Source organism: Bacillus sp. AF62 (assembly GCF_050312695.1).
In the GTDB taxonomy this organism is placed as follows: domain Bacteria; phylum Bacillota; class Bacilli; order Bacillales; family Bacillaceae_G; genus Bacillus_A; species Bacillus_A cereus.
On sequence record NZ_JBNPJZ010000093.1, the window covers coordinates 57,672 to 114,610 of the forward strand.

The following is a 56,939-nucleotide window of genomic DNA, read 5'->3' on the forward strand; positions in this document are numbered from 1 at the left end:
TCCTATTAAGTAAAGTTAGCGGTTTAGGAAAACTAGAATCATATAATGCGGTAGCAGCTGCAATCGTTGGTCAAGGGGAAGTATTCATTACAGTAAAAGATCAACTAAGCAAATTACCGAAAAATCGTTTATACACACTTTGTGCATCTTCAATGTCTACAGTATCGATGTCAATTGTCGGTTCTTATATGAAAATGATTGATCCAAAATATGTAGTAACAGCACTTTTATTAAACTTATTCAGTGGATTCATTATCGTTCATATCATTAATCCATATGAAGTAAAAGAAGAAGACGATATTTTAGAATTACAAGAAGACAAGAAACAAACATTCTTTGAAATGTTAGGCGAATATATTATGCTTGGTTTCTCAATCGCTGTAACAGTAGCGGCGATGTTAATCGGTTTCGTGGCATTAATTACAGCAATTAATGGTGTATTCGATTCAATTTTCGGAATCACATTCCAAAGCATTTTAGGATATATCTTCTCACCATTAGCATTCGTAATGGGTATTCCAACATCAGAGATGTTACAAGCAGGACAAATTATGGCAACAAAATTAGTAACGAACGAATTCGTTGCAATGCTTGACCTTGGAAAAGTAGCTGGCGATTTATCAGCTCGTACAGTAGGTATTTTATCTATCTTCCTTGTATCATTTGCGAACTTCTCATCTATCGGAATTATCGCAGGTGCAACGAAGAGTATCGATGGCAAACAAGCAAACGTTGTATCATCATTCGGTTTAAAACTTGTATACGGTGCAACGTTAGTAAGTATATTATCAGCGATTATCGTTGGGGTTATGCTTTAATAAATTAAGAAAAGCAATGAGCGTAGGCTCATTGCTTTTTTTGTTTAACTTGCTTTATCCAAGTCTCTTTTAAAACGTGGTTTCTCTAAATAAGTTCCCAGTCTCCAGACATATTCCACTGGCCCCATTCGGTATTTCTGGAGCCAATAGGTGCTAACGAATAATTGAATCGTATAAATTCCGATGGTTAAAAGAATACCGAAGAAATAGCCGATTTTCCCGTATAAGCAAAATCCATATGCGTAAAAAATGGTTGTTGCGATAATAGATTGCGCTAAGTAATTACTAACGGACATTTTCCCCATGTTCGCCATGTATGTTAGTAGACGGGTTGCTTTTTTGTAATGGAATAATAAAATGATTGTGCTTCCGTAAAAGAAGGTCATAGTTACTGGTGTAAGGCCATCTTGTAACATAAATAAAAGCGGGTGCTTTACGAACATAGCTAAGATTTTAATTGTAAAAGAGAAGAGACCGGTGGCAAACCATATTTTTTTGACAGCAGGTATATGTTTACTGACCTCAAATAGCCAGCCTTTTTTCCCTACATACATTCCGAGTAGGAACAGTGGAGACATAAAAATTATTGTGAAAACTGATATGAAAAATAATCCGAATGCACCGTCAATTCCCATGTAATCAAAAGGATTTTCAGTCAATCTAAAGTTGACGTGATCCATATAGCTTCCAGTTTGATGGACTTTATGTTCTTTTTCAGTATAAGGTGCGAAATCATTTATATTTGTAGATGGATCAGTTTGATAAGACATAAGTGTAGTAAGTGCGAGTAGAATAATCGCCCAAATAAGCAAAGTTTTCGGTTTTCGATTGATGAATATCATTAAAAAAATCCCGATTATTCCGTATGCAAATAAAATATCTCCCTCCCAAACAAAAGTGCCATGAATGTAGCCGAGTAGTAAAAGAATGATAATACGTCTGATGTATGTGGGGAAGAATTTTTTTCCTTTTGCGATAATACTTTTTTGTAACAAAATAATGCTAAGCCCAAATAGAAAAGAAAATAGGGATATAAAGTTATGTGTGCCGAAAAATTGAATAAACCAATTAGCACCTTTATCAAGATCGCCAAATAGATAAGTTGGTTTTTCACTGGTGAAGAACCCAAATTGAATTAATGTCATATTGACTAGTAAAATGCCAAACAAAGCGAAACCACGAATTGCATCAACAGCTTCTACACGTTGATTCATTTTTCCTCTCCTCGTATATTCGTTTTTATATTGAAAATAATACCATTTTATATCTGGCACTATGTCAAATATGAGGAAATTTAAGGTGATTTTAAGATAGAGAGCAAACAAAAAAATCACCTTAATACATGTATTAAGGTGATTGAAATATTACTCAGCTGGAGGCGTAAATGTACGTTTCTCTAATTCAGCATCTAGCATAAACAGTGCGTTTGAATCGCTTGTAATACGTTTTAGTTTTTGGATGATGCTATCGAATGAAGCTTCTTCTTCAACTTGTTCGTCAACGAACCATTTTAAGAATGTAATTGTTGCATGTTCACGCTCATCCCAAGCGATATCAGATAAGTTGTAAATACGTTTCGTTACTTCACGCTCGTGCTCAAGTGCGACTTCAAAAGCGTTTAATACAGATTCGTATTCGTTATTCGGATTATCAAATCCAGTAATAATAGCGCGCTCTCCGCGGTCATTAATATAGTTGTAAAGCTTCATTGCGTGGAAACGTTCTTCTTCAGCTTGTACAAGGAAAAAGTTAGCGAATCCATCATAGCTCTCAGCTGTACAGTAAGCAGCCATTGCCATATAAGCATGGGCAGAGTAAAATTCAAAGTTCATTTGTTCATTTAATGCGTCGTGCAATTTTTTTGATAACATAAAATCCCCCTTAGTATTGTGACAAGAATATTATACCATAATTGATAATATTCTCATTTAGATACTTCGAACCTTTTCGAAAGCTTTGTGACGTGTGCGTCCATAATGTCTTGTAAGTCTAAATCATATTTTTGCGAAAGAATAATAAGGTTAGATAGTACATCGCCAAGTTCTTCTTTTAGTTCTTGTTTTAGCTCTTCTTCTGTTTTCGCATCTTCATCAGGGCGATCGCGGCCGATTTCAATAGCACGAACGACTCGTGAAACTTCCCCAACTTCCTCGGTTAAGAAATTTAAGCGAATAAAGGCATTATACTGTGACCAGCTTCGTTTTTCGTAAAATTCCTCAACCCATCTTTGAAATGCAACGATATCCATTTCTTCCTCATCTCCTCAATATGTTGTATAATGTCAATTGTATCATAACAATATATAGTTTCGGGGTGTAGGAATGAGAAAGATTTGTGTGTTTGCAGGTTCTAATTTAGGGGAGAGACCAGAATTCAAAGAGCAGGCAATTCAGTTAGGTAAAATGTTTGTTGAGAACGAGTATGAGCTCGTATACGGTGGTTCATGCGTTGGATTAATGGGAGAAGTAGCAAACGAAGTTCTTCGTTTAGGTGGACGTGTAACAGGTGTTATGCCACGCGGTCTATTCCGAGGAGAAATTGTGCATACAGGATTAACAGAATTAATTGAAGTAGAGACGATGCATGAACGTAAAGCGAAAATGGCAGAGCTTGCAGATGCTTTTATTGCGCTTCCAGGCGGATACGGAACGTTTGAAGAACTATTTGAAGTTGTATGTTGGTCACAAATTGGTATACATAATAAGCCGGTTGGTTTATTAAACATAAAAGGTTTTTACGGACCAATTCTGCAAATGGTTGAACGTGCAGCAGAAGAAGGATTTATGAATCCATCAAATAAAGAATTGATCGTTTCAGCTGAGACGGCAGATAAACTAATTCATGCAATCCAAAATTATGAGCGTCCTGTTTTGGGAACGAAGTGGAAGCAACTATCATAGCAAATACGGAAACACATGTCGTTTTAATTTAAGATGGCATGTGTTTTTAATTTGGTTAAATATGTTAATGTTAATATATAACGTTTTTTGTAAAAGGAGAAATTGATGGAGGAGTTCGTATATTTACGTCCGGTTTTTAAAAGTATTTTAGCAGCGTCTATTCTTGTTATGCTAATCATTTCAACACAGAAGAAAGAGCTAATTAATGAATTTTCGCTTTGGTTTATTTCGATATTGTGTATCGGTGTTTCGGCGATAACACTCTTTATGATTGGCTTTATTGTTGATGAGTATAATTTGGCTGGAGATCCACAATCGTTTTGTATGTTTATTGCGATTGGTTGTATTAGTGGCCTGAATTTCATTATTTATTACAGAAGGCAATAAAAGAGGCATTCCATATTACTTTGGAATGCCTTTATCATTTTGCTTGCTTTGTTTTTTATAGATGTCTTTGGAAACACATGAAAGTTTATTTTAAAAAAGCATGTGTTTTTAATTTGGTTCAATATATTGATAGTGAGATGTGGAAGCGTTTGAAGAGGGGAAGTAGATGGAGGGATGTTTTGATGAATTAAAAAAGAACATCTGAATAAAGGGTGAGTAAGGAATTATTGAGTGACATATAATTGTTCCGTTAAAGGGTCAGATTGTGGAAGATACCGAATGTTTTTATGAAGTTAGTAGAGGTTTTTTTAATCGAAATGAGAATAAATTTTATAGATGTAATCCTTTGGAAATTTTTAATCAGCTATGTATCATAATCTAATCATTAAAATGAAAATTGGAGGAGAGATGAGCATGGGGCGTTCTGTATTAAAAATGTATAACTACCACTTATGGGCAAATGAAGTTATTTTAAATCGCTTAAAAGAACTACCGCAAGACATTTTCCATAAGGAAGTTAAGAGTGGTTTTTCTTCGGTGGCAAAAGTAATGTCTCACATATACCTCACAGATTTAGCCTGGTTTGAGATTATTTCTGGTAAAAGCATGAGTGATGCAATGGTACACACAGACCAATTGAAAGAGCAGCTGGAAACAAAAAATATTGAGGAAATGAAAACTAGTTTTTATGAATTATCTAAACGATATAAAGTACTTTTAAGTAGTCAACAAGATTATGAAAAAGTGGTTGAGGTTGATAATCCATATGCTGGGCACCTAGATACGACGGTTTCTGAAACAATACTACACGTCGTCACCCACGGAGCATATCACCGTGGGAATATAGCCACAATGTTGCGGCAAATGGGTTATACCTCTGTTATGCAAGATTTTGGACTGTTTCTATATTCAAAATGAATTCTTTTTATTTACCATAGAATATGGGTTTTTATGATATTTTTTGGGGACTGCTTTTATTATTGGTTTAAGTTTAATTATGTAATATAGAATAAAGGCATTCCATATTATTTCGGAATGCCTTTATTGTTATTTTTATTTTGTTTTTTATACAGGTACCAGCCACCCCAGCCGCCACCAATTGCTACGACAACGAGGAAAGCATAGTCCTTAACCTCGACACGTATATTGAAAATATTAGCTATAAGTAAGAGAATCCCAACTGTTATTAACGCAAAAAATGCTCTAATTAAGTAGTCTTTCAACTGAACCACTCCCGTCATTTAAGTAGTAAATGATGAATTTGGAAAAGCTAAAGGGTGTTTCCTATATTTTAACATAGATGAGATTGTAATATATTGATAAAAGTAGGGGGAGAGGGGCGCTGATATTGTCGTGATTTGTCGGAAAATTGATATCCTTTGTCAAATCGTTGATATATTGCGGGTAATGATCGATATAATGAAAAAATCGTTGATATATTGCGAGTTATGATCGATATATTTGAAAAATCGTTGATATAATTTCGTGTACCGTTAAGTGCGACCATTACATAAAAAAGCGACTCTAAACGAGCCGCTTCCGCTTTTAAGTATTATTGATTCAAGAACGCACGTAGCATCCAAGCGTGTTTTTCTAGTTCTGTGTAGATGCCTAGTAGTAGGTCAGATGTCATTTCATCGTCAGAGTCTTGAGCAATTTCCATGCCTTTTTTCAGTTCGACTAGCATCATTTGGTAGTCTTTCATGATTGCTTCGACCATCCCTTCTGCAGTTTCTCCGTAAGCTGCTTCTTGAATAGAAGATATTTCTAGGTATTCTTTCATTGTTGCTACTGGTTTACCACCAATTGCTAAAATACGTTCTGCAATTTCGTCGATGTGAGTAGCTGATTCTGTGTAAAGTTCTTCGAATTTCTCGTGTAATGTGAAGAATTGAGGTCCTTTTACGTACCAATGGAAGTTGTGAAGTTTTGTGAATAAAACGCTCCAGTCTGCTACTTGTTTGTTTAATACTTCGATTACTTGTTTGTTCATTATGATCAATCTCCTTTTGAGTTGTTATGTGATATCAATTACTAATTTATAATTATTATAAGCTAGTAATCTCTATAAATCAACCCTTTTGCTGGAATTAATTTGAACAAATTATGAACTGTTGTAAATAAAAGGCCCTATTACGATGAAGTAATAGGGCCTTTGTTTGAGATATGGCTCTTGTTCTAAACGAGCCGCTTGTGCTTTTAGTGATATCCAGCTCCGGTGACTAGACCAGTCGGTCATTTCGCGCCTTCCTGTGAGGCAAAGAACGCCTCTTCGTCAGGAGCTCCAATGCCCTCCTGTTCTGAGCAAGTCACCTCCGCTTTTAATTAATATCCAGCTCCAGCGGCTAGAATCTCCGGTCATTTCGCTCTCTCGCTCGAAGCAAAAAGCGCTTCAAGGTCGAGAGCTTGAAGTGTCCTGCGATTCTGAACGAGCCGCTTCCGCTTTTATTTGTTAAACAGCCTTTTGTTTTTCTTCTACATCCTGTCCATCCCAGCACTCTGTATTCTTTAAGCCAGGGATAGAGTTTGCAACGAAGACAGGATCTTTGCCTTGTTTCTTTTGCTTCAAATAGTCTACTAATGCAGCGTAAGCAAATTTGCTAAGGAATGAGATGGCAATTAAGTTTGTGAATACCATTAGTCCCATGAATAAATCAGCTAAACTCCAAACTGTTTTAAGAGCAGCGATTGATCCGAAGAATACCATTCCGACAACTGCAACACGATAAATCATTAACCATGTTTTGCTTTCTTTAATGAATGCGATATTTGTTTCACCATAATAGTAGTTTCCTAGAAGTGAACTGAAAGCGAATAGGAAAATAATAATCGCTAAGAAAGTGCTTGCCCACGGTCCAATTTGTGAACTTAATGCGTTTTGTGTTAATTCGATGCCTTCTAAATTTGATCCTTTGTAAAGTCCAGAACATAATACGATAAATGCTGTTGATGTACATACTAAGAATGTATCTACGAAAACGCCTAATGCTTGAACAAGCCCTTGTTTTACAGGGTGAGATACATCAGATGTTGCGGCTGCATTAGGAGAACTACCCATTCCTGCTTCTGTAGCGAATAAACCGCGCTGAATTCCGAACTTGATTGCTGCTCCAATACCACCAGCGATGGCTTGGTCTAAACCGAATGCACCGTTAAAGATTTCCATGAAAATGCTTGGTAACATACTGAAGTTGTTAATAACGACAAAAATAGCCACGCCGATATAAACGATTGCCATTGGCGGAACAATCATTTCTGTAATACGTGAAATGCTCTTAATGCCACCAAAAATAATAACTGCAACTAATAAAGCTAATAGAGCTCCTACGATTGTTCGCTCTAGTCCAAAAGCATTTTCAAACGCTATTGTTACTGTATTTGCTTGCACTGAATTGAAAATTAATCCGTACGCAACTGTAATAAGAAGTGAAAACCAGATGCCCATCCAGCGTTTGTTTAACCCTTTTTCCATGTAATATGCTGGTCCACCACGGAACCTACTTCCATCTTTTACTTTATAAATTTGCGCAAGTGTGCATTCTACAAAACTAGTAGCTGCTCCGATAATTGCGATAAACCACATCCAAAATATTGCGCCAGGTCCACCCATTGAAATTGCTAATGCTACACCAGCTAAGTTTCCGATACCGATACGTGCTGCTGCACTTAAGCAAAATGCTTGGAATGGTGAGATGCTATCTTTCTTTTTTTCTTTTCGATTAAACCCTTTACTAATTAAGCTGACCATCTCACTGAAATGAGTAATTTGGACAAATTTTAATTTAAAAGAGAAGTAAAGACCGAAGCCGATTAGCATTGCAATAAGAATATATGACCATAAAATATTATTCGTTACCTCAAGGAATCTGCTAAAGATATCAACCATATAATACACTTCCTTTTTTTCGTAATAAGAAAATTATATGCAAAAAATATACGAGAATCAATTTTTCTAAAAAATTATGTTACTTAAATCATTTTTGTGTTATGATTATGTTACATCGTAATATTTTTAGAATTATTTACATTTTAAAAAACTAAATTTAAAGCGAGAAGGTGGGGATAATTTGAAAGAAGATTCTTTATGGAAAGTAAGTCTTGAGAGTTTGAAAATGAGAAGTAATATATTTTTTATCATTACATCTTTAAGTATCTTTTTAGGGTCCACTTATTATTACAATAAAAGATTTCCAAATCACAAATATCCTGAGTGGTTAGAATTTCTAAAGTTGATTGGATGAATAAAAGACAGAAAAACAGAAAATTAAAATAAACAAGTTATGGAGGAGCTAAAAATGAATATTAGAGAAAGTGAACTTCCAGGTATTGGTTATAAGTTTCAAATCGTTACGAAAGGTAACGAAAAGATGGTAATTGTCATTCATGATGATGGTCGTAGAGAAATGTATCATTTTGATTCAGATCATGAAGAAAGCATCTCAAGTATTTCACTACGTGACTCAGAGGCGAGACAAATCGCTGCAATATTAGGTGGAATGGTATATAAGCCTAGGGCGTTAGAAAATGTTGAGATGGTTTTTGAAGGTTTAGCGATTGAGTGGTTCAAAGTGGAGAATACAGCTCCAGCAATCGGAAAAACAATTGGCGATCTTGAAATAAGAAAAACATATAGCGTAACAATAATCGCGGTTATGAAGAAGAACATGAAGAAGCTATTTAATCCAGGACCAGAAACAGTAATTGAAGAAGGAGATATGCTTGTAGTTTCAGGTGAGAGAGAAGAAATTAAAAAAATCATTAATGAATTACTTTCAAATAGGGGGGACTGATTAGATGGATACGTTAATTTTTGAAGTTGGTACAGCTTTAGTTTTAGTGGCAATTGCAGCAGTAATTGCTGGAAAATTTAAATTCTCAGTAATTCCTTTTCTAATCGTTCTTGGAATGTTAGTAGGACCGCATGCACCGACAATAGGTGTTATCGATCTCAAATTTATTGAAAGTGCAAGTGTAATTTCCTTCCTTGGACGGATTGGGGTTCTATTCCTTCTATTCTATCTAGGATTAGAATTTTCAATGAAAAAACTAATTAAATCTGGACGCTCTATTGCGATTGGTGGAACGATTTATATTTTAATTAACTTTTCACTTGGTTTGTTATACGGATTTATAATGGGATTCCCATTACTAGAAATCTTAATTATTGCGGGTATTATTACGATTTCTTCTAGCGCTATCGTTGCTAAAGTGTTAGTGGACTTAAGAAGAACTGGTAATAATGAAACCGAATTAATTTTAGGAATTATTATGTTTGAAGATATATTCCTTGCTGTATATCTATCAGTTGTTTCTGGTTTAGTACTTGGAGATCACGCTTCCTTCTTAGGTGCCCTTACTTCAATTGGAATTGCTTTAGGATATATGCTTCTATTCTTTATAGTAGCTAGAAAGGCTACGCCGTTATTAAATAAATTGCTCAACATTAGCTCAGATGAAATCTTTATTATTGTAGTATTTGCTTCGTTATTCTTCATTGCTGGTTTTTCAGAAACAATTCACGTTGCAGAAGCAATTGGAGCACTTCTTCTAGGATTAGTTTTCTCTGAGACAGAGCATAGTGATCGAATTGAACATCTTGTTGTTCCATTTAGAGACTTTTTCGGAGCTATTTTCTTCTTCAGCTTCGGGTTAAGTATTGATCCGTTCTCATTAGGCGGAGCGATATGGTTAACGTTAGGCGCTGTCCTTCTTACGATAATCGGTAACTTTGTAGCAGGAATGATCGCAGGAAGACAAGCTGGATTATCTCATAAAGCATCAACAAATATCGGATTAACAATCGTTTCAAGAGGAGAGTTCTCCATCATTATGGCTAATATCGGTATCGCCGGTGGTTTAATGTCAGTACTGAAACCATTCTCAGCACTATACGTGCTTATACTATCCATTTTAGGTCCACTTTTGACAAAAGAGTCGAAGAATGTATATAAATTCTTAAATAAAATCTTTAAGTGGGATACGAAGACTAACTAAATTTAAAAAAATAAAAGTACAAGATATTTCCTGCTTGTACTTTTATTTTTGTAATGAAAACAGTAAAGAGAGGTAAATGATGTTAGGAGAGTTGATTCATTCGGTTTTAGTTTTTTTAGAAGGACTTGGTTATTGGGGAATTATGCTTGGATTAATGCTAGAGGTTATTCCAAGTGAAATCGTATTGTCTTATGCAGGTTATTTAGTATCAACAGGAAGCATTACATTTTGGGGCGCTGTTGCGTTCGGTACAATTGGTGGTGTAATTGCACAACTATTCATTTATTGGATTGGTCGATATGGAGGAAGACCTGTTCTTGAGCGATATGGAAAATATATTTTAATCCAGAAGAAACATATTGATTATGCTGAAGATTGGTTTAATCGTTATGGAACTGGCGTTATCTTTACCGCACGTTTTATTCCGGTTGTGCGTCATGCTATTTCGATACCAGCGGGTATTGCGAAAATGTCACATGCTAAGTTTATTACGCTAACTACATTAGCTGTTATTCCGTGGTCAATTGTGTTTGTATATTTAGGTTTTAAATTAGGAACAGAGTGGGAAAGTATTAATAAAGTTGCGGAGCCATATGTGAAATACTTTGCACTTGCTGCTATTGTTTGTGCAATTGGTTATTTTGTATTTAAAAAAATGATGAAAAAAAAGTGATTACAGAAAAGGAATCTATGTCGACGTAGATTCCTTTTTTATTGGCATTTTTTCAAGGATGAAAGAATATGTTTAATATTTACCATATTGTGGCATACATATAGAAAAAGGGTGCTTGGAAAGGGGAATAAAGAGAAATGGAACTCCAGTTTCAAAATGTATATCAACAGGTAGAGAATTGGTATGTGTTGGATTCGGAGCTTCCTTGGGATGTCAAAAAGTTGAGAGAGGATTTGTTTTCTCTTATTGAAGTATGTAAAACGCCCGTTATTTTTTGTGATACGTGTGATGCAAATGATGTGCTTCTATCATTAGGGGAAGAGGAAGAAGAGTTCCTATTCCCAGTAGGTGGTTTTTATCATAAAGAAAAGCAATTAATTTTCGTTTGTATGTGGGAAGAGTATGATCAAGTTCTCAAAACGCTACTGCATGAATTCCGCCATGCGATGCAGCATAAGAGAGATATATTGTATGTGGGAAGTGAACGGTACGAAGAGCGGTGGATTGAAAAAGATGCGAGGAAGTTCGCGGAGAGGAAATTGGATGAATATAAGAGTAGAAAGTTAATGTAAAGCATAGTGGAGAAATAGCGCTGTGCTTTTATACTTATTAAAAATAAGTATTTGACTTTTATTAAGTTTAGTTCTAAACTAATGATATGAAACGAGCGAGGTGATGAAATGAAAACAGAAGATAGACTAGGGCTACTATTATGGTTTCGTTTGTCACGCTTTTATAATAAGAGTATTCGTGAGACGAATCAGCATTTGAAAAAATGGAATATATCTGCCGCTCAGTTTGATGTGTTAGCTCAAGTTGGAGGACATAATCGTTTAACGCAGCAAGAACTTGGAAATAAGCTATTTGTTACGAAAGGAAATGTAACGCAGCTTTTAAATAAAATGGAGCAGCTTGAGTGGATTTTGCGTGAACAAGAGGGTACCACGAAATATATTTCTTTAACAGAAAAGGGAAGAGCTTTATATGAGGAAATCGTCCCACCTCAAGAAACGTTCCAAGCAGAGAAGTTTCATAATTTAAATATAGAGGAACAAAAGCAGTTATTAACACTATTAAAAAAGTTACAGTAAGAAAAAATTTTAAAATAAATCTCGAATTCGAGATAGTATGAGGTGAAGGATATGTTTAGAAAAGTTGATCATAAAAATATGGGCAGAGCAAATCATGGTTGGTTAAATACACATTTTCATTTTTCTTTTGCCAATTACTACAATCCAAATAACATGAACTTCGGAGCGTTACGTGTTATTAATGATGATCTAGTAGCGGCGCAAACTGGTTTTGATATGCATCCGCACCGTGATATGGAGATTATTTCTTACGTTGTAGATAGTGCTTTAACACATGAAGACAGCATGGGAAATCGCGGAACGATTGAGCGTGGACATGTTCAATATATGAGTGCTGGCACGGGTGTATTTCATAGCGAGCATAATTTAGGCGATGAAACGCTGCGTTTATTACAAATTTGGATTTTACCAGACCGTGCGGATCATAAACCAAACTATGGTGAGTTTAAATTTGATTGGAGCAAGCGTGAAAATGAATGGTTCCATATGGTATCTTCAGTAGAAGGAAATGCACCAATTCAAATTCACCAAGATGCGAATTTATATTCTTTATCATTAGAGGCTGGAAAAGAAATTCATTTTCCAGTGAAAGAAGGACGTCAATTGTACCTTGTACAAATTGAAGGAAGCAGTGTAATAAATGGTGAGACGTTTGTTATGCGGGATGCAGCAGAATCTGTAGAAGAAGATATTCACATTCAAGCGAAAGAGCAATCACACTATTTAGCAATTGAATTGAAAAAACAATAAAAGGTTTATAAAAAAGAGGACATCCGATAGATGTCCTCTTTTTTTGATTGGAATTATCTGAAAAATGTTTCTCAAATTTTTGGTAGAGGTATCGGGTGAAAAAATAAGAATTGTATAAAAGTGTCAAAAATCTTTATGGGAATGGGGAATGTTATAGTGAAAAAGCAAGTCATTTCATCAGCATTAGCGTTAACTGTTATCGCCGGGGGATTTGGAGCGTTTGGGGCAACGACAACGAAAGCGGAAGAACAAAAAATTCAATATCATCAAGAATTTAAAACACCTGCATACATAGGTGAAGAATGGAAAGCACCGGAAGGACTAGATAAAAAAGAGACGGTCTTTCAATACTTAGAGAGTAAGAAAGATATGTTTAAATTAGCAGGAAATATTGAAAAGCATTTTAATATCGTTGGGGAAGAAAAAGACGCTGAATCTGATACGACACATGTGAAGCTAGTTGAGAAACATAATAACATTCCTGTGTACGGTTCTGATCAAACTGTTACACTTGATAAAGAAAATAATGTAAAAGCATTCTTCGGACAAGTTATTCCGAATTTAGATGATAAAAATATTCCTGCAGCTGCAAGCATTACTGCGGAACAAGCAGAAACAATTGCAAAGGCAGATATTGAGAAAGAAATTGGCAAAGTAAAGAGTTATGACGGTGTGAAAAAAGATTTATTTGTATATGAAAAAGACGGTAATTACTACCTTGCATACTTAGTTAAGGCATCGATTTCAAAACCAGCTCCAGGGTATTGGCATTATTTTGTTGATGCAACGAATGGAAATGTTATTGAGAAATATAACGCTGTAGATAACATTACTGGATTTGGTTACGGAGTATTAGGTGCTAGACAATCATTTGAAATTGCTCAAGATACGAAAACAGGACAATTCAACTTGTTTGATGGTAAACGAGGACAAGGTATCCATACATTTGATGCAGAGAATATGGACGAGAACTGGTTTAATTTATTCTCACAATGGCTTGGATATACAGGAGAAGAAGTTGAAAGTAAATCTAAGTTCTTCGAAGATAAAGCTGCAGTTGATGCGCATGTAAATGCAGGAAAAGTATATGATTACTACAAAAAGACATTTAATCGTAACTCTTTCGATGATAAAGGTGCGAAGCTTATTTCAACTGTTCACGTAGGTACAGCGTGGAATAACGCAGCTTGGAATGGTGTGCAAATGATGTATGGTGATGGCGATGGAAAAACATTCATTCCATTATCTGCTGGACTTGATGTTATCGGTCACGAATTAACGCATGCTGTAACTGAACATACAGCAAACCTTGTTTACAAAAATGAGTCAGGGGCGTTAAATGAATCGTTATCTGATATTATGGGTGTTATGGTTGAGAAGAAGAGCTGGGATTTAGGTGCTGACATTTATACACCTGGTAAACCAGGTGATGCACTTCGTTCATTGAAAGATCCAGCATCTATTCCAAACCCATTAAAACCAGGTGAAGGTTACCCAGATCACTATAATAAACGTTATACTGGAACAGCTGATAATGGCGGCGTTCATATTAACAGTAGTATTAATAATAAAGCTGCTTATTTAGTATCTGAAGGCGGAGATCATTACGGCGTGAAAGTAACTGGAGTGGGCCGTGAAGCTACTGAAAAAATTTACTACCGTGCTCTTACGAAATATTTAACTGCAAACTCTGACTTTAAAATGATGCGCCAAGCTGCACTTCAGTCAGCTGAAGATTTATATGGTAAAAACTCTAAAGCTGTACAAGCTGTAACGAAAGCTTATGATGCAGTAGGCGTAAAATAATAAGAGAAAAAAACCTGACTAGAGTGTCAGGTTTTTTTTCTTTATCCCGCTAGTCGCGAATGCCTAATGCGATTTTCGCCATACGTGACATACGTTCTTTCGACCACGGTGGATTCCAAACGACATTTACTTCTATTTCATTAACTTCAGGTACGTTCGTTGATAATACTTTTTTAACGTCTGATACGATTTGCCCAGCCATTGGACAACCGATAGAAGTCATCGTCATCGTAATGACAGCATTATTATTTTCATCTGCTGTAACATCATACACTAATCCAAGATTAACGATATCAACACCTAGTTCAGGGTCAATAACAGCTTCTAAATTGGCAAATAATTTATTTTCAAATGCTTCTTGTGACATAAGCAGCCCCTCCTACAATTTAATGATATCGATTCTCATTATAACGGAAATGAGCATAATGTGCAGGAAATGAGCTCAAAAAAATATCCCTCTTTAAAAGAGGGATATTTTTTTGAAAATCTATTCTGTTTTAAAATGAGATACGAGTTGATCTAACTCTTCAACTGTTTGTTTCATTTTTCCAGCAGTTACTGCCATTTCATTCATAACGATAACTTTTTTTTCAGCAGATTGTGCCGTTGCGGCAGTTTCGCTGGATACTTCAGTCGAGATAGAAGCGATGTTATTAAGTGAAGCGTTCATTTCTTCAGCACTTGCAGCCATCTCTTCAGCAGTTGCTGATATATCTTGCATTTGAGTAGATACTTTATTTACTTGTTCTACAATTGTTGAGAAAGAAGTACCAGCTTCACGAATAACATTAATGCCTTCAAATGCTTCAGAACGGCCTTGAGACATCATAGAGCTAGCAGTCTCTGTATCATTTTGAATTTGATGTAGTAATTGATTAATGTCTGTTGCAGCTGTTTTAGATTGTTCAGCAAGTTTTCGAACTTCGTCAGCTACGACAGCAAATCCTTTTCCTTGCTCGCCAGCACGAGCTGCCTCAATAGAAGCATTTAAAGCAAGTAAGTTTGTTTGCTCAGCAATATTAGAAATAGATTGTACAGCAGTATCAATATATTTCGTATGAGTGATTAGACGTTCAACCACTTCTGACGTAGCATTTACAGCTTCGTGTATCGTTGTCATTTGTGAAACAGATTTTTGGATAACGGTACTTCCATCGCTAGCATGTTCAGATGTGGCAACAGCAAGTTCCGCTACAGATGAAGCAGATTCAGCAATACGCTGAACACTTACTGCCATATCGTCCATTGCAGTTGAACTTTCTTCCATACTAGAAGTTTGTGATTGAATACTTGCATTTAAGTTAGACATCGAGCTTTGGACTCTTACTGTCGCCTCACGTGATGTATTCGTTTTTTCTAGCATATTTTCAGAAGCAGTTTGTACTTCCACTGATGTTTTTTGAACACGATTAATGATATGTTGTAGGTTTTCTAACATTTTATTAAATGATGTTGCGATAGCACCGATTTCATCGTTGCTATTTACTTGTAGACGTGCCGTTAAGTCACCTTCTTGAGAGGCTAATTCTTTTAGCTTCGTGTCAATTTGTTGAATTGGTTTCACAAGTTTACCAGAGAACCACCATGCAAGAATAATTGCAGCGACAATACAAATAACGAGTGATAAGAAAATAACATATTCGATTAAGAGTGCAGATTGGTCAATTTTTTCAATAGATTGTTCACGTAATTTAGCTTGTTCATTACTGTAATTTGTGAAGTCACCAATTACTTTATAGACAGTTCCGTTCTCTGAAGAAGCTACTTGTAAAGCTTCTTCCCATTTTTGTTCTTTTGCAAGAGTGAATACTTTTTCCTCAACGAACTTTCTCCAAGTAGACCCTAATTCCATTGTGCTTTTTACGGACGAAGAAGCATTTGGATTAGAAAGAAGTTTATCTTTTGAATCCTCAAGACGTTTACTCATCTCATTAAACTTGTCTAATTCGACTTGATCATGTTGTAGTAAATAACCTCTTAGAGCAGAGAGCTGTACTTGATAAGCGTCTCCACGCTCTTTTAATTCTGTTGCCAGTGGAGAAATTTCTTTTTGTAATGTTTCAGCTTTACGAGATTGGTCAATAGCAAAAAATAAAATAAATGCTAAGGCGATACCGAATAAAGCGCAAATCGTTCCCATCATGAACATAAGTTTTTTTCTGATACTTACAAAATTCATATGATAAAAAGCCTCCTTTGTCAAATCTTAGTATTAGAATTAATAAATGTAAAAAAATTGAAAGAAAGCTTTACTCCAGTTGGAATAAAGCTTTCTTATTTCCTTTAGGAATTATAGCAGACGGAATGAGAGATAGAAAGAGATATTTTAAAGTGAAAAAAGAGAGACTGTAAAACTTGCTTTCCTATACCTTTGAGTTCGTGTCATTTTCACTTTAAGCGTTTGTTTTGAAATGAGAAACGAGAACTTCAAGTTCTTGTACGATTGTTTTCATTTCAGATGATTTGTTAGCCACGATACTCATTTTGTTTACTTGATCACCAGCCGAATGTGCTGTTTGTGATGTTTCTGCAGCAACTTCGTTTGAAATAGAAGCGATATTATTTAAAGCTGCATTCATTTCTTCAGAGCTTGCAGCCATCTCTTCAGCAGTTGCAGACATTTCTTGCATTTGCGTAGAGACTTTGTTAATGTGGTTAACAATTTCTGAGAATGAAGATCCGGCGGTACGAATAACCGTAATTCCTTCAGAAGCCTCTGCTTGACCTTGTGTCATCATGTCATTTGCTATTTTTGTATCAGCTTGAATTTGATGCAGTAAATGGTTAATGTCAGTTGCGGCTATTTGAGATTGTTCAGCAAGTTTTCTAACTTCATCGGCAACAACAGCGAATCCTTTGCCGTGTTCACCAGCACGAGCTGCTTCAATAGAAGCATTTAAAGCGAGTAAATTTGTTTGCTCGGCGATATTCGAAATAGATTGAAGTGCAGTATCGATATGATTTGTATGTGTAATGAGTCGCTCAACTACTTGTGATGTAGCGTTAACGGCTTCGTTAATTGTATGCATTTGTGTAATAGATTTCTCAATGACTTTATTCCCATTATCTGCTTTTTCTGAAGTTGTGACAGCTAAACTAGTAACAGAAGACGCGGACTCAGCGATACGCTGAACACTCGTTGCCATGTCATCCATTGCGGTTGAACTTTCTTCAATGCTAGAAACTTGTGAACGAATATTGTGTTCAAGAGCATTCATAGTTTCTTGGGTCCTTGCGGTATTTTCCATAGAAGCGGTTGTTTCGATAAATACATTTTCGGAAGCTTCTTTTACACTTGTTGATGTTTGTTGAACTTGTTTTATTATATGCTGTAAGTTAGTGAGCATTTGATTAAAGGAATTTGCAATGTCACCAATTTCATCTTTACTCGTTACGTGTAATCTAGCCGTTAAATCTCCATCTTGAGAAGCTAATTCTTTTAACTTCTCATCAATTTGTCGAATTGGTTTAACGAGTTTACCAGAGAACCACCATGCTAATAAAATAGACGTTAATGTACATGTAATGAGTGAGAAGAAAATAATATATTGAATAAGTGATGAAGAAGACTCGACATCAGCAATTAATGCGTCACGTTTCTCATTTTCTTCATTTGTATATTTATTAAAACGACCTAAAAGATCATTTACATAATCTGTTTGTGCTAAAGCAATTCTAGATGCTTCGTCCCATTTTCCTTCACGCGCAAGAGGGAGTACCTCATTATCTATGACGCTACGCCATTTTCCTCCCATTAAAATGGCTTCTTTCATTCCTTCTGGGAGCTTTTTGTCACTTGTTACTTTCTCTCTAGTATCAGCTAATTTTTTCCCTTCTCGGTTGAACTTATCTAATCCTTTTTGATCATGTGATAGCAAATATTCTTGTAAACCAGCAACTTGTCCTTGGAACCAATCGCCACGTTCTTTTAAAATCGTCGCTCTTTTCGATACATCATTTTTTAACGTTTCGATTTCACTTGCTTGATTCATGGCGAATGAAAGAATAACAATAAGAGCAATGCTAAATAAAGAAGAAATGCTTAAGAGTGTGAACAGTAGTTTTTTTCGAATACTAACATATTTCATCGTTACCCCTACCCTCATTTAAACTGTTTATTATGATTTATAGATATTTAGAACGAAATTAATAAAAACATTATTATGAAGTTATTAATCTGTTCAATAAAAATTATAGCAGATAATGGAAGGAGTCAGATTGGTATTAGAAAAAGTTCTTAAAATGTATACATTTGCATATCATAAAATTCATAAATAAATATTAGAAATGCTATTGAAATTTGAAATGACATCATGTATACTTCTAATTAGTTGATAACGATTATCAGTATCAACTAAAAACATTACTCTTCGTTATGTTGGTCATACCCCTTTTTGACGACGTAAGTCAGAGACGAAATGTTGAAATATCTTGTGTCCTATTCTACAGAATTATGGTAATCTCCAACCTCAACTTATATGCGTGAGCATGCAAAAAGGATCCTATCCGTGAAGGGATCCTTTTTTGCATGCTGTCGCAATTATTGTATATAAACCAGGGATACGTTCTTCGATTCCTTCTGGTGCAGTAGAAGGGAAGACCCATCTTTGATGAGATCCATGTTCTTCAACTAGTTTTTCAATTTTAAAACGTTCTTCCGCAAGTGTTGTAATGATTTCTCCTAGCGTCCAGCGACGGATGGTTGTTTTAGGTAGCGATTCTTTCTGTGCTTCTGTAAGAAGGATGCTATAAGCAACATCATCTTCAATTAATTCTTCATCGAAATAATTTCCACTTGCTCGAAATGATGGATGGTCTACTCCTAATAGCTTTGTGTATATTGGATGGTAATCGCGAAGGATAAGTATCCCACCTGGCTTTAGTAGTTGAGAAATTTTTTTGAAAAGTGGTTTTAAATCTAGAAAGTAATGAAGTACACCAAGCTCCAGTAATACGATATCAAATGATTTGGAGAGATTTACATCTAGTACATCAGAAACGATGTAATGAATAGAGACGTCTGCGGCGGCAGCAAGTTCATTTGCATATTTTGCATTACTTGCTGAAATATCAACAACTGTTACGTCAGAGCCTAAAAGGGCGAGAGCAACAGCTTTATTTCCTTTTGAGCCGAGTAAATTAATAATACATTTTCCTTTTGGAGATTGTATGTAAGGTAAATAATGTGCTACTTCGCGTGTGGGATCTTCCATGATTTTTTTCGCATAATCAGCTGGTGCCCCGTGGCGATTCGTCCAAGCTTCATAAGCAGCTGTATTCCAGCTTTTTTCATTTATAGTGCTTAGTTGTTTTTGGTTCAATGTTATCACTCCTTTTGTGAACGTATAGGTATTCGGCGGGAGGATGGGATTTCCTTTTCGTTCTGGATAAAAGTTTGATTTTTCTGTGATTAAGTCGTAAAATACTTGTTATACGTAAAAGCGTTGAAAAGGAAAAGTAGGATGAACACATTCTTTCCAGAGAGCTTCGGTAGCTGAGAAGAAGCAAGAATATTCATTTGAACAATGGCCTTTGAGCTTCGTCCTGAACTTATCAAATGATAATAGTAGGCGGCGACGAGAGTTGGTACTCGTTATCAAAACCACAGTATAAGAGCATAGAGCTCCGTACTTGTTAAGGCTAATTATGTGAGTGATTGGCGAAATAAGGTGGTACCGCGACTGTTTATACAGCCCCGCCCTTATCTTTTTTAAGATAGGGGCGGGGCTTTTTATATTTTAAAGGAGGAATATAAGATGAGTATTTTTATTGGAGGCGCTTGGCCGTATGCAAATGGTTCGTTACACCTTGGCCATATTGCGAGTTTATTACCTGGAGATATTTTAGCGCGTTATTACAGGGCAAAAGGTGAGAATGTGCTGTATGTTTCAGGGAGTGACTGCAATGGAACACCGATTGCAATTAGAGCAAAACAAGAAGGTGTGACAGCAAAAGAAATTGCTAATAAGTATCATGAAGAATTTCAGCGATGTTTTCGTGATCTCGGTTTTACGTATGATTGCTATACACGTACCGATAGCGAGCATCATCATGAAACTGTTCAAAAAGTTTTTTTACGTTTATTAGAAGAAGGCTATATTTATAAAAAAACAGTGGAACAAGCGTATTGTGAAACGTGTACGCAGTTTTTACCGGATCGTTATGTTGAAGGAATATGTCCATATTGCCATGAAGCAGCAAGAGGAGATCAATGCGATGCTTGTTCTGCTATTTTAGATCCTCTTGATTTGTTAGAAAAGAAATGTAAGTTATGTGGTAGTACGCCATCTGTAGAGGAAACAGAGCATTTCTATTTTGCATTGCATACATTTCAGGAGCAAATTAAAAAAGTTGTAGAAATCGCAAAAGAAAAAGGAACATGGCGTGATAATGCAATTCAATTAACGGAAAGATACGTAAAGGAAGGGTTACAAGATAGGGCTGTATCAAGAGATTTACCAATCGGGGTATCAATTCCAGTGAAAGGGTATGAAGATAAAAAAATTTACGTATGGATTGAAGCAGTGGCAGGATATTATTCAGCGAGTAAACATTGGGCTGAAGAAACAGGAAAAGATGATCAAGAGTTTTGGAATAGCGATGCGCAAACATATTATGTACACGGCAAGGATAATATTCCATTTCACTCCGTCATTTGGCCAGCGGTATTACTTGGAATAGGGGAAGAAGCAATCCCGCGTCATATCGTTTCGAATGAATATTTAACAGTTGAAAAAAGAAAATTATCTACAAGTAAAAACTGGGCAGTATGGGTACCTGACATATTAGAACGCTATGATCCAGATTCTATCCGTTACTTCTTAACAGTAAATGCACCAGAAAATCGTGACACTGATTTTTCATGGCGTGAATTTATTTACAGTCATAATAGTGAATTGTTAGGAGCATATGGAAACTTCGTGAACCGCACATTAAAGTTTATTGAAAAATATTATGATGGCACTGTACCAAAGGGGACTATTGATATAGAGCTGAAAGATAAAGTAGAAGGATTATATAAAAATGTAGGAGAGGCGATTGAGCAAACTAAATTTAAGGTGGCGTTAGAGACAATATTTGATGCAGTACGTTTTGCAAATAAATATTTTGATGAAAAGCAGCCTTGGAAACAAAGAGAAGATGATCCAGTTTCGTGTGAAGAAACGATTTATAACTGTGTGTATCTTATCGCTAATTTTGCAAATCTCCTTGAACCGTTTTTACCATTTTCAAGTGAAAGAGTTAGAAGCACATTGTCGATTATTAAACGAAATTGGAAACCGCAAAATACGTTGCCAAGTAGAATTGATAGCGTGCAGCCACTATTTGAGCGAATCGATGTAAAACAAATTGAGCATGAGATAGAGAAGTTATATGGAGCGGTAAAATGAGAGATAACAAAAGACCTTTCAAGTAAATGAAAGGTCTTTTGTTATGCAGTATGATTCTCTTTCTTATCTTTCAAAAAGAAAAGTACGGCAAGGATTACAAGAATAATAGCTGCGATATCATACGTTATTTTAAATGTAGTATTAAAGTTTAAGTATTCTACGAAAGGAGTTTTCACTGCTCCTGCATATATACAAACGGGAATGAGAAGTAAATCGTGAAATTTCTTTTCTTTCATATATCTTATTAGGAAGAAGATACACATAATAGCAAAAAATACGATGCTTAAAATAGTCATTTATACCTCCAGATAAATTTACTTATTTTAATTGCAGTTATATCTTTTATATAAATTCTGTATTTTTTCAAGCGCTATGCACGCGATTGTGTTTCCTTTCTTTCCTAGCTGTAAGCAGCTGAGGAGTGAAAATCCCAACCAATATAAAAATAATACCAATCCACTGCATGAATGTTACGACTTCATGTACAAGTGTAATAGAAGCGATAATAGCAGTTGGTAATTCAGCTGCACCTAGTATTGTACCAAGTCCGGTTCCTACTTTCGGTACGCCAATTGAAAAACAAATGACAGGTACAACAACGCCGAATAATCCGAGGAAGAAAGCATATTTCCATAGACCGGCTTGCAGGGCACCATCTGTTAAAAAGGTTGGTGGGAAGAATAGACATACGATAAGAGTCGCACTTGTTGTCATGAGAAAGCTTTTCGTATAAGGCGGAACATCTGTAGCAACGCGTCCGCTTGCAAAAACATAGAATGAAAAAGAGACTGCAGCTAATAGTCCAAAGATAATCCCTTTCGTAGAAAAACTTTGTCCGAGGCCTTCAAATACACCACCTGCAAACAATGTACCAGCAAATAAAATAAGGATAGATATGATCTTATCGCGGCTTGGAAAGGTTCGATTTGCAATCGCTTCGATAATGACACCAATCCAAGTGAACTGAAAGAGTAGGACGACAGCGATAGATGCGGGTAGTTCTTCTACAGAAATAGCGTAGAAAATCCCAGTCATACTCATTGTTGTTCCGACGGTTAGTAATGAAAAGAATTGTTTTTTGTTACCTTATGACGTGAAAAGAAAAGAACGAGTAGAAATAGTCCAATCCATCCGAAGACATATTGTCCCCCTAATAGTTGATGTGCTGAAAATCCATTTATGAATCCGAGTTTGAAAATAGTTGAAAGTATGCCGTAGCTGCAAGCACCGAATAAAACGAGCAATGAATATTTAAACTTATCCATAAAAAATCCTCCTTTTAAGTAATAAAAAACGCCCGCTATCCAAATAAGGATAACGGGCGAACGAAACAGAGTAAGACACTCTACAAAATTCCGCCACTCACACATGAAGTATGAGTTTGGGGTATGTAATTATAGTGAATGTTACATTGCTTTTGGGAATACAATGGAGCATTTTACACCTTGAGCTGTGTTTTGTATCCCGTAAGGAAACTGATGTTTATCTAATATTTGTTTCACGATATATAATCCAAGACCACTACCTTGTACTAAACCGTGTTTATCAGGGTTTGCGCGATAGAAAGGCTCAAATAAATGAGCAAGTTTATCTTCATCAATTTGTGAACCTGTATTCAATACTTCTAATGCGTAACCGTTTGGTTTTTCATAAAGCTTTATATATACGTGTTGATGGTCAATTGTATAATGAATTGCATTTGAAATAATGTTAAAAATAGCAGTTTGAATAAATTTAGGATCAGCTAAAATTTGTACGTCGTGTTTAATATTAGATTGTACATTTAATTGTTTTACAGATACAAAGTAATCTACTTTCTTCATAACATCCTCAATAATATTAGATAAAGAAATGACTTCTAAATTCGGTTTAAATTGAGGGTTTTGTATTTTGGATAATTCCGACATTTTTTCCGTTAATATGTTAATGTCTTGCATCATCTCGTAGGAACGTTTCAAATACTTATCTCTATCTTTATAAGCTCCAATTCCGTGAATCATGCCATCTAGTTGTCCCATGACGGCTGCGATTGGTGTTTTTAATTCATGGGATACCATAGACATAAATTCTTTACGAGATTGTTCTAATTGTTGTTCTTTCTTGAGCTCATTTCTTAAATCTTGATTGCTTTCATGTAAATTCTTCACAATATTTGGTACTTGTGAAGCAGCTACTGACAAATTAAAATCTGTTTGATCTGTATTTTTGTTAAGTAGCTTTTTATCTGAGAAATCAAGATTCATAATATCTTTTAAAGCATCGCTCATATATTGAAAAGGTTTAGCAATTAGTTTTGCGTACATTAAAGATCCGAGTAGAGATAATGCAAGCATTGTCGCGCCAACCTGTGGAGCTAACTGCTGCAACGCATCTGCTAACTTTGGATTATCATTTGTATCATTTGTTTTACTTGCTGCATTTTGTGTATGTAAGGCATCATTATTAGCGGCTTTCTTTTCTGCTTCTGTAAGCTGATTAGAAGTGCTATTTTCCCCCGAAAGGTTTTGTGTATGTTCTTTTGCCTTTGCAGTTTGGCTAGGCTGCAAAAGGTGATTGATAGCTGTAGAAAGAGATTTATAATCTACAATAGAAGATTGGAAATTAGAAATGTTTCCCTCTGACACAGCTTTATTTTGATTCGTTTTACTTTGATCGTTTTGCTTATCTGAATCCGCCTGTTCTGTAGTCGGCGTTCCATTTTCTTTCACAAAACGTTCTTTATCGTAGTTTGAAGCTAGAAAGTAAATGATTTGATAAAGACAAAGTGATAAAAGAATACAAAATAATAAGGTTTTGATGAAAATATTTTTGGTGATGTTGTCTTTGCTACGATTCGATTTTGTAGCCAATGCCTTTCACCGTTTTAATATAAGGAATTCCTAATTTTTTTCTTAAGTTTTTAATATGTGTATCTATAACTCTTACATCACCATAATGTTCATAGCCCCATACCTTATTCAACAAATCACTTCTTGATAATACTTTTCCTCGATTTTGCAGTAAAGTATAAATAATTTCAAATTCTTTTGTTGTCAATTCAATTTGATTACCATGAACATAAGCTGCATATGCTGTAGAATTTAACATCAATTCATGGAATTGTAGTATAGTTGCAGCTTCTGCTTCCTTTGTTGCTGCCCTTCTTAATACAGCCTCTACACGCTTAATAAATACGGTGTAATGGAACGGTTTCGTAATATAGTCATCAATACCTAACTCAAATCCTTTAATTTCACTTTCTTCATTATGTAAGCCAGTTAACATAATGATTGGTACATCAGATTGTCCTCGCATAATTTTACAAATACTATAGCCATCTATATCTGGTAACATTACATCGAGGAGGACAAGATCGTATGAATTTTTTTGGAAAAGAAGAATACCTTCTGTTCCAGCACCAACTACATCAACAGTAAAGTTTTGTGCCATTAGAAATTCACGAATAAGTTCTTGTATATCTGGGTTGTCTTCAATCACCAGTATATGCGTCATAGTAACACCTCCTAAATAACGCTTTTTACTGCAATATTCGAATTCATCATTTTTCGAGTGACTCAGATTGTTTATACATATAATAAGCCCCCGCTATAAAATAATAATAAAAGTAGCAAGGGGAATAGTTTAGTGTTACTGATTAGTTCAGAATTACAGTAGTTCTATTATAGTATGTATTATAAAATTTATAAAACATTATAACTGTATAATTTTAATATCTACGTTTATCAATGTTTGGATATTAGCTAATCAAATCTATTCCTATTATATATGTAAATACAGTTGTTTTGCTACTGTAAATGAATAAATAAAATAAGCCAAGACATAAAATTCTTGGCTACACATAAATCTTGTTTTTAGGCTATTTTACAGTGACAGTAGCTTGTTGCTGAACGCGCTCAAATAACCAGTGTATATCATTATTATACATACGAATACAACCAAGTGTTGTCCATTTGCCGATTGCTTGATTATTGTTAGTTCCGTGAATCGCATAAGTTGTTCCGTAAGTTCCTGCCATATTTAATCCAAGCCAACGGTCACCAAGTGGATTACGTGGATCGCCGCCTTTAATTTTGCCTGTATAATAAGGGCGGTTTTTAATTTTATTTACGATTTGAAAAGTACCTTTAGGTGTAGGCGTTGCAGCTTTTCCAGTAGCGACAGTAAAACTTTTTATAAATTTTCCATCCTGATAATAATCCATTTTATTTAACTGAGTGTCTACGATTAATTGATCTTTCGTTGTAGCGGCCTCTGCGCTAGCGAATGGAAGAGTTAAAAATCCTAATGATAATAGTGCGCTTAATAATAATTTTTTCATTGTTATTCTCCTTTTACGATCGTAATAGTCTTACATACAATGAAGTTGTAATCCTCGTAATGCTTTATTTACATTTTCATCTAATGTTTCAAAGAATGTAGTGATTTTGCTGTTGTGTTTGTTGTTTTTATCAATAAGTAATCTTTCGTTTAATAAAAGCTCGCCACGTAGTCCAAAACTTTGAACTTGAATATTTAGCTCATCTTCATTTTCAGAAATAATTGGTAAGAAATAGTGAAAAGCTTTCGTTGGAATGATGTAGCTTTTGCCAATCATGCTTTCTTGGTTTGAGTTAGTCCATTTTTTCGTGACAATTTTAATATTCTTTTTTGAAACGATAAAAGATAGTGTTGTAGATTTTGTTAAACTTACGTCAAATTCACTTGTTTCACATATGTGTAAATTAAAAACGGTTTCATTTTGATGAGATTCAACATTTGTATTAATAAAATCGTGCATTTTATATGCTTCCATTTCGTATTCACCCTTTTTTCAATTTCGAAAAACGACTTATATTTATTCAAATTAATGCTTAGTCATATATTAGTTAAATTTTTCAACAAATTCCGATATAATCTTACAATACGTATATGAAGCTAATATGAAGTTAGCATGAGTTTGTGGTGGTTTTTTATTGAGAACAAAATAAGAAAGGTTTTTCAGTGTTAAAAAATGGATAAAATTTGCATATTATTAATGCGTCTTTTTGTTATTTCGACTTAAAAAATGCTTTTAACTACTTAATAAAGAACGGAAATCATTAGTGTGACCCTTACAAAAATGTAATAAAAATGTAAGCTATTGTGATAGTTATTTCGACAATTTTTTTATACAATAATAGTAAGAAGTTGTACGTGATTGAAAGGAGAGATGACATGGAATGGATTCATGAATTATTTCAGCAATACGGGTACTATGTTGTACTTGTAGGTTTGCTATTAGAATATATTGCACTTCCGTTTCCGGGAGAGCCAACGTTAGCATATGCGGGATTTTTAGCACATAAGGGTGATTTAAGTTTACCGATTTTAATTATTCTATCCTTTATTGGGACAAGTGTAGGAATGACGATTCAATACTTTTTAGGAAATAAATTAGGTATGCCTTTCATTCAAAAGTATGGGAAATACGTATTTTTAACACAAAGAAAAATTGACTTAACGAGAATGTGGTTTGATAAGTATGGGTACTTCTTAATTTTTATTGGTTTCTTTATTCCTGGTGTACGTCATTTCACAGGATACTTTGCAGGAATTATTAATTTACCATTCCGTCGTTTTGCCATTACAATTTATTCAGGCGCTCTATTTTGGGTATCATTCTTCTTAATCGGTGGTTACTGGTTAGGTGGAAACTTACATGATATCTTTGGAGTGCTAGAAGGTCATATCGGTAAAATCATTTTTGGAGTTATTGTGATTGTAGCGGTTACGTTAGGTATTCGTTTCCGTAAGCAGTTAAAACGAGTATTACTACAAAACGCAAGCTAATATGAAATCCATTCTATGTCAGAATTTAGGAAGGCAGTGCAAAAGCACTGCCTTTTTTATTTTATTTTTAAGACTATGTTTAATGTACATTTTACATTCTTTATAGGAATTTGATACAGGATAAGAAATAAGTATCTTGTCAATTATTATAGTCGTAATGACAATTATAATTGACAAAAATAAGGATATTATTTACAATTTTAATTAAATAAATGAAAAAGAGGGAAGACATGAAGCTTCAAAATCGAGTGAGGGAATTGCGAGCAAAGCATCGTTTATCACAAGGGGATTTAGGAAAAGTGATTGGATCATCACGGCAAACGATTAGTTTAATTGAACGTGGGGATTATGCACCATCTATTGTATTGTCGTTAAAAATCGCACAAATTTTCAATGTACCGGTGGAGGAAATATTTACGTTAGTGGAGGGGGAAGAGGATGATGAAGAGTAAGCGAAAAAAACAATTTGATTCTGTGGGGAAAATAGCATTAAGTATGATAGGAGGCTTTTTAACGTCTTATATAGCTTTAAATTTACTCTCGGATGAACCGAGAAAATTATCATCCAATACATTTATAGGTATATGTACTATTTTTGGAATTTTAATGATGTACTATACTTGGAAGAATACACGTATGTTAGCAGAGGCACGCGATGAAGAAGAGAGCGTACAAGGCAGAAAATTAGGCATTATAAGTATATATTTACGTGTAGGTGATATAGTTACGCAGGCATGGTTTGTATATGCAGTTATTACATGTAGACGTGCACTGTTGCAGGATACAAATGTTTCATTTGCGGTGTGGAATTTAGTAGCTTCTATTGTTTGTTTAACTACTGTAGTAATTATCGGACTCATAACAAAAAATCGTTATAACAAGCTATATCCTGAACAAGGTGTAACGTATATGGAATCTATGAAAATGTGGACGAAAAATGCAGATGAAGGATTAAAGCACATTGTGCATGAGGCTGGATATAAAGCGTATGAATTTACGAATACAATATTGGCATATGTATGGTGGGCTGCCGTTATATATACAGCTGCTAGTAATATCGATTTTGTGTTAATTGGTTTAATCTCATTTATTTGGATATTGCATCTCGGGAAGTTCATGTACGAAATGCAGAGAAAAATGATTTATTAAGGGGAGAAAAAGGTGGATATTTTAAGAAGGCCAGCTGGCTCAATGACAGTGGCGCTAATTCTGTCCATTTTATACGGAGTAATCCGAACTGGGAAATTAGAAGTAATTTTGAACCTATGGGCAATAGTTGGAATTTCATTGTTAGTGTTAGCCATTCATGAGCTAGGACATGTAGTATTTGGTGTAATAGGTGGTTTAACATTTAAATTTATGACAGTAGGACCCATTACTATTCAAAAAGAAAAGGGAAAATTACGTATTCGAGAGAATAAATTATGGGCGTACTTTGGAGGCGTTGCAACACTAGTACCACCTTCTATAGAGACACCGAATCTTTCGAAAAAATGGGCGTGGCTCACTTTAGGTGGATCGATTACGAGTTTACTATTTGGTATTACTTCCGGTTACATATACATGGTGAGTTATTATCAATATCTTTTATATTTTTCCTTTTTCCATTTTGCAATCTTTGCGGTTACAATTGTGCCAATAAAAGGAATGCTTATGAGTGATGGGATGCAATTTCTTATTTTAATTAAAGATGATGAAAGAGCTAGAAATCACTTATATGAGATTCAAATATCGAGTGAGTTATTTAGTTATAAAAGACCGAAAGATTGGGATGAAAGATTAGTAGAATTGAGTGAGGAGAAAATAAAAGAGAATAAAGGGATAAGAGAGATAATGAGTAGACTTATGCTCGTCTTTTTTGCTCGTGCAGATCAAGAGGGAATGGAAAGAGCGATACCGTATATAGAACGAATTGTTCAACTACCTGTAACGAAAGAAAATAAGTTTTTCGTTAGTAGTTTTCATAGTTGGTACCTTTTATATAAAGCTCTTTATCAGATGGATAGTCTTTCGTTGCAAGAAGCAAAGGAACATGCAAAGGCTATTACAAAAATGGACCTAAGTGGATATTACCGTACACAAGGAATTATTAAATATGTAGAGGGCAATATGGAAGCGTCCCGTACTTATATGAAGAAAGCTGATCAAGAATTAAAGAGCGCCGAGAAGAGTGAAATGGGATATTTACAATTAGAAAGAGAATGGTTTAAGCAGCTGAAAGAGAGGGTATCTTACGATGGGTGAGGTATCCTCTTTTTTATATGTCATCTTATGCCGTTCCATAAATAGCCTAGGGCGAGTAAAATGAGATAAGAAGAGCAAAGCTTGGAGGAAGTAAATATGGAAATTTTATCAATTATTTTGATAGTCTTGCTCATTTATGTTGTTTTTAAAGTGGCATATGTAGCATTAAAGATACTCGCGATCCTATTAATTATCTTTTTAATCGTAGAGTTCGGCAGTAAGTTGCTTGGGGGATAGGGTATGTTGTGCGTTTTGAGTGTCGAAGGATGTCGGTAAATCGATATCCTACGTCGAATCGTTGATATAATGAAAAAATCGTTGATATAAGTGGAGAAACGATCGATATATTTGAAAAATCGTTGATATATTTTAGTGAATACGAAGTGGGGTATGTGGAAAAGAAGTTGCCGTGAGGGTAACTTCTTTTTATCGTGATGCGGGGATATGCAAACCAACATAAAAAAGCTGGAAGAGTATCTTCCAGCTTAAGAGTTACTTTCAATTTGGCGGCCGCTATCTTCTTCATTGTCTTGTAATAGGTTGAATACGTCTGCTAGGCAGAATGCAATGAACCAAGTCCATAGACCGTGGAAGAAAGCTGAGCTTAATTGAAGTGGTAATGTATAGTTTGTCATTGAGTAGGAAATACATCCACCAACGATTCCGATCATTGTTAATAACATTGTTTTTTGAGCATTTTCTTCTGGATTAAAGAGGAAGTAAATGTATCCGCCTAAAATTGAAGCGCTTACAAGTGTTTCGATTCCATTAAAAATGATATTCTCTCCAAGCTGTGTGTTTGTCCAGAAGCAGATTATTCCGCCGATAATAGCAAACAGGACAGCTATTGTATATCGTATATATTGATTCATATGTTCATCTCCTTATGTAATAAGATGATTTGGAAGTCAAAAAGGTAGGTATAGTATATTGAAGTGAGTTTTAATTGTACGTATCTTTTTATAAAAAGATCATTGAAGAGTAACTAAGATGATCGGTTGTTTAAACCGTTACGTGTATGGTGTCTGAAATATACCCGACTGCTCGTTTCTTTTTGCTTGTAAAATAAGAGAAACTTCCAAGTCTATATACTCTTTTTTTGTGAGTCTGCTTTCATTATAACACATTTAGAGACATAATAATAGAATTATCTGATTTTGTAATAAGTGTAAAAAATAAAAAGCGCAAGGAAATACCATTAACGGTGCAGTTTAGTGGAAGAAGGATTTTAATTTATTATGATGAAATATGTAATCAAGGTGAGATCTAAGAAGGAGGCTTAAATACTATAAAAAATGTTTTATAGTATGAATGTAAGGGAGGAGAGCTAACTTGGAGTTCACAACAGAAAGATTAATAATTAGACCTTTTAAGAGTACTGATTTACAGGATGTATTTGTTATTTATAATAGTGATGATACATGTAAGTTCCTATTACATAATAAGTGGACTCATGAAGACATGCAGAAAAGATTTAATAAGAAGTTAGCAAATAATGTACTTACTAAAGAATCAATATTAAGTTTGGCAGTTATATACAAAACTAAAGTAGTTGGTGATTTATCCGTATGGTACACAAATATGAAAGACACTGTTGAGATTGGTTATAGTTTTTCAAATGAAGTAGCTGGGAGAGGTTTGGCGACAGAAGCAGTAAGTAGTTTGGTATTGAAATTATTTAATGAATTTAATGTACATCGTATACAGGCTAATCTTGATGCACGTAATACAGCTTCACAAAAATTGTGTGAACGAATAGGCATGAGAAAGGAAGCCCATTTCATACAAGATTTTTGGAATAAAGATGAATGGACAGATAGTATTGTATATGGGATGCTATCCTCCGATTTGTAGTAATAAACTTAGTGATTTTATTATGCTAAAAGGTACGTGAGTTGAATAACAAAGGGCATAACATATTATATATGACTAATATGTTATGCCCTTTAATTTATTAACCTTTTTTATATGCGTTTGAAACGGCCGACAATTTCAACTGTTTCAGTAATGTTCATAAATGCTTTGTTATCCACTTGACGGATAATACGTTTCATTTCGCCTAACTCATAGCGAGTCACGACAGTGTAAATCATTTTTTTCTTATGGTTTGTATAGCCGCCGACAGCGTCTACCATTGTCACCCCGCGTATGCCGTGATGTAGTAGTGCGCTTTTTATTTCCTCACCTTTTTCTGTAACTGTCATTATCGTTAATTTAATATGTTTCGTATGCACAGCATCGATAACTTTGCTGACTACAAACCGGCTAATTAACGTATAAAGTGTAATATCCCATCCGAAAATAAAACCTGCTGCAACAAGTAAGACTAAGTTGAATACAAAGATGATTGCTCCAATTGAAATATCTCGATGTTTCGCTACAATCAATCCAACAACATCAAAGCCACCTGTTGAAGAAGCAAATCGGAATATGATTCCGGAAGCTGCTCCGCAGATTACACCACCGAATACAGAAGATAGTAAAATATCGTCTGAAACCTGGTGTACAGGGATAATGTTCATCGCTAACGACGATACAGCTACAAAGTAAGCTGTTAAAAAGGTTGTCTTCTTGCCTAAGTAAAAGTGACTTAAAATAAGAAGAGGAATGTTTAGTAAAAAGATAAGTGCACCGATATTGTAGTGCATTAAATAACCGATAATCATCCCTACACCAGCGAATCCACCGCTAATCATGTTATGCGGGATAAAAAACATATTCATAGAAATTGCATACAAAATAGAAGCTATAAAAATAACAACCAACTGTATCATAAATTCTAAGTGAAATGTTTTAGCTGCTGGGAAGGATAAAAAGGCGGTGTCGGGAACGTAATCGGCGTCTCCTAGTTGACCCATAGTATGTTTCATCTCCATATTCATTTTTGATTACAAGAAGAGAATAAAGGTTTTTTCAAAAACTGGCAATAGTTTTATTATAATGCAAAAATTTTATAAATTTCTAATAAATCAAGCCTATTCATTGATGTGTGTGAATATACTAAAGAAAGCGAATACAACGTTTCTTAATTATTATTTTCTTGAGAAAATATGCAAAATACTTTTTTTGAAAATAAAAGGAAATAGAGAATGTTTGCCTAATGTGCTAAAATGACCTTATTAAGGATGTGAAGCGATGGAATTTTTATTGCAGGATGCAATTCTATATATATCGTTTGTAACGACGGCACTTTGTTTATTAGAAGTTTTCTTCCTTGCTAATGTTTCTCGCTTTGTGCGTCAACAAGCATCAAGCGGTAGACAAAGAGCTTTTGCGCTAGTTGATACATGTGAAGATAGTGCGGGAAATGTACCGCTATTTTCTATTTTTTATAAATATGGAATGATTCGTTCTGTACGCAGACAAGAATCAAGTGAAGAGAATGACGAGGTCGGTCCGTATACACCAATGTTTCGCTAAATAATTACGAAACATTGGAGGAATGAACATGTTAAAATCATACCGAGCTGTGCTCGTTAGTTTATCATTATTATTTGTTTTTGTTTTATCTGGTTGCAGTAATGCAGCCCCAATTGATGCACATAGTACTGGGATTTGGGATCATTATTTTGTATATCCAATCTCGTTTATGATTCAATTTGTTGCTCATCATATACCTGGAGCTAGCTTTGGGATTGCTATCATTATTATGACGCTCGTTATTCGTTCAGCAATGATTCCATTAGCTGTTTCGCAATATCGCAGTCAAGCGAAAATGAAGAAAATGCAACCTGAATTGCAGAAGTTAAAGAAAAAGTACGGTGATGTAAGCAAAGACCTTGAAAAACAAAAGCAGTATCAAAAAGAAATGTCAGAACTAATGAAATCAGGCGGTTGGAATCCACTTGCTGGTTGCTGGCCATTATTAATACAAATGCCGATTTTCTCTGCTTTGTATTATGCGATTAGCAGAACGGAAGAGATTCGCACATCTTCGTTTTTATGGGTGAACCTAGGACATGCAGATCCATATCATATATTACCGATTATTGCAGCGTTAACAACATTTATTCAGATGAAAGTTTTCCAATCGAATATTACACCTGGAGAACAAGTACAGATGCTAAAGATGCAGCAAATTATGATGCCGGCAATGATTCTATTTATGGGGTTTGCGGCGCCATCAGGACTTGTGTTGTACTGGATAACAGGTAACTTATTTACAATGACACAAACAATTGTATTAAGAAAAATAATGGAACGTGAAGAGTTACAATTACAAAAAGCATAGAGAAACACCGCTCATTACGAGCGGTGTTTTTTTGTCAAGTCGTTAAGGAAATGTTAAGAAACCGACATTACTATAGGCATTGTATACGAAAGTGTACATGCATTAGAAATATGAAGGAGGAAATTTCCTATGAAGAAGAAAACAGTTGGGTATTTAGCGATTGCAGGTGCGTTATCATTCGGAATCATTGGAGGAGTCGGCATTCCGGCATTCGCGGCAACGAATACTCCAGCAGTGGATCAGCCTGCAAAAACGGCGAAAAAGGATTTGGATGACGCTACAAAACAAAAAGTAAAAACAATTATGGACGATACAAAGAAACAGTTAGAGAAACTAGGTGTAAAGCTTCCAGAGAAAGAGAAGCGTAAAGACATGTTTGCAGGATTAGATGAACAGGCGAAAGAAAAAGCGAAGTCAATTTTAGAACAAGAAAAATCTGGAAAACTAACACATGAACAAGCAAAAGAGGAATTAACAAAGTTAGGCGTGAAAATGCCTGAGAAAGGTAAGCGTGGAGACATGTTTGCTAACTTAGATGAACAGGCGAAGGAGAAAGCGAAGTCGATTTTAGAGCAAAAGAAATCTGGAAAATTAACGCATGAGCAAGCAAAAGAGGAATTAACAAAGCTAGGCGTGAAAATGCCGGAGAAAGATAAACATGGAGACATGTTTGCTAACTTAGATGAACAGGCAAAAGAGAAAGCAAAGTCAATTTTAGAGCAAAAGAAATCTGGAAAATTAACGCATGAGCAAGCAAAAGAAGAATTAACAAAATTAGGTGTGAAACTTCCAGAGAAAGAGAAGCGTGAAGATATCTTTGCGGGATTAGATGAAGCAACAAAAATAAAAGCAAAAGCGATTTTAGACAATGAAAAGAAACAATTAGAGGCATTGAATGTTGATTTACCGCACCATAAGTTTTTTATGAAAAAAGAAGATAAATAATTGAATGAAGTCGTATCTTTCGTGTGGGCAACCGGAAGGTACGTGCAAGGGCCGATTTCTATAAGTAGAAATCGGTCCCTTTTAATGAGGCATTGAAATTCTTTTTATTGTTAGTATGTATCCGAAGACGCAGTAGAAGATTGCAAAACCGATAAACACTTCCGTATATTGATATTTACCCAATACGTAGAAGGAAACAGCTGGTATAATAGCTACCGCTAAAATGCTATAACCAGGATACTTGTTTCGATACATGATAGCGAATAGAACAGAGAGAAACGTAGCGATGATACAAAAGACAGCGATCATTATTGGTACACCTCCTAAATGAATTATACCATTTTTAGGGAATTAGAGAAGTTTTGTATCTTCTGTTATAATATAAGAAGAGAAATATTTCCTATGTTATATAAAAAAATATTGATTTTTTCTAACAATTCAATATAATGAACAATAACTACAAAATTCGACATCAAGAAGTGATGATGAGGACACGATTAATTTTTTACGATTCTCAGAGAGGGAAGCCTTTGGCTGTGAGCTTCCTAATACGGAAAAATGGATTACCACCTCTGAACTGCAGCAGTGAACGAACATCTAGTAATTGCTTGCCGGCAAAAACCGTTATTTAGACTTGAGAAATTGGTGAAGTATGTTACTTTACGAATTGAAACAAGGGTGGAACCACGAATACAACACTCGTCCCTTTTTTAGGGAGGAGTGTTTTTTTATTTCATTTTTGCATCACACTAGGATTGGAAGGAGGATACGCAGCATGCATCATGATGAGAAGAACAAAATTGGTTTAACAGTAGCACTTTCTATCGTAGTAGGAACGATTATTGGATCTGGTGTGTTTATGAAACCAGGGAGCGTATTAGATTACTCGGGGAGTTCTAATATGGCCATTCTTGCTTGGGTAATTGGTGGTTTGTTGACGTTAGCGAGTGGTTTAACAGTAGCTGAAATTGGAGCGCAAATCCCGAAAAATGGTGGGTTGTATACGTATTTAGAGGAGATTTACGGAAGTTTTTGGGGATATTTATCAGGCTGGATGCAAACAATTGTTTATGGACCAGCTATTATCGGAACATTAGGTTTATACTTTAGTTCTTTAATGATTAATTTTTTCTATTTAGATAAAGTATGGAACTTACCAATCGCAATCGGAACAGTTGTGTTCCTTGGCTTTGTAAATAGTATGGGAACAAAATACGGAGGTATCGTTCAAACAATCACGACAATTGGGAAAATGATTCCGATTGTATTAATTGTCGTGTTAGGTTTCTGGAAAGGGAATAGCGATATCTTTAACGTAGTTGTGCCGATATCAGAAAATCAAAGTATCGGTATGGCAATTTTAGCAACGTTATTTGCTTATGACGGATGGATTTTACTTGCTTCGATTGGCGGAGAAATGAAGAATCCAACAAAGTTATTACCGAAAGCAATGACAGTTGGGATTTTAATTGTAACAGCTGCATACGTATTAATTAACTTGGCGTTATTAAATGTATTACCAGCAGCGAAAATTGTAGACCTTGGAGAAAATGCGACAGCGACAGCTGCGGGTATGTTACTTGGAGAATATGGCGGGAAAATTATTAGTATCGGTATTATCGTTTCTATTTTCGGCTGTTTAAATGGAAAGATTTTAACATTCCCACGTATTCCAATGTCTATGGCGGAACGTGGACAACTTCCATTTTCTAAGTTTATTGCAAAGGAAAGTCCGAGATTTAAAACACCAGCAAATGCGATTACTGTTGAAATCATTTTAGGGATTATTTTAATGATTATTAGTGATCCAAATAAGCTATCTGAGATTTCCGTATTCATTATTTATATTTTCTATGTAATGACGTTTATTGGTGTCTTCATTTTAAGAAAACGTAATAAGAATAAAGAGCGTGCATATAGTGTGCCGTTATTCCCAATCGTACCAATCATAGCGATTTTAGGTTCGCTCTTTGTAATTGGTAGTGCAATTATCAATGATCCGGTAAGTTGTTTCTTATCAATTGGAATTGTCTTTACGGGACTTCCGGTGTATTGGTATTTAAATAAGAAGAAAGAAACAGAATGATGGAAGGGTAGGCGTATAATACGCCTACCTTTTTTACTGTAAAAAAATTATACTTGCGTCCACTTTCTATTTTGGTTACTATAGTCGTGGTAATCAAAATAGAAAGCGTGGGGAAAGACTTGAATTTTCGTGTTTATATTTTAGCTATCGCGGCTTTCGTAGTCGGAACGGTTGAGTTAATTATAGGAGGAACGCTCGATTTAGTTGCCAATGATTTAGGAGTATCTATTAGCGCAGCTGGTCAGCTTATAACAATATTTTCGGTAGTATTTGCTTTGTCAGGTCCAGTTTTATTAGCTGTGACAGGGAAGTTTGAAAGAAAAACATTGTATGTTGGAGCACTATCGATTTTCTTAATCGGAAATATTATTTCCGCATTTAGTGTGAATTATGGAATGCTAATGTTCTCAAGGGTTATTTGTGCGGCGAGTGGTTCATTAATTATTGCACTATCGGTAACACTTGCGTCTAGTGTAGTAGAACCGCATTTTCGTGCGCGTGCAATTGGAATCATTTTTATGGGAATTAGTGGATCACTTGTACTTGGAGTACCGCTTGGTCTTGTACTCGGAAATGCATACGGATGGCGTGCACCATTTGTATTGATTTCTGTATTAACAGTTATGGCAATAGCTTGTATTTCAATGTTCTTAACGAAAGTACCACCGACATCGGTATTATCAATAAAAGAACAACTTGCTACTTTAAAAGATAAAAAAATTGTAAGTGCACAGTTAACATCATTTTTGTTTTTAACGGGGCATTTAACATTGTATGCATATTTAACACCGTTTTTAAAAGATGTCATGCATGTTGAAGCAAACTGGATTAGTGTGTTTTACTTTATTTTCGGAATCGCAGCAGTAATCGGCGGCGGATTCGGTGGATGGCTTGCTGATAAATGGGGATCGAAGAAAAGTATTATCTCGATTATTATCGTATTTGCATGTGCAATCTTCATGTTGCCATTAATGACATTCTCATTCCCGCTCTTCATCATTATGATGGGACTTTGGAGTATGCTGAGCTGGGCGATTTCACCAGCACAGCAAAATTATTTAATTGAAATTGCACCGGAATCAGCTGGTATTCAGCAAGGTTTAAATAACTCTGCGCTTCATTTAGGAATTGCACTCGGTTCAACAGTAGGCGGAGTTGTTATTGAAAAATCATCTGTTATATATAATGCTTGGGTAGGCGGTGGCTTTATTATATTAGCACTGCTTTGCGCGATTTTCTCGATTACGAGAGGACGCTCTACTCAGTTCGTGAAAGAAGAATCTATCGTTTGATAGGTTCTTTTTTATTTGTAAAAAATTGCAGGTTTTAGTAGGTAAATGGAGAAAAGGGTATATAGCGAGGTGAGGTATATGTATACGAATTTTTCAATTATTGGTCTTCTAATTTCAATGCTCCCTTTGTTTCTTATTATTCTTGCACTTAGATGGGTCCGTTTCATCTATAAAAATTCTGAGAAACAGGTAGAGCAAAATGAGAAAATCATTGAGCTGTTGATGGAGATAAAGGAACAAAATAAAAAGGAGTCTAAGTGAAAAATTAGACTCCTTTTTATTATTTAATTAGTATCTTAATTTCATTAACAAACTCTTAATTTCCTCATCTTCCATAAAGAGATCGTGGTGCTTCTGGGTGATCTTTGCAAGTGCAACGTCGTGATAGAAAAATTCTGTAAAGAACTTTACGAAAGGTTGTGACATTGTTTTCATCGCTTGCCATGACTCTTGTTCTACGCCAGCAAATAAAATTTCACGATCGTCAACGATGAGTAGCAAGTAGCGCTCTAATGCATTAGGTTCTTCAGCTGGGATTAGAAAATGCATGTTTTCTAAGTCTGTTTCTACTTCTCCAACAATAAGGGCTTCAATTTGAACACCTTGTTTTGCTTTTTGTTCTAGTAAAGGGAGATATTCTAAAAGAGTATCATTCCAAGCTGAAATACGGATTGATTCTTGTGCACTTTCAATGAGTTCTTTACTTTGAACTCGAATAGAAGATTGCATTTTTAAGCTCCACACACGGTCATCTGTAAATGATTTTTTTGATATATTTGTTTCCAGTTCTTTAATATTTGATTGGAATTCTGTCGTTAATTTTTCAATTGCTAGCTTTAGTGGTAATGCTGTATACAATTTTTTCTTTTCTGAAACAGAATCCATTACCATTCCTTTATCGATTAGGCGTGCTAGTACTTCATATATTTTTGCTTTTGGAACACCTGAATGCTTCACAATTGTTGTAGCATCTAATGGTTCATTGCTTGATACGACAACTTCATAAGCTTGGCTTTCATATTGTGAGAAACCGAATTTTTGTAACATAGTTCCCTCCGAACGAATGAGATTATATTTTAAGGATAATGAACTATTTGTTTTTGCACAAGTGGTAGTCCGTTTTCTAATTGTATTAAGGTGAGAATTAATTTCAATTTTTTAATTTTATCTATTATACTTAATATAATGATTAATAAGATTTTAATTTAATACGAAGGGGATGCTTGGGGGAAAATGTTAAGAAGTTTACGTTTAAAAATTGCGGTAGTGTTTTCGGTACTTATTTCTATGATGTTCGTAATATTGGGTACAGCTGTGTATCAATTACAGAAAGAAAAGGAAGTGCGTTCCTTAGACGAGTATTCTCAAAATGCGATGGATCTTGTGACAGAGCAACTTACGACATTTGTTCAAAGAACGGATGAAGATATGGGGTATTACGCGAACAGTGAGATGATTCGTAATATGCTTCAAGGTGGGGTTACTCCGGAAGAGGAAGCGTTTTTAACGAAAGAGTTTGCGGAGTATAAAAAGAATCATCCTGGTATTTTAGATTTATATATTGGTACGAAAGATAAAAAAACATTAAGTGCCAATCTTGCTGAAGGTGGGCAAGTGCCAGAAGGATACGATCCAACGACAAGACCATGGTATAAAGATTCAGAGGCTGATGTAAAAAAGGTCCATTGGGGACAACCTTCTTATGAAATTGCAACAGGCAAGTTAAGTGTAGGTGTTTCTAAAGCAATTACAGCTCAAGATGGGTCTGTATTAGGCGTTGTTGCGATGGATGTATCGCTTGGGACGATTCAGAAGTTGCTTCACAATATTCAATACAATAATGACGGAGAAATGTTTATTATAAATGATAAAAATATGGCTCTTGTTTATCCAGAAAAGATAGGGAAAGATGTTTCTAAAGAGCCGCTTATAAAGAGTTTAAATAAAGAGGTAACAAAATATGCGGTCACTACAATAAAAGGTGAAGATGTAGTTGTTTATAGTCAATCATTTGATACGATGAAATGGACGATAGGAATCTTTTATCCGAAAGAAACGATCGATGGGCTATTAAATAGTACGAGAAATACAGTTATTATAATGGCATGTATTAGTTTATTAGTTGGAATCGTAGCCTCCTACTTATTCTCAAGAAGATTAGCAAGACCACTGCAACTATTAAAGAATCACGTTCAAAAAGTAGCAGAAGGCGATTTAACGCTGCGAATGAAAGTGACAAGTAAAGATGAAGTTGGAGAGTTGACGAAGCACTTTAATGATATGGTTGAACAAATGAATGAAATGGTAAGTAAAATTAAAAACAGCGTATCAACGGTGCAACAATCAACGAATAGTTTACATTATTTAACGAACGAAACAGTAGCGGCTAGTAGAGAAGTTTCAGGAGCGATGGATGATGTGAGCGGAGGAGCTTCTACTCTTGCGAATAGTGTGGATGAAGTTTCAGCTCAGCTCGAGAATATGGCGGAGTCAGTGGAACAAATGAATAGCTCCGTTGGTGAAATAAAAGGAGTGGCTGGCAAAGCGGAAGAGGCATCTAAGCAAGGATTAAATACAATGAGGAATTTAATGCGTACGAGGGGACAATCATCTTCGATTGTTGTTCATACAGAAGAAGCATCGGATAAGTTAGAACAAAGAGTTGGATCGATTCAAAATGTTGTTGAGCTTATAAAAGGCATTTCGGATCAAACAAATTTACTTGCTTTAAATGCTTCGATTGAAGCTGCCCGTGCAGGTGAACAAGGTAAGGGATTTGCGGTTGTTGCTGAAGAGGTTCGGAAATTAGCGGAACAATCAAAAGAGGCTACCGGAGAAATCACAACGATGATTGGTGATGTGCAAGTAGAAGTAAAAAGAGTTGTAGAAGTTGTAAGTAAATTGAAAGACATTGCAGATGTGCAAAATAAAGTGACGACAGAGGCAGAAATGGAGTTCCGCACAATTATGTCAGTTGTAAATACGATTAGTACTTCAGTTGAAAAAATTGTAGAAGAGGTACATAACATAGGTTACGAGCAAGGAGAAATTACAGCGGTAATGCACACAATTGCTGGTACGAGTCAAGAAAGTGCAGCTGTTTCCGAAGAGGTACATGCTGCAACGGAATCACAGGTGAATCATTTAGAAAAGGTAGCTCACACGATGGAAAGTTTGACAGAACATATGAGAGATTTAGAAAGATTAGTCGAGCAGTTTAAAGTGGAAGAGTAACATATTAGTAAAATGATGAGGATTTCGGTAAAATAGACAATGGATATATAAGAAACGATTATAGGAGGAAGACTACTATGGCAATTGTTGATGTATCGATTATTCCAGTAGGAACAGGTAATCCAAGTGTTAGTGAATATGTAGCAGAAGTACAAAAGGTGCTAGAGAAAAATGCGGATCGCGTGAAGTATCAATTAACGCCGATGAATACAATTATTGAAGGAGATCTTCCTGTCATTCTAGAAGTAATTCAACAAATGCATGAAGTTCCGTATACGAAAGGTGCACAGCGTGTTGCAACAACAATTCGTATTGATGATCGTTGTGATAAAGTAAGCACAATGGAGAAGAAATTAAACTCTGTTCGATCAAAATTATAAGAAAAAGCAGCGATCTTCGCTGCTTTTTTCATATAGGAGGTAAATAAGATGAGTGAAAAGTTTAATGAACAATTTGACGGGTTGTTAGAGAAATACACGGAATTATTACTTGGAGAGAGCAATGAAGAGAGAAAAGAACAGGTGCAGAAGTGGGCACTTTATTCTTACATAGCGAAGACAATGCCAGCTTTAGTGAAGCATTGGAATGAGACATATCCAGATGCGAAAGAAGAGATGGTGCAGTTAATTACGGATATTAAAAGGCTGAATGAAGAGAAGCGAAATGAGCAGTGAGAAAACTTGAGGTGAATGTTACCTCAAGTTTTCTTTATTAATATCCTTATATAATTTACATGGAATATTAAGGGTTTTATAGGCATGTCGAATATTTTCGGTATGCCTATTTTTGTCCTAGTAAACCCGTTTTTTCTAAATGTCGAAAAATATTCCCTTCATATTTACATGCGAGAATATAGGTTTTTAAATGTTTTTATAGTATTTTATAAATTATCTAAATAATTATTTGTATCCAATAATTTTAAACAATGATATAATTTTGAAGAGGGGTAAAAAACAGATAAATTACAGTCATAGGGGTGAATTACATGGAACAATTAATGCGAAATTCGTTTCTTTTCTTATCTAAAAATAAAGCGCTAACAAAACTGGCTAAAAAGTACGGTTTACGCTTTGGTGCAGGTCGCTTCGTCGCAGGGGAGACGATTGAATTAGCGACAGCTGCCATTCAGGCATTAAATAAGCAAGGACTTTGTGTAACAATCGATTATTTAGGTGAATTCGTTGATAATGAAGCAGAAGCAAATGAAATGGCTAACCAATCGATTGAAGCGATCCGTGCAATTGGAAGAGAAGGTCTTGATTCGCAGCTTTCTTTAAAGATGACTTCTATGGGATTAGATATCTCTGATGAAATCGTAATGAACAATATGCGCCGTATTTTAGAAGCGGCGAAAGAAAATGGTGTGTTCGTTACCATTGATATGGAAGACTATACACGCTGCGGGAAAACAATTGATATCTTTAAACAATTAAAATCTGAATACGATAATATTGGTACTGTTATTCAAGCTTACCTATATCGTACAGAAAAAGATATTGAAGACTTAAACGCTTATAATCCTAATTTACGTCTTGTAAAAGGGGCTTATAAAGAACCTGAAGAAGTGGCGTTCCCGGACAAGAAAGATGTAGATGACAATTATAAAAAAATTATTAAAATGCACTTATTAAATGGGAATTATACTGCAATTGCTTCACATGACGAAGCGATTATTGAATATACAAAAAAACTTGCCGAAGAACACAACATTCCAAGGGATCAATTTGAATTCCAAATGCTATATGGTATTCGTAATGAGCGTCAACTTGAGCTAGTAAAAGAAGGTTACAAAATGCGTGTTTACGTACCTTATGGAAACGACTGGTATGGCTACTTCATGCGTCGTCTAGCAGAGCGTCCAGCAAACGTTGCGTTCGTATTAAAAGGTATGGTTAAAAAATAACCAAGGAGAAAATACTCCTTGGTTATTTTAATTGCTGAAATGCGTAATGCGCCATTTTTTTCGTATCAGGATATAGTTGCGCGCGAGTAGAAGATAATACGACGTTAATGACGCGTTTACCGTCTTTTTCATCCACTGTTACGACTGTATATTTGCCGAGTGCTGATAGACCGCTTTTACTTCCAATCGCATATGGATCGTCATATAGTTCTTCTCGTCCATAGTTTGCGATGTTTGGAGAGCGTTCTGAAGTATGTAGAGTTGTACGTGTTGAATTCATATATTCTAAAACAACTGGATACTTTAATGCTTCTTTCGTAATAATAGCAATGTCATATGGTGATACTTTATTCCCAATTGCATCAGCACCACTTGCGTTCTTGAAAGTTGCATGCTTTGTACCAAGTTCCTTTGCTCTAGCATTCATCATTTTCACAAATTCATTTTTTGATCCTGCGATATGTTCTGCAATTGATTCAGCTATTGGATCTGCACTAATGATAAGCATAAGTTTTAATGCCTCATCACGCTTTAATTTTTCTCCAGCACGAAGTTTAATTTTCTTGCTTTGACTTTCTGTTTTAATTGCATTTTCTGTAACCGTAATTTCTTCATCTTCTTTTACATTCTCTAGTAAAAGAAGGGTTGTCATCATTTTGGCTATACTAGCCGGATAAGAACGTTCGTCTTCGCGTTTCCCATATAAAATTTCACCTGTGTTTGCATCGATTGTAACCCCATATTGCCCAGTAATGTTAGGTTGATCAGCTCTTACAGCTTGTTGCCTTTGTGCATAAGAGAAGAAAATCATCCCTGTAAATAGTGTAGCAATCATTACAATCATAACTATTGTTCGTTTCATCATCGTTCCCTCTTTTGTTTTCCATATGTACAAATAAATTGGGCAGAAAAAGCAGCCATTAATCATTATGCCACGTTCTCTGCCCAAAAATATAGCGTTATTTTTCGCCCATATTATGCTTCTTATGTTGTTGGTTATTACCTTGGCGTCCTTTTTCAACACCGTGATTATGTGGACCTGCGTTTCCAGTTACACTAGCTGCACTAATTCCAGCCTTTGAAGGGTTCTTCTTAAGTTTTGCCATATATATTCCTCCAGTTTCGTCAGATTATAAAAAGGAAAAGTGCATTTAAACAAAGAAAATACACATGTATAGCATAGCCAAATGAAAGAAAAATATTTATTTCAGAAAATTTTATCAATAAATATATTGCGAAAATTTAAACAGTATCATATATTTATTAGTAGAGGCTCACTCATTGATTGCGACTTATGTCGAAAAATTGAATGAGCATTCATTCAAGAATAGGGGGAGAATTGGATGTTCCAAATTAAAAAGGCTGCTGTTCTAGGTTCAGGCGTAATGGGTTCGGGAATTGCGGCACACTTAGCTAATATTGGTATTCCGACATTATTGCTTGATATTGTACCACCTGCGCTTACGAAAGAAGAGGAAGCGAAGGGACTTACATTAGAACATAAAAGTGTGAGAAATCGTTTTAGTAATACGGCTGTACAGAAACTATTGAAGCAAAAACCAGCTCCTCTGACAGTGAAAGAAAATCTAGCACTGATTGAAGCGGGTAACTTAGAAGATGATCTTGAGCTTCTTGCTGATGTAGATTGGATTATTGAAGTAGTAGTTGAAAACTTAGATATTAAAAAGAAATTATTTGAAAAAGTAGACGCTGTTCGTAAACCAGGTTCTATTGTAAGCTCGAATACGTCAGGTATTTCAGTTGAAAAAATGGCAGAAGGTCGTTCAGACGACTTCCAGAAACACTTCTTAGGCACACACTTTTTTAACCCACCACGATATTTAAAACTTCTAGAGGTAATACCGACGAAAGAAACAGATCCACAAGTATTAAGCTTCATGAAACTATTTGGCGAAGACGTTCTTGGAAAAGGCGTTGTTATCGCAAAAGACACACCAAACTTTATTGGAAACCGCATCGGTACGTACGGTTTATTAGTAACTCTTCAAGAGATGATAAAACGCGGCTACAGCATTGGGGAAGTTGATTCTGTAACAGGTCCATTAATTGGTCGTCCGAAGAGTGCAACGTTCCGTACATTAGATGTTGTCGGTTTAGATACATTCGTACACGTTGCAAATAACGTATATGAAAACGTACAAGAAGAAGAGCGTGATGTATTTAAAGTACCAGCTTTCATGCATGACATGCTTGATAAAAAATGGCTTGGAAGCAAAACAGGTCAAGGCTTCTTCTTAAAACAAGGAAAAGAAATTTTAGAACTAAATCCTGAAACGATGGAATATGAAGCGCGTAAAAAATTAAAAGCTGCATCCGTAGAGTTAAGTAAACAAGAAAAAGGATTAGCGAATAAATTGAAAGCGCTTGTATACGCAAAAGACCGCGCAGGAGAGTTATTATGGAACATCATTACACCAACTCTTTTATACTCTGCAAAACTTCATAAAGAAATTGCTGACGATATCGTTGCAATTGACCAAGCGATGAAGTGGGGCTTCGGCTGGGAGCAAGGACCGTTTGAAGTTTGGGACGCAATCGGCGTTGAAAAATCTGTTCAAAAGATGGAAGAAAACGGCGTAGTCGTTCCTACTTGGGTGAAAGAAATGTTAGAGAAAGGTTTCACTACTTTCTATAAACATGATAACGGCGATAGCTACTATTACGATAATGGCGAATATAAGCTAATCGAGCGTAATAAAAAAGCAATTTCTCTTAAGCAATTAAAAGCGAAAAATGGTGTATTAAAGAAAAATAGCGGAGCGAGCTTAATTGATTTAGGCGACGGCATCCTTTGCTTAGAGTTCCATTCGAAGAGCAATGCAATCGGTATGGATATTACGCAAATGATTAACTACGCTGTTGATGAAGTAGAAAAGAATTATAAAGGTCTTGTTATCGGTAACCAATCGAAGAACTTCTGTGTTGGTGCGAACCTAGCAATGATCTTAATGGAAGCACAAGACGACAATTACTTTGAAATTGAGTTGGTTGTGAAAAACTTCCAAGATGCAATGACGAAAATTAAGTACTCTTCTAAGCCAGTTGTAGCAGCACCATACGGTATGACGCTTGGCGGAGGTACAGAAGTTTGCTTACCAGCAGCTAGCATTCAAGCTTCTAGTGAAACGTATATGGGCTTAGTAGAAGTTGGTGTTGGCTTAATCCCTGGCGGAGGCGGTAATAAAGAGCTATACATTAAACACTTAAATAAAATGCCAAACGGTGTAGAGTTTGATCTGCAAAAAGTTGCGAATAAAGTGTTCGAATCTGTAGCGATGGCGAAAGTTTCTACATCAGCACAAGAAGCTGTATCGAACAACTTCTTAGGCGATAAAGACGGTATTAGTGTGAATGGTGATCACTTACTATATGATGCGAAACAGAAAGCACTTGCTTTATATGAAGCTGGCTATAAAGCACCGATTCGTAAAAAGATACCAGTTGTTGGTGAAACAGGATATGCAACTCTTGTACTTGGTGCAGAAGCAATGCATTTATCAGGTTACATTTCTGAACATGATCTTCACATTGCGAAGAAACTTGCATACGTCATTGCGGGCGGAAAAGTGCCGTACGGAACAGAAGTTGATGAGCAGTATTTATTAGATGTAGAACGTGAAGCATTTATTAGCTTAGTAAGTGAGATGAAATCACAAGCAAGAATGCAGCACATGCTTGTAAAAGGAAAGCCATTACGTAACTAATAACGAGGGGAGATATCGTTCATGAGAGAAGCTGTCATTGTTGCGGGAGCAAGAACACCAATTGGAAAAGCAAAGAGGGGTTCATTAAAAACAGTTCGTCCTGACGATCTAGGGGCGTTAGTAGTAAAGGAAACGTTAAAGCGTGCAAATTATGAAGGACCAATCGATGATTTAATTTTCGGTTGTGCGATGCCAGAAGCAGAACAAGGTTTAAATATGGCTCGTAATATCGGCGGACTAGCAGGACTTTCTTACGATGTTCCAGCTATTACAATTAACCGTTACTGTTCTTCTGGTTTACAAAGTATCGCTTACGGAGCAGAGCGCATTATGCTTGGTCACTCTGAAGCTGTATTATCAGGCGGAGCGGAATCAATGAGTTTAGTTCCAATGATGGGACACGTTGTTCGTCCGAATAGTCGCCTGGTAGAAGCGGCTCCGGAATATTATATGGGTATGGGACATACAGCAGAGCAAGTTGCTGTGAAATATGGAATTTCTCGTGAAGAGCAAGATGCATTTGCAGTAAGAAGTCATCAACGTGCTGCCAAAGCATTAGCGGCAGGAAACTTTGCTGATGAAACAGTATCTGTAGATGTGACGTTACGCTCGGTTGGCTCAAACAATAAACTGCAAGAAGAAACAATCATTTTCGCACAAGATGAAGGTGTAAGAGCAGAGACGACGCTAGACATTTTAGGTAAATTACGTCCAGCATTTAACGTTCGCGGTTCTGTAACAGCTGGTAACTCTTCACAAATGAGTGACGGTGCAGCATCTGTACTATTAATGGATCGTGAAAAAGCAGTGAGCGATGGCATGAAGCCACTTGCGAAATTCCGTTCATTTGCAGTAGCTGGCGTACCACCAGAAGTAATGGGAATCGGCCCAATCGCTGCAATTCCAAAAGCGTTAAAACTAGCTGGCTTAGAGCTATCTGATATTGGCTTATTCGAACTAAACGAAGCATTTGCTTCTCAATCGATCCAAGTTATTCGTGAACTTGGTTTAGATGAAGAAAAAGTAAACGTAAACGGTGGTGCAATCGCACTTGGACATCCACTTGGCTGTACAGGAGCAAAACTAACACTATCTCTTATTCACGAAATGAAACGCCGCAACGAACAATTCGGTATCGTAACAATGTGTATTGGCGGCGGAATGGGAGCAGCGGGAGTATTTGAATTACTATAAAAAAGTGGAAGCGGCTTGTTCAGAACGAGACGACGCTAAAGCAAAGAATGGAAGCAACAAAGGTTTATAAAAAATAAACGGGAGAGCCAGCTTCTTTCAAAAAGAGAGAAGCTGCTCATGAAAATATGAAGGAGGAAATTTTCATGGAAAAAACAGTAGGAAATGCGGTTAAAGGCGGTAGCTTTTTAGTTGATGAGATTACGATTGATCAAGTGTTTACGCCAGAAGATTTTTCATCTGAGCATAAAATGATTGCAAAAACGACAGAGGATTTTATCGTAAATGAAGTTCTTCCAGAGCTTGAATATTTAGAGCAACATGAATTTGATCGTTCAGTTCGTCTTTTAAAAGAAGCTGGGGAGCTTGGTTTATTAGGCGCTGACGTACCAGAAGAGTACGATGGGATTGGTCTTGATAAAGTAAGCTCAGCGTTAATCGCAGAGAAATTCTCTCGCGCTGGCGGCTTTGCAATCACTCACGGTGCTCACGTAGGTATCGGATCTTTACCAATCGTATTATTCGGTAACGAAGAGCAAAAGAAAAAGTATTTACCATTACTTGCAACTGGTGAAAAATTAGCTGCATACGCATTAACTGAGCCAGGTTCAGGATCTGACGCATTAGGCGCAAAAACAACTGCACGTTTAAATGCAGAAGGTACACATTATGTATTAAACGGTGAAAAACAGTGGATTACAAACTCTGCATTCGCTGACGTATTTGTTGTATATGCAAAAATTGATGGAGAGCATTTCTCAGCATTTATCGTAGAGAAAGAATACGCTGGTGTATCTACAAGCCCTGAAGAGAAGAAAATGGGTATTAAATGTTCTTCAACTCGTACGTTAATTTTAGAAGATGCGTTAGTGCCGAAAGAAAACTTACTTGGTGAAATCGGTAAAGGTCATATTATCGCATTCAACATTTTAAATATCGGTCGTTATAAATTAGGTGTTGGTACAGTTGGATCTGCAAAACGTGCAGTAGAAATTTCAGCACAATATGCAAACCAACGTCAACAGTTCAAGCAACCAATCGCTCGCTTCCCATTAATTCAAGAGAAACTTGCGAATATGGCAGCAAAAACATATGCAGCTGAAAGTTCTGTATATCGTACAGTAGGTTTATTCGAAAGCCGCATGAGCACATTATCTGAAGAAGAAGTAAAAGACGGTAAAGCAGTAGCAGCTTCTATCGCTGAATATGCAATCGAGTGCTCTTTAAACAAAGTATTCGGTTCTGAAGTATTAGACTATACAGTAGATGAAGGTGTTCAAATTCACGGTGGTTACGGATTCATGGCAGAATACGAGATTGAAAGAATGTACCGCGATTCTCGTATTAACCGTATTTTCGAAGGAACGAACGAAATTAACCGCCTAATCGTACCAGGTACGTTCTTACGTAAAGCGATGAAAGGTGAATTACCACTTCTTCAAAAAGCACAAAAATTACAAGAAGAGTTAATGATGATGATGCCAGAAGAAGTAGGCGATGAGCCATTAGCACTTCAAAAGTATTTAGTAACTAATGCGAAGAAAATCGGCTTAATGGTAGCTGGATTAGCGGCTCAAAAATACGGTAAAGCATTAGATAAAGAGCAAGAAATTCTTGTAAATATCGCTGACATCGTAAGCAACCTATACGCAATGGAGTCAGCTGTTCTTCGTACAGAAAAAGCAATTAAAACAACTGGTCTTGAAAAGAATAAACAAAAAGTGTTATACACTGAAGTATTCTGCCAAGAAGCATTCAACGAAATCGAAGCAGATGCGAAAGAAACACTTATCGCAGTTGAAAACGGCGACATGCTGCGCATGATGTTATCATCATTACGTAAATTAACTCGCCACACACCACTTAACGTAATTCCGAAGAAACGTGAAATCGCTGCGAAAATTTTAGAAGATGAGCGTTACACAGTTTAATATCTTTAAAGAACAGTAGTCGTTTATACGGCTACTGTTCTTTTTTTGAAAAAAAGAAATTTTTAGTGACATAAAACTAATACCATTAGTATAATAAAACTAATGGTATTAGTTTTTGTGAAAAGGGAGATGGGACTATGAGGATGATACATGAAAAAACGTTATATCAATTGTCATTTTTGCCAAGAGCGTTTCCTGTAAATTGTTACTTTGTAGAGGAAGAAGATAGTTTAACTTTAATTGACGCGGCTTTGCCATATAGCGCAAAAGGTATTTTACAGGCGGCTGAGAAAATAGGGAAACCAATTACTAAGATTGTATTAACACATGCGCATGATGATCACATCGGTGCATTAGATGCATTAAAGGAAGTACTTCCTCATGTTCCAGTCCATATTTCTAAGCGGGACGCAAAGCTGTTAGAAGGAGATACGACGTTACAAAAGGATGAACCGAATATACCGATAAAAGGCGGTGTACCTAAAAAAGTAAAAACGGTACCTGATGTTTTATTAGAAGATGGCGACCGAGTTGGATCGCTTCTTGCAATTATGACACCGGGACATACACCAGGATCCATGTCGTTTCTTGATGTACGAAATAAAGCTCTTATTGTTGGGGATGCATTTCAAACAAGAGGAGGTATGGCTGTTTCGGGACAAATGAAATTTTGGTTTCCGTTTCCAGCGATGGCAACGTGGAGCAAAGAAATATCATTACAAAGTGCACAGAAGCTAAGCGAATATGAACCTTCCTTGCTTGCGGCAGGGCACGGAAAAATGATAAAGAATCCAGGGGCCGTCATAGAGCTTTCTATTAAGGAAGCGAAGCGGAATATAGAAAGTAAGAAAGAGGGGTAATTTATGTCACCGAGAATCGGACTTACATTACAGAAAATTGTAGAAACAGCTGCAGAAATTGCAGATACAAATGGAATACACGAAGTAACATTAGCTTCATTAGCGCAAAGGTTAGGGATACGTTCGCCCTCACTATATAATCATGTAAAAGGGTTACAAGATGTAAGGAAAAATCTTGGTATTTACGGAATAAAACAGCTGCATAACAAACTGGAAGAAGCGGCCGAGGATAAACGTATGGATGAAGCAATTCATGCATTAGGAGAAGCGTATGTAGCATTTGTCCGAAAACATCCTGGACTATATGAAGCAACTTTTTTACGAGATGAAGAAGTAAGAAAAGCAGGTGACGAAATTGTAAAGCTTTGTCTTCGAGTTTTACAACAGTATGGCTTAGAAGGAGAGAATGCACTTCATGCGACACGCGGATTCAGAAGTATTTGTCATGGATTTGCTTCGATTGAACAGCAAGGCGGATTTGGTTTGCCGTTAGATCTGGATATAAGTTTACATGTATTATTGGAAACGTTTATTAAAGGATTACGTGAATAAGAAGCGAGGCAAACAAAAACCTTAGAAGTGATTCTAAGGTTTTTTAGTGCATATGATTCAAAAAGAACGGTAGGCTTTTTCTCATTACATGATATTATTTAGCAGGTTTGAAAAATGTGTATATAGCTACGGAAAGGCAAACGAAAATAAAAGCAATAGGATCTTGATATGGACTAGGCTCAGAGCTCTTCTGGATTCCTGTAAGGAAGTCATGTGTTTTCATGTTCATTGCTCCTTTAACTAATAAAATTTATATGATGCGAGGGTTATGGTGGATAGATAAGAAATTTTTGGAATTTCATCTAATAATTATTCTATAGTAATCTAATTCCAAAAACTATATAATACAAAGCTTTCATGATATGTAAAATTGCATATTATTCTTTTTGAAAAATTTGTTATATTATCTATATATTTGTATTAAAGGGTTTTTGTTAAGGTAATGAAAACAAATGGAGGAATAGTATGAGAAAAACAGTATTAGACGCGTATAATGCAGAAAGAGAAGTAGATAACATAACATATAAAAATCTAGTTGTAACGATTGCAAGCATTCTAGGGTTCTCACTCTTAGGGGGATTATTCCTTGCTTTAGCCCTTGGAATTTTTGGAGAAGAGGTATTACGTGCTAATTTAGAGGGATATTATTTACTTCTATTTGATGCAGCTGTTGTTACTATTGTTTTATTTGCGTATAAACCAGTGCTTCATTTTATTAAGAACATATGGGATGTATCTATTTTAAAAAATGGGAAAACCTACTTGTATTTATTAATAGGTTTTATCATCATTGCATTAACTCAGTATGTAATGTTAGAGTTGTTTAGCTTTGAAAGTGCAGAGCAGCAACGAGATCAATTAGGGAGCTTAGGACTTCAAAATAGTCTACAAAGTATTATATATGTGTTAAGTGTTGCTATAATTACACCAATTAAAGAAGAAATTTTATATAGAGGTATTTTGTATCGATTTTTTGAAAAGAAATATAGTTTTCTAGTTGGTATCATTATTTCTTCCTTTATCTTTGGGATTCTTCATGGTGGTTTTCCGGTTACGGCAATGATTATGGGGATTGTATTTGCTATGTTATATGAGAAAACACAATCTATTTTACCTAGCATCATTTTACATATTGTATGGAACCTACTTGTGAGTATAAGTATGATTGTTTCTTTATAAAATTGAATGAATATTTAGCATAAAAGATGAATGGCCTAGCTATTCATCTTTTATTTTGTTTATATGTGGGAAAAGTTGATGAATACAATCCAAAAAGAACCAAATACTAATGATGAATGAACAAAGAAAGGCGGGTATGTTATATGCAAAACTTAACAGAGCTTGAAGTAGAAAATTTACGTCATTTGATTGGTGGACACGCTACCATTATTAACAAGTTGGAGCAGTATGCACAGACGTGTACAGATCCACAACTGAAACAAATGCTACAAAAAGATGCGCAAGATGCACGAAATACGAAACAGCAATTAATGACTTTCCTAGGATAGGAGGAAGAGAAAGATGAATGAAAAAGATATGGTAAATGATTATTTAGCAGGATTGAATGCAAGTTTAACAAGCTATGCAAATTATATTGCTCAGTCTGATAATGAACAGTTACATCAAACGTTAATCCAAATTCGTAATCAAGATGAGGCGCGCCAACGTAATATGTATGAGTACGCAAAGCAAAAGAGTTATTACAAACCGGCAGCACCTGCTAATCCGATGATTGTGCAGCAATTAAAAAGTCAGTTAAGTGCAGAATAATTGGATGAAAAAACGGGCGAAAATAGATTCGCTCGTTTTATTTTTTTGTATGTCAATAAATACATAATAAATATTTTTCCAGTTGTAACAAATATGACGAAAATGGAATATAACAATTCACAAAAAGGACAAACACTTTGTTCAATATTTCACAAAGTATCCATGGTTTCTATCGTGAGAACCTCTATAATTAAGAGTGTAAAGAACAAAAGAAATAGATTATATGATCACTTAGGAGAGATTGCTATGAAAAGACATACAAGAAAAATTGCAATTATCGGTACTGGATTAGTTGGATCAAGTTGTGCGTATTCCATTGTAAATCAAGGGATTTGCGAAGAGCTATTATTAATTGATATAAATCATGAACGTGCAGTTGGGGAAGCAATGGATTTATCACATTGCATTAACTTTACAAATACAAGAACAAAAGTATATGCAGGAAGCTATGAAGACTGCAAAGATATGGACATCGTTATTATTACAGCAGGTCCAGCACCAAAACCAGGGCAAAGTCGCTTAGATACTTTAGGAGCGAGTGCGAAGATTATGGAAAGTGTTGTTGGTGGCGTAATGGAAAGTGGATTTGATGGTATTTTCTTACTTGCATCGAACCCAGTTGATATTATTACATATCAAGTTTGGAAATTATCTGGATTACCTAGAAATCGCGTAATCGGTACTGGTACATCACTAGATTCTTCTCGCTTAAGAACAATTTTATCTGAAATGCTACATGTAGACCCTCGTAGTATTCATGGGTATTCATTAGGAGAACATGGTGATTCTCAAATGGTTGCTTGGTCTCATGTAACTGTTGGTGGAAAGCCAATTCTGCAAATTTTAGAAGAACAAAAAGAACGATTTGGTGAAATAGATTTAGATGAAATCGTTGAGAAGACTGCAAAAGCCGGATGGGAAATTTATAAACGTAAAGGAACTACTTATTACGGAATCGGAAATTCTCTAGCATATATTGCAAGCTCAATCTTTAATGATGATCATCGTGTCATTGCTGTATCAGCCATTTTAGATGGTGAGTACGGTGAATACGATATTTGTACAGGAGTACCAGCTATTATTACTAGAGACGGTATAAGAGAAGTTGTAGAACTCAATTTAACAGAGGATGAAGAATCTCGATTCGCAAAATCAAACGATATTTTACGTGATTATATGAAAACAATTGGTTACTAACTTATAGAAGAAGGTGAAACAAATGAAGGAATATATAATGTCTCGTGTATTTAAAGCATCTGCTGGAATCGCACAAGGTATTTTCGTATCCCTCGGAATTGGTTTACTAATCGAAAATATAGGAAGAATTGTTGATATTCCGTTGCTTATTACAATCGGAGTTGTTGCAAAATCACTTATGGCACCGGCCATTGGTGCTGGAATTGCTTTTATGCTCGGTGCAAATGGTCTTGTAATCTTCTCGGCTATGGTAGCTGGAGCGATTGGTGCCGGATCCATTTCAATTACTGAAGCTGGTCTAATTATTAAAACAGGTGAGCCAATCGGTGCGTTATTAACAGCAACTTTAGCTGTATATATTGGTAAACGTTTAAGCGGAAAAACTGCTTTAGATATGATGCTCGTTCCATTTGCGGCCATATTAGGTTCTGGTTTAGTTGGTATTTGGTTATCTCATAATATTACTCCTGTTTTAAATGCAGTTGGAGCGTTTATTAAAGATAGCTCAGCTGGTAGCCCGTTTATCGCTTCTATCGTCATTGCAGTAGTTTGGGGACTATTACTTATCTCTCCAGCTTCATCAGCTGCGTTAGCGATCGCACTTAGCTTAGACGGTGTTGCAGGTGGTGCAGCTCTTGCCGGATGCGTCGCTCAGTTTATCGGATTCTCTGTCATCTCAGCAAAAGAAAACAATTTAGGTGGCATATTAGCTCAAGCTCTTTGTACTCCGAAAGTACAGTTGCCAAATATCACTAAAAATCCAATGATTCTCGTCCCAACTGTCGTCGCCAGTGCTATAGTCGGTCCGGTATCCGCATTAATTTTCCAACTGGAAGCAGGAAAAGAAATTGCAGGTCTTGGATTAAGTTCTCTTATCGCACCAATTAATTTAATTTCCAGCGAAGGATGGGAAGTTCTCCCGGCGATGGTAATTACTTATATCGTCATTCCAGTAGCTGTTTCTTATATACTTTACATTGCTCTTAAAAAAGCAGGTCGTATTCATTCTGGTGATATGACTGTACCACAATCTTAAATTGAAAATCTCCTTAATAATAGATAAAAGCAGACTGAGAAGCCACAGTCTGCTTTTTTGTCATGTTACATTCTATGATTTTGTTTTACTGGAACTCTTATTGGTTCTTTGGCCAATAAGAGTTGAACGCCGAAGTATAGTATGCTTGCGAGTGTCATTCCAGAAACGGCATCTACAAAGGCATGTTGCTTCGTAAATAGCGTTGATAAAATAATAAGTGTACCGAAGAAAGTAAGGATGTAATATTCAAAAGCATGTTGCTCTCTACGCTTAAAGGCAGCTAACATAATTACAAATGTAGTAAGAACGTGAATGCTAGGGAAACAGTTTACCGGTTGATCGATACTATAAATATAGCGAACTAGTTCAGAAAATACATCTGTTCCAACGACAGTCGGACGCGGTACAGTTGTTTGCCAAAAATAATAAATAGAAAAACAAGCAAGCTTTCCAAAAATAACACTACTTAAAGTGACATAATATTGCTTTCGGTCAGCGAAGCAGTAATAAATAAGTGCGCCGTATAAGTATGGAAACCAAAGTAAATAAGGAATAATAAATGCTTTTACAAATGGAATCCAATCATCTACTACAGTTGTAACGTCTACTGCGTGAACAGTCGATTTATTTAATACGTCGTAAAGGGGACTTACGAGTACGAGTAGAAGTATATAACTTAACGGAAGAAAAGATGAAAGTTTAAATTTCTTCATGTTGATCTCCTATGTTTAGTAATGTAAGTAAATTCAATTGATTATAATATAGAAACGTGAATTGGGCTATCGATTTTACTTACATTTTCTTGAATTAACCTTACGTTTTTGTCACTTGACTAAAAAGAAGGGGGAGGGTGCTAAATGAAGCGTTTATCATATTTTTTAGTTTTTATATTGTTATGCCTAGTAGGTGCTGGGTGTGCAAAGAATAACGAAGGAGAAAAATTAGAATATAACGGAAGAGCACTCGTAATTGGAGTTGTTGGAGAAAAGCCGAAAGATACGTTTAGGAATGTAAAGTTTGAAAGTATAAAGTTAGAAGAAATGCAGGAGAAATCAGCAAAAGTTGATGGTTTTTTCGTTATGAAAGAATACTTTAAAGAGGCATCAAAGGAGCAGTATACGGAC

61 protein-coding genes, 1 pseudogene and 2 other annotated features (2 of these 64 cut by a window edge) are annotated in these 56,939 nt (G+C 35.7%); of the genes and pseudogenes, 39 read left to right on the top strand and 23 right to left on the bottom strand.

The window, feature by feature from the left end; all coding sequences use genetic code 11:
- Positions 1-818 carry the 3' portion of a NupC/NupG family nucleoside CNT transporter gene (locus ACQRBL_RS24935; RefSeq protein ID WP_411996032.1) on the top strand. The gene continues 364 nt to the left of window position 1, outside the view, so 818 of the gene's 1,182 nt are visible here — the last part of the coding sequence; its start codon lies off the left edge, out of view; its stop codon occupies positions 816-818.
- Positions 819-862: 44 nt separating this feature from the next.
- On the opposite strand, the gene ACQRBL_RS24940 is transcribed toward ACQRBL_RS24935, so the two are convergent.
- The 3 genes from ACQRBL_RS24940 to ACQRBL_RS24950 form a co-directional block, all read right to left on the bottom strand.
- On the bottom strand, positions 863-2,032 hold the full coding sequence (locus ACQRBL_RS24940; RefSeq protein ID WP_411996033.1) for a DUF418 domain-containing protein: 1,170 nt from the start codon (positions 2,030-2,032) through the stop codon (positions 863-865).
- A 150-nt stretch (positions 2,033-2,182) separates the two neighbouring features.
- Positions 2,183-2,689, bottom strand: coding sequence for a ferritin (locus tag ACQRBL_RS24945; RefSeq protein WP_000949403.1), 507 nt, complete (start codon positions 2,687-2,689; stop codon positions 2,183-2,185).
- Positions 2,690-2,742: 53 nt separating this feature from the next.
- Positions 2,743-3,066: a MazG nucleotide pyrophosphohydrolase domain-containing protein gene (locus ACQRBL_RS24950; protein WP_000355749.1), complete on the bottom strand. Its 324-nt coding sequence runs from the start codon at positions 3,064-3,066 to the stop codon at positions 2,743-2,745.
- An 88-nt stretch (positions 3,067-3,154) separates the two neighbouring features.
- On the opposite strand from ACQRBL_RS24950, the gene ACQRBL_RS24955 reads away from it, so the two are divergent.
- The 3 genes from ACQRBL_RS24955 to ACQRBL_RS24965 all read left to right on the top strand — a co-directional run bounded on the left by ACQRBL_RS24955 (position 3,155) and on the right by ACQRBL_RS24965 (position 5,023).
- Positions 3,155-3,718, top strand: a complete 564-nt coding sequence (locus ACQRBL_RS24955; protein ID WP_002094193.1) for a TIGR00730 family Rossman fold protein — start codon at positions 3,155-3,157, stop codon at positions 3,716-3,718.
- A 105-nt stretch (positions 3,719-3,823) separates the two neighbouring features.
- A complete protein-coding gene (locus ACQRBL_RS24960) occupies positions 3,824-4,105 on the top strand; it encodes a hypothetical protein (RefSeq protein ID WP_411996034.1) in 282 nt (93 codons plus the stop codon).
- Between the two features lie 414 nt (positions 4,106-4,519).
- A complete protein-coding gene (locus ACQRBL_RS24965) occupies positions 4,520-5,023 on the top strand; it encodes a DinB family protein (protein ID WP_000533785.1) in 504 nt (167 codons plus the stop codon).
- Between the two features lie 107 nt (positions 5,024-5,130).
- Here ACQRBL_RS24965 and ACQRBL_RS24970 read toward each other — a convergent pair whose 3' ends face one another.
- The 3 genes from ACQRBL_RS24970 to ACQRBL_RS24980 all read right to left on the bottom strand — a co-directional run bounded on the left by ACQRBL_RS24970 (position 5,131) and on the right by ACQRBL_RS24980 (position 7,991).
- Positions 5,131-5,328 carry a hypothetical protein gene (locus ACQRBL_RS24970; RefSeq protein ID WP_000656311.1) on the bottom strand — a complete coding sequence of 66 codons (198 nt, stop codon included), beginning with the start codon at positions 5,326-5,328 and terminating at the stop codon, positions 5,131-5,133.
- A 329-nt stretch (positions 5,329-5,657) separates the two neighbouring features.
- Complete coding sequence (locus ACQRBL_RS24975) at positions 5,658-6,098, bottom strand: Dps family protein (RefSeq protein ID WP_001041891.1); 441 nt, start codon at positions 6,096-6,098, stop codon at positions 5,658-5,660.
- Between the two features lie 459 nt (positions 6,099-6,557).
- Positions 6,558-7,991, bottom strand: a complete 1,434-nt coding sequence (locus tag ACQRBL_RS24980) for an alanine/glycine:cation symporter family protein (protein WP_065485686.1) — start codon at positions 7,989-7,991, stop codon at positions 6,558-6,560.
- Positions 7,992-8,400: 409 nt separating this feature from the next.
- Here ACQRBL_RS24980 and ACQRBL_RS24985 point away from each other — a divergent pair, with 409 nt between their 5' ends.
- The 7 genes from ACQRBL_RS24985 to nprB all read left to right on the top strand — a co-directional run bounded on the left by ACQRBL_RS24985 (position 8,401) and on the right by nprB (position 14,419).
- Positions 8,401-8,895 carry a cation:proton antiporter regulatory subunit gene (locus tag ACQRBL_RS24985; protein WP_001026075.1) on the top strand — a complete coding sequence of 165 codons (495 nt, stop codon included), beginning with the start codon at positions 8,401-8,403 and terminating at the stop codon, positions 8,893-8,895.
- Between the two features lie 4 nt (positions 8,896-8,899).
- On the top strand, positions 8,900-10,099 hold the full coding sequence (locus tag ACQRBL_RS24990; protein ID WP_000380223.1) for a cation:proton antiporter: 1,200 nt from the start codon (positions 8,900-8,902) through the stop codon (positions 10,097-10,099).
- 79 nt (positions 10,100-10,178) lie between these two features.
- Positions 10,179-10,772, top strand: a complete 594-nt coding sequence (locus tag ACQRBL_RS24995) for a DedA family protein (RefSeq protein ID WP_411996035.1) — start codon at positions 10,179-10,181, stop codon at positions 10,770-10,772.
- A 137-nt stretch (positions 10,773-10,909) separates the two neighbouring features.
- Positions 10,910-11,344, top strand: coding sequence for a DUF3920 family protein (locus ACQRBL_RS25000; protein ID WP_000422800.1), 435 nt, complete (start codon positions 10,910-10,912; stop codon positions 11,342-11,344).
- Between the two features lie 108 nt (positions 11,345-11,452).
- A complete protein-coding gene (locus ACQRBL_RS25005; RefSeq protein ID WP_000845467.1) occupies positions 11,453-11,863 on the top strand; it encodes a MarR family winged helix-turn-helix transcriptional regulator in 411 nt (136 codons plus the stop codon).
- 51 nt (positions 11,864-11,914) lie between these two features.
- Entirely contained in the window at positions 11,915-12,613 is a 699-nt protein-coding gene (locus tag ACQRBL_RS25010) for a pirin family protein (protein WP_411996036.1), read from the top strand.
- Positions 12,614-12,769: 156 nt separating this feature from the next.
- Complete coding sequence (gene nprB, locus ACQRBL_RS25015; RefSeq protein WP_000745122.1) at positions 12,770-14,419, top strand: neutral protease NprB; 1,650 nt, start codon at positions 12,770-12,772, stop codon at positions 14,417-14,419.
- 49 nt (positions 14,420-14,468) lie between these two features.
- Here nprB and ACQRBL_RS25020 read toward each other — a convergent pair whose 3' ends face one another.
- The 4 genes from ACQRBL_RS25020 to ACQRBL_RS25035 form a co-directional block, all read right to left on the bottom strand.
- Entirely contained in the window at positions 14,469-14,786 is a 318-nt protein-coding gene (locus ACQRBL_RS25020) for a metal-sulfur cluster assembly factor (RefSeq protein WP_000076418.1), read from the bottom strand.
- Positions 14,787-14,906: 120 nt separating this feature from the next.
- Positions 14,907-16,598 carry a methyl-accepting chemotaxis protein gene (locus tag ACQRBL_RS25025; protein ID WP_001012193.1) on the bottom strand — a complete coding sequence of 564 codons (1,692 nt, stop codon included), beginning with the start codon at positions 16,596-16,598 and terminating at the stop codon, positions 14,907-14,909.
- A 214-nt stretch (positions 16,599-16,812) separates the two neighbouring features.
- Positions 16,813-18,507, bottom strand: a complete 1,695-nt coding sequence (locus ACQRBL_RS25030; RefSeq protein ID WP_000878450.1) for a methyl-accepting chemotaxis protein — start codon at positions 18,505-18,507, stop codon at positions 16,813-16,815.
- Between the two features lie 414 nt (positions 18,508-18,921).
- Positions 18,922-19,740, bottom strand: a complete 819-nt coding sequence (locus ACQRBL_RS25035) for a class I SAM-dependent methyltransferase (RefSeq protein ID WP_001072247.1) — start codon at positions 19,738-19,740, stop codon at positions 18,922-18,924.
- A gap of 114 nt (positions 19,741-19,854) precedes the next feature.
- Positions 19,855-20,125: a binding site (T-box leader), on the top strand.
- A gap of 50 nt (positions 20,126-20,175) precedes the next feature.
- On the opposite strand from ACQRBL_RS25035, the gene metG reads away from it, so the two are divergent.
- A complete protein-coding gene (metG, locus tag ACQRBL_RS25040) occupies positions 20,176-21,810 on the top strand; it encodes a methionine--tRNA ligase (protein ID WP_411996037.1) in 1,635 nt (544 codons plus the stop codon).
- Positions 21,811-21,851: 41 nt separating this feature from the next.
- On the opposite strand, the gene ACQRBL_RS25045 is transcribed toward metG, so the two are convergent.
- The 6 genes and pseudogenes from ACQRBL_RS25045 to ACQRBL_RS25070 all read right to left on the bottom strand — a co-directional run bounded on the left by ACQRBL_RS25045 (position 21,852) and on the right by ACQRBL_RS25070 (position 26,602).
- Complete coding sequence (locus ACQRBL_RS25045; protein WP_000154128.1) at positions 21,852-22,106, bottom strand: hypothetical protein; 255 nt, start codon at positions 22,104-22,106, stop codon at positions 21,852-21,854.
- Between the two features lie 67 nt (positions 22,107-22,173).
- Positions 22,174-23,075: pseudogene (locus tag ACQRBL_RS25050) on the bottom strand (EamA family transporter).
- Between the two features lie 141 nt (positions 23,076-23,216).
- Positions 23,217-24,659 (bottom strand): sensor histidine kinase, encoded by a 1,443-nt coding sequence (locus tag ACQRBL_RS25055; protein ID WP_000201967.1) that lies wholly within the window; start codon positions 24,657-24,659, stop codon positions 23,217-23,219.
- A complete protein-coding gene (locus ACQRBL_RS25060) occupies positions 24,637-25,302 on the bottom strand; it encodes a response regulator transcription factor (protein WP_000148833.1) in 666 nt (221 codons plus the stop codon). Before ACQRBL_RS25060 ends, ACQRBL_RS25055 begins: the two co-directional genes overlap by 23 nt.
- A 364-nt stretch (positions 25,303-25,666) precedes the next feature.
- Entirely contained in the window at positions 25,667-26,128 is a 462-nt protein-coding gene (locus tag ACQRBL_RS25065) for a L,D-transpeptidase (RefSeq protein ID WP_000735058.1), read from the bottom strand.
- Between the two features lie 30 nt (positions 26,129-26,158).
- Entirely contained in the window at positions 26,159-26,602 is a 444-nt protein-coding gene (locus tag ACQRBL_RS25070) for a DUF3978 family protein (protein ID WP_000388762.1), read from the bottom strand.
- Positions 26,603-27,003: 401 nt separating this feature from the next.
- Here ACQRBL_RS25070 and ACQRBL_RS25075 point away from each other — a divergent pair, with 401 nt between their 5' ends.
- The 5 genes from ACQRBL_RS25075 (at position 27,004) to ACQRBL_RS25095 (ending at position 30,099) form a co-directional block, all read left to right on the top strand.
- On the top strand, positions 27,004-27,618 hold the full coding sequence (locus tag ACQRBL_RS25075) for a DedA family protein (RefSeq protein WP_000454754.1): 615 nt from the start codon (positions 27,004-27,006) through the stop codon (positions 27,616-27,618).
- 230 nt (positions 27,619-27,848) lie between these two features.
- On the top strand, positions 27,849-28,070 hold the full coding sequence (locus ACQRBL_RS25080) for a helix-turn-helix transcriptional regulator (protein WP_000776173.1): 222 nt from the start codon (positions 27,849-27,851) through the stop codon (positions 28,068-28,070).
- The gene (locus ACQRBL_RS25085; protein ID WP_016110907.1) at positions 28,060-28,767 is read left to right on the top strand and encodes a DUF3169 family protein; all 708 of its coding nucleotides are present in this window, start codon (positions 28,060-28,062) and stop codon (positions 28,765-28,767) included. Before ACQRBL_RS25080 ends, ACQRBL_RS25085 begins: the two co-directional genes overlap by 11 nt.
- A gap of 42 nt (positions 28,768-28,809) precedes the next feature.
- Positions 28,810-29,862: a hypothetical protein gene (locus ACQRBL_RS25090; RefSeq protein ID WP_411996052.1), complete on the top strand. Its 1,053-nt coding sequence runs from the start codon at positions 28,810-28,812 to the stop codon at positions 29,860-29,862.
- A gap of 96 nt (positions 29,863-29,958) precedes the next feature.
- Positions 29,959-30,099 carry a DUF3985 family protein gene (locus ACQRBL_RS25095; RefSeq protein WP_000404758.1) on the top strand — a complete coding sequence of 47 codons (141 nt, stop codon included), beginning with the start codon at positions 29,959-29,961 and terminating at the stop codon, positions 30,097-30,099.
- 248 nt (positions 30,100-30,347) lie between these two features.
- On the opposite strand, the gene ACQRBL_RS25100 is transcribed toward ACQRBL_RS25095, so the two are convergent.
- Positions 30,348-30,734: a DUF3938 domain-containing protein gene (locus ACQRBL_RS25100; protein WP_065485684.1), complete on the bottom strand. Its 387-nt coding sequence runs from the start codon at positions 30,732-30,734 to the stop codon at positions 30,348-30,350.
- 460 nt (positions 30,735-31,194) lie between these two features.
- Here ACQRBL_RS25100 and ACQRBL_RS25105 point away from each other — a divergent pair, with 460 nt between their 5' ends.
- Positions 31,195-31,716, top strand: coding sequence for a GNAT family N-acetyltransferase (locus tag ACQRBL_RS25105; protein WP_000397315.1), 522 nt, complete (start codon positions 31,195-31,197; stop codon positions 31,714-31,716).
- 110 nt (positions 31,717-31,826) lie between these two features.
- Here ACQRBL_RS25105 and ACQRBL_RS25110 read toward each other — a convergent pair whose 3' ends face one another.
- Positions 31,827-32,720, bottom strand: coding sequence for a YitT family protein (locus ACQRBL_RS25110; protein WP_000530043.1), 894 nt, complete (start codon positions 32,718-32,720; stop codon positions 31,827-31,829).
- Positions 32,721-32,997: 277 nt separating this feature from the next.
- On the opposite strand from ACQRBL_RS25110, the gene ACQRBL_RS25115 reads away from it, so the two are divergent.
- From ACQRBL_RS25115 to ACQRBL_RS25125, 3 genes are all read left to right on the top strand, one after another.
- Positions 32,998-33,282, top strand: a complete 285-nt coding sequence (locus ACQRBL_RS25115) for a hypothetical protein (RefSeq protein WP_000394930.1) — start codon at positions 32,998-33,000, stop codon at positions 33,280-33,282.
- Positions 33,283-33,310: 28 nt separating this feature from the next.
- Entirely contained in the window at positions 33,311-34,093 is a 783-nt protein-coding gene (yidC, locus tag ACQRBL_RS25120) for a membrane protein insertase YidC (protein ID WP_000920524.1), read from the top strand.
- A gap of 129 nt (positions 34,094-34,222) precedes the next feature.
- Positions 34,223-35,038, top strand: coding sequence for a hypothetical protein (locus ACQRBL_RS25125; RefSeq protein ID WP_000730854.1), 816 nt, complete (start codon positions 34,223-34,225; stop codon positions 35,036-35,038).
- An 81-nt stretch (positions 35,039-35,119) separates the two neighbouring features.
- Here the strand turns inward: ACQRBL_RS25125 and ACQRBL_RS25130 are convergent, their stop codons facing one another.
- Entirely contained in the window at positions 35,120-35,347 is a 228-nt protein-coding gene (locus ACQRBL_RS25130) for a hypothetical protein (protein ID WP_053563416.1), read from the bottom strand.
- Between the two features lie 164 nt (positions 35,348-35,511).
- Positions 35,512-35,748: a binding site (T-box leader), on the top strand.
- Between the two features lie 65 nt (positions 35,749-35,813).
- Here ACQRBL_RS25130 and ACQRBL_RS25135 point away from each other — a divergent pair.
- The 3 genes from ACQRBL_RS25135 (at position 35,814) to ACQRBL_RS25145 (ending at position 38,677) form a co-directional block, all read left to right on the top strand.
- The gene (locus ACQRBL_RS25135) at positions 35,814-37,124 is read left to right on the top strand and encodes an APC family permease (protein ID WP_000546307.1); all 1,311 of its coding nucleotides are present in this window, start codon (positions 35,814-35,816) and stop codon (positions 37,122-37,124) included.
- Between the two features lie 107 nt (positions 37,125-37,231).
- Positions 37,232-38,416: an MFS transporter gene (locus ACQRBL_RS25140; protein WP_411996053.1), complete on the top strand. Its 1,185-nt coding sequence runs from the start codon at positions 37,232-37,234 to the stop codon at positions 38,414-38,416.
- Positions 38,417-38,494: 78 nt separating this feature from the next.
- On the top strand, positions 38,495-38,677 hold the full coding sequence (locus ACQRBL_RS25145; RefSeq protein ID WP_000288474.1) for a hypothetical protein: 183 nt from the start codon (positions 38,495-38,497) through the stop codon (positions 38,675-38,677).
- A 27-nt stretch (positions 38,678-38,704) separates the two neighbouring features.
- Here ACQRBL_RS25145 and ACQRBL_RS25150 read toward each other — a convergent pair whose 3' ends face one another.
- Complete coding sequence (locus tag ACQRBL_RS25150; RefSeq protein ID WP_063548957.1) at positions 38,705-39,463, bottom strand: TrmB family transcriptional regulator; 759 nt, start codon at positions 39,461-39,463, stop codon at positions 38,705-38,707.
- A gap of 186 nt (positions 39,464-39,649) precedes the next feature.
- Here ACQRBL_RS25150 and ACQRBL_RS25155 point away from each other — a divergent pair, with 186 nt between their 5' ends.
- The 4 genes from ACQRBL_RS25155 (at position 39,650) to ACQRBL_RS25170 (ending at position 43,553) form a co-directional block, all read left to right on the top strand.
- The gene (locus ACQRBL_RS25155; protein WP_097920020.1) at positions 39,650-41,650 is read left to right on the top strand and encodes a methyl-accepting chemotaxis protein; all 2,001 of its coding nucleotides are present in this window, start codon (positions 39,650-39,652) and stop codon (positions 41,648-41,650) included.
- Positions 41,651-41,727: 77 nt separating this feature from the next.
- Complete coding sequence (locus ACQRBL_RS25160) at positions 41,728-42,030, top strand: MTH1187 family thiamine-binding protein (protein WP_411996038.1); 303 nt, start codon at positions 41,728-41,730, stop codon at positions 42,028-42,030.
- A 48-nt stretch (positions 42,031-42,078) separates the two neighbouring features.
- Positions 42,079-42,324 carry a YusU family protein gene (locus ACQRBL_RS25165; protein WP_001290594.1) on the top strand — a complete coding sequence of 82 codons (246 nt, stop codon included), beginning with the start codon at positions 42,079-42,081 and terminating at the stop codon, positions 42,322-42,324.
- Between the two features lie 311 nt (positions 42,325-42,635).
- Positions 42,636-43,553 (top strand): proline dehydrogenase family protein, encoded by a 918-nt coding sequence (locus ACQRBL_RS25170; RefSeq protein WP_000436780.1) that lies wholly within the window; start codon positions 42,636-42,638, stop codon positions 43,551-43,553.
- Positions 43,554-43,575: 22 nt separating this feature from the next.
- Here the strand turns inward: ACQRBL_RS25170 and ACQRBL_RS25175 are convergent, their stop codons facing one another.
- Complete coding sequence (locus ACQRBL_RS25175) at positions 43,576-44,415, bottom strand: D-alanyl-D-alanine carboxypeptidase family protein (protein ID WP_023523353.1); 840 nt, start codon at positions 44,413-44,415, stop codon at positions 43,576-43,578.
- 97 nt (positions 44,416-44,512) lie between these two features.
- Entirely contained in the window at positions 44,513-44,659 is a 147-nt protein-coding gene (locus ACQRBL_RS25180; RefSeq protein WP_106103287.1) for a YuzL family protein, read from the bottom strand.
- A 237-nt stretch (positions 44,660-44,896) separates the two neighbouring features.
- Between ACQRBL_RS25180 and ACQRBL_RS25185 the strand changes: the two genes are divergently transcribed.
- From ACQRBL_RS25185 to ACQRBL_RS25230, 10 genes are all read left to right on the top strand, one after another.
- On the top strand, positions 44,897-47,278 hold the full coding sequence (locus ACQRBL_RS25185; RefSeq protein ID WP_411996039.1) for a 3-hydroxyacyl-CoA dehydrogenase/enoyl-CoA hydratase family protein: 2,382 nt from the start codon (positions 44,897-44,899) through the stop codon (positions 47,276-47,278).
- A gap of 21 nt (positions 47,279-47,299) precedes the next feature.
- A complete protein-coding gene (locus ACQRBL_RS25190) occupies positions 47,300-48,472 on the top strand; it encodes an acetyl-CoA C-acetyltransferase (protein WP_001206331.1) in 1,173 nt (390 codons plus the stop codon).
- 143 nt (positions 48,473-48,615) lie between these two features.
- Positions 48,616-50,400 carry an acyl-CoA dehydrogenase family protein gene (locus tag ACQRBL_RS25195; protein ID WP_411996040.1) on the top strand — a complete coding sequence of 595 codons (1,785 nt, stop codon included), beginning with the start codon at positions 48,616-48,618 and terminating at the stop codon, positions 50,398-50,400.
- Between the two features lie 137 nt (positions 50,401-50,537).
- A complete protein-coding gene (locus ACQRBL_RS25200; RefSeq protein WP_001242327.1) occupies positions 50,538-51,260 on the top strand; it encodes an MBL fold metallo-hydrolase in 723 nt (240 codons plus the stop codon).
- 3 nt (positions 51,261-51,263) lie between these two features.
- The gene (locus ACQRBL_RS25205; protein ID WP_023523351.1) at positions 51,264-51,812 is read left to right on the top strand and encodes a TetR/AcrR family transcriptional regulator; all 549 of its coding nucleotides are present in this window, start codon (positions 51,264-51,266) and stop codon (positions 51,810-51,812) included.
- 465 nt (positions 51,813-52,277) lie between these two features.
- Positions 52,278-52,991 carry a CPBP family intramembrane glutamic endopeptidase gene (locus tag ACQRBL_RS25210; protein WP_065485676.1) on the top strand — a complete coding sequence of 238 codons (714 nt, stop codon included), beginning with the start codon at positions 52,278-52,280 and terminating at the stop codon, positions 52,989-52,991.
- Between the two features lie 143 nt (positions 52,992-53,134).
- Positions 53,135-53,320, top strand: a complete 186-nt coding sequence (locus ACQRBL_RS25215) for a hypothetical protein (protein ID WP_001180555.1) — start codon at positions 53,135-53,137, stop codon at positions 53,318-53,320.
- 13 nt (positions 53,321-53,333) lie between these two features.
- Positions 53,334-53,582, top strand: a complete 249-nt coding sequence (locus tag ACQRBL_RS25220; protein WP_001002981.1) for a spore coat protein — start codon at positions 53,334-53,336, stop codon at positions 53,580-53,582.
- A gap of 246 nt (positions 53,583-53,828) precedes the next feature.
- Positions 53,829-54,779: an L-lactate dehydrogenase gene (locus tag ACQRBL_RS25225; protein WP_000820660.1), complete on the top strand. Its 951-nt coding sequence runs from the start codon at positions 53,829-53,831 to the stop codon at positions 54,777-54,779.
- A 22-nt stretch (positions 54,780-54,801) separates the two neighbouring features.
- A complete protein-coding gene (locus ACQRBL_RS25230) occupies positions 54,802-55,815 on the top strand; it encodes a PTS transporter subunit IIC (protein WP_000666168.1) in 1,014 nt (337 codons plus the stop codon).
- 65 nt (positions 55,816-55,880) lie between these two features.
- Here ACQRBL_RS25230 and ACQRBL_RS25235 read toward each other — a convergent pair whose 3' ends face one another.
- On the bottom strand, positions 55,881-56,528 hold the full coding sequence (locus ACQRBL_RS25235; protein WP_000713772.1) for a phosphatase PAP2 family protein: 648 nt from the start codon (positions 56,526-56,528) through the stop codon (positions 55,881-55,883).
- A gap of 144 nt (positions 56,529-56,672) precedes the next feature.
- Between ACQRBL_RS25235 and ACQRBL_RS25240 the strand changes: the two genes are divergently transcribed.
- A protein-coding gene (locus tag ACQRBL_RS25240) for a hypothetical protein (protein WP_000826910.1) crosses the window boundary here: on the top strand, positions 56,673-56,939 show its 5' portion. It continues 261 nt past the right edge of the window; 267 of the gene's 528 nt are visible here — the first part of the coding sequence; it begins with the start codon at positions 56,673-56,675; its stop codon lies off the right edge, out of view.

Coding starts and splice junctions, on each gene's coding strand:
- yidC (WP_000920524.1), top strand. CDS start 33,311: ATGTTAAAATCATACCGAGCTGTGCTCGTTAGTTTATCATTATTATTT.
- ACQRBL_RS25220 (WP_001002981.1), top strand. CDS start 53,334: ATGAATGAAAAAGATATGGTAAATGATTATTTAGCAGGATTGAATGCA.
- ACQRBL_RS25045 (WP_000154128.1), bottom strand. CDS start 22,106: ATGACTATTTTAAGCATCGTATTTTTTGCTATTATGTGTATCTTCTTC.
- ACQRBL_RS25085 (WP_016110907.1), top strand. CDS start 28,060: ATGAAGAGTAAGCGAAAAAAACAATTTGATTCTGTGGGGAAAATAGCA.
- ACQRBL_RS25150 (WP_063548957.1), bottom strand. CDS start 39,463: ATGTTACAAAAATTCGGTTTCTCACAATATGAAAGCCAAGCTTATGAA.
- ACQRBL_RS25030 (WP_000878450.1), bottom strand. CDS start 18,507: ATGAAATATGTTAGTATTCGAAAAAAACTACTGTTCACACTCTTAAGC.
- ACQRBL_RS25135 (WP_000546307.1), top strand. CDS start 35,814: ATGCATCATGATGAGAAGAACAAAATTGGTTTAACAGTAGCACTTTCT.
- ACQRBL_RS25005 (WP_000845467.1), top strand. CDS start 11,453: ATGAAAACAGAAGATAGACTAGGGCTACTATTATGGTTTCGTTTGTCA.
- ACQRBL_RS25175 (WP_023523353.1), bottom strand. CDS start 44,415: ATGAAACGAACAATAGTTATGATTGTAATGATTGCTACACTATTTACA.
- ACQRBL_RS25185 (WP_411996039.1), top strand. CDS start 44,897: ATGTTCCAAATTAAAAAGGCTGCTGTTCTAGGTTCAGGCGTAATGGGT.
- ACQRBL_RS24995 (WP_411996035.1), top strand. CDS start 10,179: ATGTTAGGAGAGTTGATTCATTCGGTTTTAGTTTTTTTAGAAGGACTT.
- ACQRBL_RS25230 (WP_000666168.1), top strand. CDS start 54,802: ATGAAGGAATATATAATGTCTCGTGTATTTAAAGCATCTGCTGGAATC.
- ACQRBL_RS25125 (WP_000730854.1), top strand. CDS start 34,223: ATGAAGAAGAAAACAGTTGGGTATTTAGCGATTGCAGGTGCGTTATCA.
- ACQRBL_RS25155 (WP_097920020.1), top strand. CDS start 39,650: ATGTTAAGAAGTTTACGTTTAAAAATTGCGGTAGTGTTTTCGGTACTT.
- ACQRBL_RS25205 (WP_023523351.1), top strand. CDS start 51,264: ATGTCACCGAGAATCGGACTTACATTACAGAAAATTGTAGAAACAGCT.
- ACQRBL_RS25160 (WP_411996038.1), top strand. CDS start 41,728: ATGGCAATTGTTGATGTATCGATTATTCCAGTAGGAACAGGTAATCCA.
- ACQRBL_RS25190 (WP_001206331.1), top strand. CDS start 47,300: ATGAGAGAAGCTGTCATTGTTGCGGGAGCAAGAACACCAATTGGAAAA.
- ACQRBL_RS25235 (WP_000713772.1), bottom strand. CDS start 56,528: ATGAAGAAATTTAAACTTTCATCTTTTCTTCCGTTAAGTTATATACTT.
- ACQRBL_RS24975 (WP_001041891.1), bottom strand. CDS start 6,098: ATGAACAAACAAGTAATCGAAGTATTAAACAAACAAGTAGCAGACTGG.
- ACQRBL_RS25215 (WP_001180555.1), top strand. CDS start 53,135: ATGCAAAACTTAACAGAGCTTGAAGTAGAAAATTTACGTCATTTGATT.
- ACQRBL_RS24945 (WP_000949403.1), bottom strand. CDS start 2,689: ATGTTATCAAAAAAATTGCACGACGCATTAAATGAACAAATGAACTTT.
- ACQRBL_RS25070 (WP_000388762.1), bottom strand. CDS start 26,602: ATGGAAGCATATAAAATGCACGATTTTATTAATACAAATGTTGAATCT.
- ACQRBL_RS25115 (WP_000394930.1), top strand. CDS start 32,998: ATGGAATTTTTATTGCAGGATGCAATTCTATATATATCGTTTGTAACG.
- ACQRBL_RS25020 (WP_000076418.1), bottom strand. CDS start 14,786: ATGTCACAAGAAGCATTTGAAAATAAATTATTTGCCAATTTAGAAGCT.
- ACQRBL_RS25110 (WP_000530043.1), bottom strand. CDS start 32,720: ATGGGTCAACTAGGAGACGCCGATTACGTTCCCGACACCGCCTTTTTA.
- ACQRBL_RS25090 (WP_411996052.1), top strand. CDS start 28,810: ATGACAGTGGCGCTAATTCTGTCCATTTTATACGGAGTAATCCGAACT.
- ACQRBL_RS25025 (WP_001012193.1), bottom strand. CDS start 16,598: ATGAATTTTGTAAGTATCAGAAAAAAACTTATGTTCATGATGGGAACG.
- ACQRBL_RS25060 (WP_000148833.1), bottom strand. CDS start 25,302: ATGACGCATATACTGGTGATTGAAGACAACCCAGATATACAAGAACTT.
- ACQRBL_RS25180 (WP_106103287.1), bottom strand. CDS start 44,659: ATGGCAAAACTTAAGAAGAACCCTTCAAAGGCTGGAATTAGTGCAGCT.
- ACQRBL_RS24980 (WP_065485686.1), bottom strand. CDS start 7,991: ATGGTTGATATCTTTAGCAGATTCCTTGAGGTAACGAATAATATTTTA.
- ACQRBL_RS25080 (WP_000776173.1), top strand. CDS start 27,849: ATGAAGCTTCAAAATCGAGTGAGGGAATTGCGAGCAAAGCATCGTTTA.
- ACQRBL_RS24960 (WP_411996034.1), top strand. CDS start 3,824: ATGGAGGAGTTCGTATATTTACGTCCGGTTTTTAAAAGTATTTTAGCA.
- ACQRBL_RS25225 (WP_000820660.1), top strand. CDS start 53,829: ATGAAAAGACATACAAGAAAAATTGCAATTATCGGTACTGGATTAGTT.
- ACQRBL_RS25195 (WP_411996040.1), top strand. CDS start 48,616: ATGGAAAAAACAGTAGGAAATGCGGTTAAAGGCGGTAGCTTTTTAGTT.
- ACQRBL_RS24940 (WP_411996033.1), bottom strand. CDS start 2,032: ATGAATCAACGTGTAGAAGCTGTTGATGCAATTCGTGGTTTCGCTTTG.
- ACQRBL_RS24950 (WP_000355749.1), bottom strand. CDS start 3,066: ATGGATATCGTTGCATTTCAAAGATGGGTTGAGGAATTTTACGAAAAA.
- metG (WP_411996037.1), top strand. CDS start 20,176: ATGAGTATTTTTATTGGAGGCGCTTGGCCGTATGCAAATGGTTCGTTA.
- ACQRBL_RS24990 (WP_000380223.1), top strand. CDS start 8,900: ATGGATACGTTAATTTTTGAAGTTGGTACAGCTTTAGTTTTAGTGGCA.
- ACQRBL_RS25095 (WP_000404758.1), top strand. CDS start 29,959: ATGGAAATTTTATCAATTATTTTGATAGTCTTGCTCATTTATGTTGTT.
- ACQRBL_RS25145 (WP_000288474.1), top strand. CDS start 38,495: ATGTATACGAATTTTTCAATTATTGGTCTTCTAATTTCAATGCTCCCT.
- ACQRBL_RS24985 (WP_001026075.1), top strand. CDS start 8,401: ATGAATATTAGAGAAAGTGAACTTCCAGGTATTGGTTATAAGTTTCAA.
- ACQRBL_RS25010 (WP_411996036.1), top strand. CDS start 11,915: ATGTTTAGAAAAGTTGATCATAAAAATATGGGCAGAGCAAATCATGGT.
- ACQRBL_RS25065 (WP_000735058.1), bottom strand. CDS start 26,128: ATGAAAAAATTATTATTAAGCGCACTATTATCATTAGGATTTTTAACT.
- ACQRBL_RS25170 (WP_000436780.1), top strand. CDS start 42,636: ATGGAACAATTAATGCGAAATTCGTTTCTTTTCTTATCTAAAAATAAA.
- ACQRBL_RS25100 (WP_065485684.1), bottom strand. CDS start 30,734: ATGAATCAATATATACGATATACAATAGCTGTCCTGTTTGCTATTATC.
- ACQRBL_RS25000 (WP_000422800.1), top strand. CDS start 10,910: ATGGAACTCCAGTTTCAAAATGTATATCAACAGGTAGAGAATTGGTAT.
- ACQRBL_RS24965 (WP_000533785.1), top strand. CDS start 4,520: ATGGGGCGTTCTGTATTAAAAATGTATAACTACCACTTATGGGCAAAT.
- ACQRBL_RS25165 (WP_001290594.1), top strand. CDS start 42,079: ATGAGTGAAAAGTTTAATGAACAATTTGACGGGTTGTTAGAGAAATAC.
- ACQRBL_RS25075 (WP_000454754.1), top strand. CDS start 27,004: ATGGAATGGATTCATGAATTATTTCAGCAATACGGGTACTATGTTGTA.
- ACQRBL_RS25200 (WP_001242327.1), top strand. CDS start 50,538: ATGAGGATGATACATGAAAAAACGTTATATCAATTGTCATTTTTGCCA.
- ACQRBL_RS25210 (WP_065485676.1), top strand. CDS start 52,278: ATGAGAAAAACAGTATTAGACGCGTATAATGCAGAAAGAGAAGTAGAT.
- ACQRBL_RS25130 (WP_053563416.1), bottom strand. CDS start 35,347: ATGATCGCTGTCTTTTGTATCATCGCTACGTTTCTCTCTGTTCTATTC.